Genomic DNA, 57,671 nt, shown 5'->3' on the forward strand with positions numbered 1-57,671 from the left:
CGGGTCACAAAAGAATAAAATCCTTGATTTTTCAGTGCAAAAGTTATGGCTTAATTTGCTTGTTGCGGAATCGCTGTCTGTGAATCGAATCAGTGGAATCATCTTCGAAAATATGCTAAAATACCTTAACACCTGATATATAATTGAATTTATGGAGGAAATATGGCATTAGAAGGACAGAAATTAGCGGAAGAGATAGCGGAGCTGGCGGCAGAGAAGAAGGCTTCGAATATTATGATTTTAGACCTTCGAAAACTGGATTATTGCGCGGACTTTTTTGTTATTGCGAGCGCGGATTCTTATGTTCAGGTGGGGGCGATAGCTGGTAATATTGAGGAAGATTTGAGAGCGCGAGGGGTATATCCTTACCATACCGAGTCTGATAGAAATAGCAACTGGATGCTGCTTGATTATTCGGATGTAGTTGTGCATATCTTTGAAGAGGGAACACGTAAGTTTTACTCACTGGAAAGGTTGTGGGGCGATGCGAAAGTTATAGAATTTGGAAAATCAGAAAAACCTGCAGAAGTTGTGAAAATGAAAGTTGTCAAAACAAAAAAGGCTGTGGCAAAGAAAGCAAAACCTGTGAAAGGGAAGAAAAAAAATGCTGGAGCAAGTAAAGCAAAACCTAAGGGAAGAGTTAAAAAAAGCTCTAAAAAATAGCGGAGTTAATGAATCTGATATTCCCGAAATAGGGTTTGAATCCCCGAAGCATATTAAATTTGGTGACCTTTCCACTAATGTTGCCCTTGGTATCTCTAAGAAACTAAAGAAGAACCCCCGAGAAACTGCGCAAGAATTACTCGGTAAATTGAATTTTGATAAATCTGTGATAAGCAAGGCTGAACTCGCAGGGCCGGGCTTTATTAATTTCTTCCTTTCCGATGCTTATTTGGGTGACCTCATTAAAAAAGCGGCAAAAGGTGAGAATTTTTACTCTTCCGATGCCGGAAAAAGTAAAAAAGTAAATCTTGAATTTGTTTCCGCGAACCCTGTCGGGCCTTTGAATGTCGTAAATGCCCGGGCGGCGGCAGTGGGGAATGTTATTGCCAATCTTTTAAATAACTCCGGCTTTAAAACCACTAAAGAGTTTTATGTTAATAATGTCGGGAATCAAACGAACACCTTTGGCAAATCTATCAGCCTGCGTTATCAGGAAGCTCTCGGGAAAAAGATAGAGTTTCCGGAGGATGGCTACGGCGGGGAATATGTTAAAGATGTTGCGAAAGCTATTATAGATAAAGAAGGCGATAAATACCTGGAAAAGTCAGAGGAAGAACGGATAGCCGTTTTTAAACCCATCGGATTATCGCTTATGATAGAATGGCAAAAGAAGAGTTTGAAAGATTACGGAGTGGAGTTTGATGTCTGGTTTTTTGAGAACGTGCTCCATGAAAAAAAAGAACTCGATAAAGCGTTCAATATACTTAAAGAAAAGGGCATGATAAAGGAAGAGGAAGGCGCAAAGTGGTTCACCTCTTCGACTGTTTTGGATAAAGAAGGGAAACCTCTGGATGACAAGGATAGAGTGCTTATTAAAAGTGACGGTGTGCCTACTTACCTGCTTCCTGATATCGCGTATCATTTTAGTAAGATAAGCAGGGGTTTTGAGTTTATAGTGGATATTCTGGGTCCGGATCATCACGGATATATTGGTAGGATCTCTGCCGCAGTAAAAGTAGGAGGGCTCCCTCTTGAAAATTTCAGAGTACTTATTGCCCAGCAGGTTAACCTGATTAAAGACGGAAAGCCGTTTAAGATGAGCAAGAGACAGGGTAATTTTATCTCTATGGATGAACTTGTAGAGGAAGTCGGGGCGGATGCGGCAAAATACTTTTTTCTCAGGCGAAGTTTGGATTCCCACCTGGATTTTGATATTGACCTTGCGAAGAAACAGACGGATGAGAATCCTGTGTTTTATGTCCAGTATGCACATGCCAGAATTTGTAATGTTATAGAATATGCAAAGACCTCCGGATTTCCTGAGCCGGATTTTGCTTCAGTCAATTATAATCTTTTGACCGCGCCGGAAGAGGCAGAGCTTCTCAGGAAGGTAGCTTCCTTCGGTGATACTTTGAATCATTCTGCTTTAAATTATGCGCCGCATCTGGTGCCAAAGTATCTGGAAGAGCTTGCGGGTTTGTATCATTCGTTTTACGCAAAATGCCGTGTGGTATCAGACGACAAAGAACTGACCACCGCGCGTCTTGTTCTGTGTTTTGGAGCAAGGAATATATTACGGCATGGTCTTGGTATTTTAGGAGTTAGCGCTCCTTCGCATATGTAACGAACACTGAAAGCATAAAGTTTAAACGAGTAATTACTAAGATTAAAGTACTAAGCACTAAAAAGGAAGATATTTAATATAGGTTCGATGATTTTGTTTAGAATTTATGACGTTATGCCAAAGAAAACCCCGAGCGTGAGCTCGTGGGATGAATTTGGCATGAATAATTTAAAATCTCCTATCGTCGAAACTCCGTGCGTAAGCTCGGAGAGGTTCATAATTTTGCTCTTACTTGGTTTTAAGTTTGTTTAGTGCTTGGAATTTTAGTCTTAGTGATTTAAGTTATGCTCATATATCTGTCCATCTACTGTGAAGTCTCTCTGTAAGCGGAGAATCTTTTTAAAAAGGAATAGGGATAATGGAAGTATTCATATATCTTTTGATAATATTTGCGATAATACTGGTGTTGCTGCGCCTTAAGGTAGACCTCGGGCTTACGCTGATTATTGCTTCTTTGGCGATTGGGACCTTCTTTTTTGTAAATCCCTATAAAATCGTTTTTGCGTTTGGAAATTCTATAATAGAAAAAGATAAAAGCGGTTCTTTTGTTACTCTTGAGCTTATTGCAATACTTTTCCTTATCAGTCTTCTTGAGATAGTTATGAGAAAAAGCGGAGCTTTTGACAGGCTTCTCGGGTCTATTGGTTTTCTGATTAAAGACAGGAGAAAGGTCACGGCGTTTTTCCCTGTATTTCTTGGAACACTTCCTTCAGCCGGGGGCGCCAGATTCTCGGCTCCTCTTACAGAGAAGGCAGCGGAAGGTCTTAAGCTATCTGCGGAGAAGAAAAGTTTTATTAATTACTGGTTCAGACATATTTGGGAGCCGGTTTTTCCTCTTTATCCCGGAGTAATATTTGCAGCAACACTCGCGCATGTTACTCTTGGAGATTTAAACAAATATCAGTCCGTATATTTTTTTGTTATGCTGCTGCTTGGCTGGTTGATTGCTTTTCATGGTGTTCCAAAACTTTTAAGATATGCTGATGCGGATAAAAACTCCGGTCAGCATATCTTGTCTCTTTCTGAAGGTATCTTTCCTGTAATATTTATTATTGCAGCCGTATTGTTTTTTCAACAGCCGCTCTTATTCTCTCTTTTTGTTGTGGTCGTTGCCCAGCTTTTTATTTATCAAATAAACGGAAAGAATCTTATGAAGTATCTTAAAGAAGCTTTTAGCATTAATATTGTTATGATGATTATCGGGGTAATGTTCTTTAAAAATATGCTCCAGGTTAGCGGAGCAATAGAAGGAATCGTAGAATTTTTTACAGTTGTAAAACTTCCTCTGACTATTTTACTTTTTGTGATGCCTTTTACCGTCGGTTTGCTGACCGGAGTAGTGCAAGCCTTTGTAGCTATTACCTTTCCTTTGCTTATTCCGCTTATAACCACCGGAGGAACCGTTTCTTTACCAATGCTGTCTTTTGCTTTTATGTCAGGGTATTTTGGGGTCTTGCTTTCCCCTGTCCATTTATGTTATCTTTTGACCTGCGAGTATTTTAAAACTGATATAAACCGTATCTACAAGTATATGCTGCCTGCAATACCCATAATGCTTGTAATAGGGCTGTTGATACTGAAAATGAAATGGTAAACAAAAGAAATTTACGATTGACAATTGACGATTTAAAGTAGGCAGTAAAAACTCTGCCAAATACAATAAGAACATACTAGTGAAAGACGTTACGGACCTTTATGGACATTATGGACTTTTAGACGTATTGTAGTCAAGTATCATTAGAAATTATTTTAGGAGGAATGAGAATGGAGAAGATCAAGGTTGGTGTCATCGGTTGTGGTAACATAAGTTCAATATACCTGAAGAACCTGCAACTCTTTAAATCTGTGGATCTTGTTGCGGTATCGGACATTGATTTGAAAAGAGCAGAGGCAAAAGCCGGGGAGTTTAATATTTCAAAATTTCTTTCCCCGGAAAAGCTATTAAAGGATAAAGACATACGAATAATTGTTAACCTTACAATTCCAAAAGCTCATAAGGATGTTGCAATGGCGGCAATTCGAGCAGGGAAGAGTGTTTACAATGAAAAACCTCTGGCAATTACCCGGGAAGACGGGCAAAAAATTATCTCTGCAGCTAAGAAGAAAGGTGTTTTGGTTGGCTGTGCTCCGGATACTTTTATGGGTGCAGGGATTCAGACGGTCAGAAAGATAATTGATTCAGGGGAAATAGGAAGACCCGTAGCAGCAACTGCATTTATGATGGGCTCCGGACCTGAAGGCTGGCATCCTAATCCCGAGTTTTTCTATCAAAAAGGCGGCGGCCCTCTCTTTGATATGGGTCCTTATTATATAACTGCACTTGTTAATTTAATCGGACCGGTTAAAAGGGTTACAAGTTCCGCACAAATATCCTTTAAAGAAAGAATAAAGGGATCCGAACCGAGAAAAGGCAAAAAAATAAAGGTGGAAGTCCCTACTCACGTATCGGGTGTTCTAGATTTTAAGTCAGGCGCTGTTGCAACAATAATTATGTCTTTTGATGTGAAAGCAGCGGGGTTACCCTGTATAGAAGTTTACTGTGAAAAAGGAACAATAGCTGTTCCGGATCCGAATACATTTAACGGACCTGTTAAGGTTAAAAGAAGTAACAAAAGCGGATGGGAAGATATTGCTCTTACTTACGGTTATTCCGATAATTCGCGGGGTCTGGGTGTCGCTGATATGGCATGTGCCTTAATTAGCGGGAGAAAGTACAGAGCGAGTGGAGAACTTGCCTTTCATGTTCTGGATGTTATGCAGTCTTTACATGAAGCCTCTGAAAAAGGAAAACATATTATGCTTGCGACGACCTGTACAAAACCGGAAGCGATGGTGAAAGGGCTTAAGGCTTTCGAGTTGGAAAGATAAAAAGAAATGACTAAGTACTGGTGACTATTGACTATTTAAGGAAGGCGGGAGAAGCTCCGCCGATATTTATATGAATATTGAAGTTTTGTTATTGTTTGCTTATTTGGAGAAAATTTGAATAATAAAACGAGGAAAGATGTGATTCTGTCAGCTTTTCTTTGTGTGGTTTTTGTCTTTGGTTGCAGTCGTTCTGATTTGACTCCTGAATAGAGGAATAAATATCCTCCATAAATAGTCAGTAGTCATTAGTACTTAGTCATTTGTTTTTTTTCTTGGAGGTGAAAGATGTCTAACTTAGCCGGTAAGCGTATTGTCATCCTTGTTGCCGAACAATTCCAGGATATGGAGGTAATGTATCCTTATTACCGGTTCAAAGAAGAAGGCGCGGAAATTATTGTCGCAGGAACGGGGTCGGCAGACATTTACAACGGTAAGTATGGGTATCCTATAAAGATTACAACTACTGCGGATAAAATTAAGGCTTCTGACGTTGATGCTGTTATAATCCCGGGGGGCTGGGCTCCGGATTTTCTTCGCAGATATGATTTTGTCAATAAGTTTGTCCGTGATGCTTTTGAAAAAGGAAAAATAATTGCAGCTATCTGTCATGGCGGGTCTGTACTCGTTTCAGCGCGGATTTTAGAGGGAAAAACTGCAACTGCTTTTAAAGCGATTAAAGACGATATGATTTACGCCGGCTGTAACTTTGTGGATAAAGAAGTTGTGGTAGACTGCAATCTTGTTACTTCTCGCACTCCGGATGACCTGCCTGCTTTCTGTAAAACAATAATAAAGGAGCTGACAAAATGAAGATACTTTATTCCTTAAATACTCCCTGTCTGGTTGTTGACTATCGCCTGCTCTTGAAAAATATTAAAACTATGGCTTCTTTTGTAAAAAAGAGCGGAGTAAATATACGGCCGCATTTTAAAACCCACAAGTGCGTGGAGATAGCAAAACTCCAGATTAAGTACGGAGCCATCGGAATAACTTGCGCTACTATTGATGAAGCAGAAGCGCTTGCTAAAGGCGGAATAAAAAGTATTCTTATTGCAAATCAACTTACGGATGAACATAAGATAAAGCGTTTGCTGAAACTTCAGAAAAATAATAATCAAGTAATAGTCGGTGTTGAAGACGAAACAAATCTTGCGCTATTGAATGATCTGGCGGGAAGACAAAAGAAGAAAATAAATGTTCTTATTGAAGTAGATACCGGTATGGGCCGGCTTGGAAGAGTGCCGGGAGCTGATACGCTTTGTTTTGCCGGTTTAGTCACGAAGATGAAAAATATCAATCTTCTTGGTCTTACTGGTTATGAAGGTCATGCAGTGTTTATCCGGAATAAGAAAGAGAGAAAGGAAAAAGCCCGAAAAGCTATGAAACTCTTGACAGAAAGTGCAAAGCTTCTCGTAAAGTACGGAGTACCTGTCGGGATAGTCAGCGCGGGAGGTACAGGTACTTACGATATAACGGGAAAAATCTCCGGAGTTACAGAACTGCAGGCAGGCTCTTATGTTTTCATGGATGAAAAATACAGATCTCTGATCAAAAGTTTTGAAGAATCTCTTTTTGTGCTGTCTTCAATTTGCGGGGTCAGATATGATGGCTCATATATTATTGATGCAGGCCGTAAATCCTTATCCTCTGAGTTCGGGGATCCTCAGGTTGGAAAAAAACCGATATTAAAAATGAGCGAGGAACACTCAAATGTTCAAGGCTCAAAAGTCTTTGCCGGACAAAGGGTATTGGTGACACCTACTCATTGCTGTACTACAGTGAATCTTCATGAAAAACTCAATGTAATAAATAAAAATGGCTCTGTCAAGGTCTGGAAAATTCATAGAGCTCGTTTGTAAGTAAATTCACTAAAAATAGCTACACAAAAACAACTTCTTTTGATATAATTCAATAACATTAATCTTTTACTGTCTATAGGAGGAAAAGCAACGGATGTTTATCTTTATTCGTCTTCTGGCGGCGCATTTGATTGCAGATTTTCTGCTCCAGACTGACAGGGTGTTTAAAATAAAGGTTAAATACAAATGGGGAGTGCTTTTGCACGGAGGCATCGTTGCTTTTACAACTGCTGTTTTTCTTCTTCCCTATCTTTCAAATACGATAATTATGTGTCTTTTCATTTTGGGTGCACTGGTTCATATCTTCCAGGATAAAGCAAAAATAACTTATAATTTGCAGATAGAAAAGAATAATCTCTGGACTTTCTTGCTCGATCAGTTTGGTCATATTTCGGTACTGGTAATTATCAGCTACGGTGCTTTAAATCTTGACCGTCCCGTTTATCCCGGACCTGCGTGGCTTGACATGATATACAAAAACGACCAGATAATGTATTTCGCTATCTGGTTTGTCTTGATTACCTATACTACTGCAATAATGCAGGAGTACATAAAAAAAATTATTACCGGCGATACGAAAGAAAAAATAATCTGGCCCACGCCCGGGCAGAAATATTTAGAGATTCTTGAGCGGGCGTTGATTTCTCTTTGTATATTTTTGGGAAGCTTTTGGTATGCCGGCGCAATCGCAGCTGCCATTGCGGGCTACTTGTTAGTCAGAGCAAAAAAATCACCTGTACTCAATTACCAAGTAGGTACAATTCTTGCAGTAATAATCGGTTTTCTGATGAAGCTTACCGTCTAAAAGAAAAATTTACAATTGACGATTTAAGGTGGGCAGAAAAAACACTCTGCCAAATATTATAATAATGCCTTAATGTAAACCGTTAATAATGTTCTATCTTGTAACCTTTTAACACTTCCTATATGTCTCCGCCGAATAAATTCTTAAAGGAGTTGCAATGAGTAAAGAAAGTATCTTGTTGATTAAAGAACTGACAGATGCACGCGGTATTTCCGGTTATGAAAAAGAAGTAAGTGTAATAATGGAAAGACACTTGGAATCCTTGACAAATATAACAAGGGATCGTCTTGGTTCTGTTATTTTTGAAAAGAAAAGCGGAGCCGGAAATAATACGCCAAAAATAATGATTCCCGGGCACATGGATGAGATTGGCTTTATGGTTAGATTTGTTACAGAAGAGGGATTTATAAAATTTATTCCGATTGGCGGCTGGTATGATCAGGTAATACTTTCACAGAGAGTCATAATAAGAACAAGTAAAGGGGACATTCTTGGAGTAGTCGGAAGCAAGCCTCCGCATATTATGACAAAAGAAGAACGTTCTAAAGTTCTTGAGAAAAAAGATATGTTTATTGATGTCGGTGCTTCTTCGAAAAAAGAGGCAGAGGAGGAGTTTGGAATAATGCCGGGGGATCCAATTATTCCGGACTGTCCATTTACTCCGATGAAGAATAAAAAATTATTCATGGCTAAAGCACTTGATAACAGGGTCGGCTGTGCTTTGGTTGTGGATATTATTAAAGCACTTGTAAAAGTTAAGCATCCAAATATAGTATACGGTGTCGGGACGGTACAGGAAGAGATTGGAAGTCGAGGTGCCAAAACCTCGGCTTTTTCAATAAATCCGGATGTGTGTCTGGTTGCCGAAATAGGAGTTGCAAACGATGTCCCGGGTACGGCGTCTGATCAAATCATAGGCAAGCTGGGAAAGGGACCGAGTATTTCTATTATTGACGGCGGAATGATTCCAAATATAAAACTCAGGGATTTGTCAGTTTCAATAGCCAAAAAAAATAAAATCCCGATGCAATTCACTACCTTAACCGGAGGGGGTACGGATGGCGGATCTGTGCATTTGAACGCGACAGGGGTTCCCAGTCTCTATATTGCGGTACCTATAAGATATATTCACACTCATGTCGGAATAATCAATATTGATGACTACGAAAATACTTTAAAACTTATGCTGGCTCTCATCAAGGTACTTGATACCAAAACGGTAAAAGGTTTGACGGCGTGACAATTACTTCCGTTGAGCTTCTAAAGAAATTATCTGAAGCCGATGGTCCTTCAGGTTATGAAAAAGAAGTAAAAGACCTTCTCTTTGAATACATGAAAAACAACGGGGAAGTTTCTAATGATAAACTCGGGAGTTTGATCTGTAAAAAAAAAGGAACTCAATCTAAACCAGCCGTAATGCTTACCGCACATATGGATGAAATTGGTTTTATGGTTAAGCATATTGCCGAAAACGGTTTTATTAATTTCTTGCCTCTGGGTGGATGGGCCGCTCAAGTTTTACCTGCGAAAAGAGTCAAGATAAAGACGGTCAAAGGGGATGTCATAGGAATTATCGGAAGCAAACCTCCTCATCTTATGACAGCGGAGGAAGAAAATAAACCATTAATGTTAGAAAGTCTTTTTATTGATATAGGCGCTTCGACAAAAGCAGAGGCTCTTGAATTTGGAGTAAAAATCGGAGATCCTGTGGTGCCGGTGACTGAGTTTTTTCAGATGCAAAATAAAAATATTCTTCTCGGAAAAGCGTTTGATGACCGTGTCGGCTGTGCGGTGATGGTAAAAGTTATGAATAATCTGAAAAATGAAAAGCATTATAACTGCGTCTATGGGGTTGCTGCTGTACAGGAGGAAGTGGGGCATAGAGGAGGCACGACCAGTACCTTTATGGTAGATCCCGATGTTGCTATTGTCCTTGAATGCCGCATTGCCAATGATTTTCCGGGCGTTGAAAAAAACGATCTATACAGCTCCCTGGGAAAAGGCGCTTTAATTACTTTTTATGATCCGGGAATGATCCCAAATTTAAAATTAAGGAACCTGGTGGTTGAAACGGCCAGGGAAGAAAAGATACCTTATCAGGCCTATACCGTAAATACCGGCAATACGGATGCTGCGGTAATTCATAAGAACAGAAGCGGTGTTCCAACAATCGTAATAGGAGTCCCAACAAGATACTTTCACAGCCACGCAGCAATAATCAATCTTGACGATTTTGAAGCAGCCGTAAAATTAGTAACAGCCGTCATTATAAAGATGGATGCTAAGACAGTGAACGGTTTTACGGAGTAAAAACGAAAGGTTGCACGTTCCACGTTTACACGTTACTCACGTTCTTTTTAAGGGTGTTATTATATATAAAAAAAGCGAAAACAACGGTTTTATTAGTGTTTTATTTAATAATAACACATTAATGTTGAACGTTAGTAACGTGAGCAACGTGTAACGTTCTAACAATTTTAAAGTGCTCTTTAATTGCAAGTTTGGATCTTTTATGTTAATATAGCTTTATGATAAAAGGATTTATGAAAAAAGCCTTAGTTTTATTGTTTTTAATGCCGATTTTCCTGTATTCTGCTCTAAATACAGGATCTTCCGCTGCTTCTTTCCTTAAAATTAATGTCGGTGCCAGGAGTTCTGCTATGGGCGGAGCTTTTACAGGTATTGCGGGAGACAATGAAGCAGTACTTCTTAATCCCGCCGGTCTGGCTCTAGTTAGCGTTCCAGAAATTTTAGGCGGGCACATAATTTGGTTCTCCGATATGTCTATTGAGCATGCTCAGTTTGCCCTTCCTCTCAATAAAACCGTTGTTCTCGGTCTTGGTTTTATATATATGAATAATGGTGTCTTTGATGCGTATACTTCCGGTGCGGTGGCCGCGGGTACTTTCACCGCTTATGATCTCTCTGCCGGAATATCGCTTGGAGTTAAAATTACAGATTTTATTTTTACCGGTATTTCAATTAAATATATAGCGGATAGTATAGAAACCGCTTCTTCATCAAGTTACGCTGCTGATGTTGGTTTTATTTTTCATGAACTGGTGCCCGGGATTTCTTTGGGTGTTTCGTTTTTAAATTTTGGAACTCCCGTGATGCTGGGTTCAATTGCAGAACGGCTGCCAAGGTGTGTCCGTGCGGGTTTTGCGTTTTCGCCTTCACCTGAAGCGGTGATTACTGTTGACGGGGTTTCTTACCCCTGGGAGGGAGATCTCAACATTGGGGTAGGTATGGAACTTTATATTCATGAAAAGATTGTATGTTTAAGAGCCGGTTACATTTATCCCCTTAATACAAAAGTAACTGATTATATTTCAGGTCTTAGCGCCGGTATCGGAGTTAATATTGCACCTCTGACTTTTAACTATGCGCTGGTCCCAAACAGTGAGATGGGGTATTTGCATCGTATTTCTGTAGCTTATGCTTTTGGTGCAAAAAAGAATGCGAAAGCCCCGGCAGAACAAAATAAACCGAAAATTTCTGTACCTGCTCCGGTTTTAGTGGTGGCGCCTCCTGCTTCTGTTCCAACTCTGCCCATTGAACCGCCTGCCCCTATTGTTCTTCCCTCTAGAACACAAAAATCCGGACAGAAGGTTGCTGTTCTTAGGCAGTTTACCTCTAAAACTATAAATGACTCACAGCGTCGTTCGATGTTTGAAATCATTAAAGCAGGGCTTCTTAATTCTAAAGCGATAAAGACTTTACTTGTAGATACTGCCGATTTACTTCCTGAAGAGCTTAATTCCATTGCTGTTATCACCGGGAGTATAGAAAAGAAAAATGATTTAATTTCAGTGAAAGCAGTACTTTATGAACCCTTGGGCAATAAAGAATTGACTGCTTTTACTTCAGAAGCCAAGTCACTTATAGATATTCATTTGAAAGCAAATGAGCTTGCCAAAAAGATAGAACAATATCTGGTTCAAATGGTAAACGAAAAACAAACTCCTGAAAAATGAAAAAATGCAAAGTAATATTTCAACCTGAAGGGAAAAAAGTTCAGACCGTATCCGGTGTTACAATAGCAGCGCTTGCGGCAGAATGCGGAGTTCGCCTTGAAGTTCCGTGTGGAGCCGTCGGAAAGTGCGGTAAATGCAGGGTGGAAGTGTCAAAGGGAGAGGGTGTTTCTGCTCCTGATGGCGAAGAAACTGCTTTACTTTCAAAGGAAGAATTAGAAAAAGGGATAAGACTTGCCTGCAGGACCAAAATAACAGGAAACACTGTTATTTCTATACCCCGTTCCAGCCGTCTTCAAACCCAGAAAATATTGGATGTTGGGATACAGACCGAAGTAAAATTAGTGCCTGCTGTAAAGAAAATATTTTACAAAGAATCTCCGGGGGAAAGCGATTTGCCGGTGAAATTTTCCGGAAATATTGGTGAACTTGCAAACAGTACTATGGTTTTTTCTACGGCGGATAGCGAACTCCTGACCATTGAACATGGGGACACCACTGCAATACTCTATGGAATGGCTTTTGATGTCGGAACAACTACGGTTGTCGGAACTCTGGTGGATTTAAAGACCGGAACGGTAAAAGCGACCGCGGCGGATATGAATCCTCAGGTGGTTTACGGGGATGATGTTATTTCCCGGCTTAATTTTTGTCTGGAAAATAAGAACGGACTTGCAGAGTTAAACAAAAAGGTTGTAGATGTTATTAATAAACTTATAAAAGAAGCCTGCAAAGAAGCTAAAACAACCCCGGATAATATTTATGACATAATTCTATGCGGCAACACGACGATGGAACACCTGCTTTTGAAAACCGATCCCAAACCTTTGGCTACGTATCCTTTTATTTCAACCCTCACGCAGAGTATGAACAAAAGAAAAGCCTCCGAAATAGGCGTAAATATCAATAAAAAATCCTATGTCAGGATTTTTCCCGTTATTGGCGGGTGGGTCGGGGGAGATACTCTTGGAGTTATCCTTGCAACCAATCTTTACAAGACAACGCATATGAAACTTGCAATAGATATAGGAACAAACGGGGAAGTGGTTCTCGGAAATAAAGACCGTCTTGTTGCGGCTTCCTGTGCCGCAGGGCCTGCATTTGAAGGAGCGCACATTCGTTCAGGCATGCGCGCCAGTAAAGGGGCCATTGAGAAGATAGATCTTTTAGACGGCAGGATTATTTGTCAAACTATAGGGGATGCGGCTCCTGTAGGATTTTGCGGGAGCGGACTTATTGATGCGATGGCACTTCTAGTGGAAAACGGGATAGTGGAAGATACCGGAAGGATAAAAGATAAAAGCGAACTGCCGGCAGAGCTTCCCGCAGAGATAAAAGAAAAGCTTGTAGAGCATGAAAATGGAAATGAATTTATGTTTACAGGTTCTATAAGCTTAAATCAAAAAGACGTGCGTGAAATCCAGCTGGCAAAAGGCGCAATGCTTGCCGGTATTAAGATATTAATGAATGAATTGGGGATCAAAGCGGACGACATTGTGGAAATTCTTCTTGCCGGAGCCTTTGGTAATTACATCCGAGCAGAAAAAGCCCTTGCCATTGGACTTATTCCTCAAGTAGCGCTTAAAAAAATAATTTTCTGCGGTAACGCCGCCGAGGAAGGCGCAAGAAAAGCACTACTTTCAATAGACCTGAGAAAAGATGTGGAAGAAATCGCAAAAGCAGTAAAATATGTAGACCTGTCGGCTAGTCCGTTGTTTCAGGACATATTTGCGGAGTCAATGATGTTCCATAGGAACATCTGATATCACATCCGCCAGTCAAATAAGGCGGATCTTTTGAAGAGATTTTAAGTGAGATGGCACAGATAGTAAAATAAGAATAAAAAATTTAAGTTTTAAAATGCATTTTAAAAATATTGGCGGAGCTTTTTCCGCCTTCATTAAATTGTCAGTCGTCATTTGTCAATAGTCAATGTATTAAAGGGGAGTTTTATGAAAAAGCTTATAATTACAGCTCTGATAGCGGCATTCGCCTTCGCCGGTTGTTCTACGCAAAAGGCCGAGACTAAACGTTACACACAGGAACGGGAAGAGGTGGTACGGAAGGCGACGCTTAACGACGGGGTGTCTTTGATAACAAAAGAGATTGGGAACGGTGTGACATCTTTTTCTGTCTGGTTTAAGACCGGCTCCAGGAATGAATCGGACGCGGACAGCGGTATTTCACATTTTATAGAGCATCTTATTTTCAAGGGGAGTAAGACAGGTAAAGTTAATGACCTCTCAAAGACTATAGAGGGTCTGGGCGGTCATCTTAATGGCGCAACTTCCCATGATTTTACTTACTATTACTTTACCATAGCCTCAAAGTTTGCAGATACTGCCATGGATGGGATGATGGATTGCCTTATTAATCCCGCTTTTGATGCCGGAGAGATTGGAAAAGAACGCAAGGTTGTTATCGAAGAGATTGTGAGGAAACAGGATAATCCTTACGGTTATTTATTCGAAAAAATATCGGAAGTTTCTTATGCTTCTCATCCTTATAGACGCCCGGTTATCGGTACTAAGGAAATAATTGCGAATGTCAGCCGGGATACGCTTGTAAAATATTACAGCGATCATTACACTCCGGAAAATATGGTGATAGTCGCAGTCGGGGATTTTGATACTAAAGAACTTACCGGAGAGATAATGAAATATTTTAGGGGCGGAGAAAAAAATACAAGCACGGCTCTCGGACATATCAAGGGTGATTTTAAAAACGGAAAAATAGAAGAAGAGTCGCATTTTAAGCAGACTTATCAGGCTTACTCCTGGCTTGCTCCGAATGTAGAAAGTCCGGATACTTACGCAATGGATGTTTTATCCATAGCTCTAGGGCAGGGAATGAGCAGCCGGCTTTATCGTCAGGTTAAAGAAAATAAACAGCTTTGCCACAGCATAAGCGCAAACTACTCCACAATGAAAGATGAAGGCCTTTTTATAGTTTTGGGTGAACTTGAATATGATAATAAGGGAAAATTTAGATCAGCAATTATGGAAGAGATAGAAAAAGTCAAGAAAGAGGGAATCCCCCAGGCTGAACTGGATAAAGTCATCACTGTCATTGAAAACGGCTATATTTTTGAACATGAAACAAACGAAGCCGTGGGCCATTCCCTGGGCTATTACGAAGTCATCTCGAGCTACAAGCAGGAACTGACCTATGTGGACAATATTAGAGCCGTAAAAACAGAAGACGTAAAGCGTGTAGCCGAAAAATATTTGGCAGGAGACCCTGCGGAAGCGGGGCTGAGGCAGAGTGAGAAAAGTGGAAAAAGTGAGTAAAGTTTTTCAAAAGTAGTATTTTACTCCTAGGGCGAAGACGGAGATGTTTATCTGATTTAAGGTTGTTGTTTGGGTGGGGGTTTCGGTTACAACATAAGAAAGATCTACGCCGCCTCCTATGGAAAAGCTTATGTTCTTAAAGGCGTCTACGGGGAACAGCTCTAAAAGCAACCAGAGTCCGGGGGAATAAGTGATTGTGAGATTAGGATTTTGTGTCGGATCCCGTCTGTAAAAAAACTCCGGAGTAAGCTCCAGCAAGGCATTATCCTGTCTTGTTATAACTATGGGTAATTTTATTTTTCCCGCATAACCCCTGAAAGAATAATCATGGATAGCCGTAGTGTCAAAATTCAAAGTAACTTCCGTTCCAATGGAGTCGCTAAACCAGTAAATAGCCCCCAGCCCTTTTCTTTCATAATCCTCATACCAGATAGAAACCCCCGCCTTCCCTGAAACGGAAACCTTCTCCGCCCCTAACACTGCAGTACAAAGAATAACTGAAACAAGCAATAGTTTTTTCATATTTTAATTATAACACAAAAAAAGAAGAAAGACATCCCTGATAACTCCTGTAAATACTGAGAATTTTATTACTCTTGCTTTAGCCCGTAGATGATGTTGATTCTATACAGATGCTTTTTTACCCTAAGAAAACCAGGAAATTTCTGTGAAAAAATGAAAAATTCTTCAAAAGACCTTCAGAAATCAATAAAATATTCAAAATTGGGGTATAAAAGGGTTGAAATAACCATGTATGGAGTTATATAATATGGTTAGTATTTATTTATGACTTACAGATTTAAATGAGGTGCAATATTAACCAAACACTTTGTGTTATTGGTGCTTTTTTGATTTTTTGTACTCCTCTTTTTGGGACACCGGAAAAAACGGTTCTTAAAAATGGGATTACTATTATTTTGAATAAAGATACTTCTGCGCCTATTATTGCAGTTACGCTCTTTGTGAAAAATGGGTCATCCTATGAAACTAAGGAAAACAATGGTGTGACTAATCTTGCTTTTGAGCTTTTAATGAAAGGTACAGTGACGAAGGATGCGGAGAAGTTTGCGGAAGAAGTGGAATCTCTCGGTGCTTCACTTGATTCATCTGCAAACGACGACTATTCCACTGTTTCTCTTGTTTCGGTTCAAAAGTATTTTCCTAAAGCGCTCGACCTTATGGCGGAAGCGGTTTTAACTCCGGTGTTTAATAAAGACGAATTTGAAAAAGTACGGAAGGAAACTCTGGCGGCTATTAAATCCCGCGAGGACCGCAATTTTGAGTTCACTTACCGTAACTTTAAAGAAGTATTCTATGAAGGACATTTCTACCGGCTGGATAAACTGGGGACAAAGGAATCACTTTCTAAGATCTCCCCGGAGGATGTGAGCAAAGCTTATTTGTCCGGCCTTTCGGCTTCCCGTATCGTTATCGCGGTATCAGGGGATTATTTTCCGGATATTATGGAAATGCTGGAAAAAAGATTTGGAAATATTAAAAGTAAAGATGAAGGTTCTTTGAAACAAGGAAGCACGGATTTTAAACTGGAAAAAAACGGAGAAACCAGGGTCGTAAGTGAAAAAGCGCAGTCCATGCTCCTCATAGGGTATCCTGCTCCTTCGATTGATAGTGCTGATTTTCCGGAGATCAAAGTTTTAAGTTCTGCAATAGGCGGCGGGATGAGTTCAAAGCTCTTTAATGACCTAAGAGAAAAACAGGGTCTGGCTTATGAGATAGGTTCTTTTTATCCGACAAAATTATACAGCAGTCATTTTGTTTTTTACGCGGGCACACGGAAGGAAAATATTGAAAAACTAAAAGCGGGGATATTTGAGCAGGTGGAGAAAATTAAAACAGGGGATGCTTTAAATGATGCTGATATCACCGCGGCGAAAAATTATATAGTGGGTAATTTTTACCTGGACAAACAAACAAATGCCAGAAAAGCCTGGTATCTTGGCTGGTACGAGATAATGGGAAAAGGTTTTGCGTATATTGACGGTTACGCCGAGGATATTTCAAAAGTAACGAAAGCCGATGTTAATAGGGCGGCCGGGAAATATTTTAATAACTATGTATTAGCCGTAATGGAAAGCAAATAAATGGGTGAGGATCAGAGATTAGAGTTAAGACAGGGCCAGCGGTTGATCCTTAGTCCGCTTTTACAGCAGTCGCTTAAGATACTGCAGCTTCCTGCTATAGAATTAAAAGAATATATAGATGAAGAACTGGAAAAAAATCCGGTTCTGGAAACTGCCGAAAGGGAGCCTGAGCTTCCGGCGGCGGAAAAAGATGACGGGTCTTTGGACATAGAAAAGCTTGCGGAACACTTTGCAAAAGAAGGTTCAGGGCCGGATACTTATGAAGAAAGAGAACGCGGCAAAAAACCTGATATTGATTATGAAAATTTGGCCCATACCAGGTATTCGCTTGAAGAGCATCTTTTGTTCCAGTTGCATATGTCGGATATTCCGGAAGATGAACTGAAAGTCGCTGAATATTTGATAGGAAATATCAATGAAGACGGGTATCTTCTTGTAAGCGTTGAAGAAGCTGCAGAAAAAGCCGGTGTTCCCGTAGAAACAGGGGTAAAAGCGCTGGCGGTGATTCAGGGTTTTGATCCGACGGGAGTAGGTGCAATAAACCTCAGAGAATGCCTTAAAATTCAGCTTAAAGCAAAGGGTCTGGAGGCGACACTTTCGTATAAGCTGGTGGAGTTATACTGGGAAGAGTTTGAAAAAGGACATCTTGAGGTTATAGCGGAAAAAGAGAAAATAGATATTAAGAATGTTTATAAAGCTATTGAGGTTATCTCAAAACTTGAACCAAAACCCGGGTTAGAGGTTAATGATTCTGAAGTGCGGTATATTGTGCCGGATATTCTGGTGGAAAAAGATGAGAACGGGAGTTTCAGAATCAGTTTAAATAACGAAGGCGTTCCATTTTTAAAGATAAGCAAATTTTACAGGGAGATGAGTCAAAAAGCAAATATTACTCTCGAAGAAAAGAAGTTTTTGAAAGACAAATTCAGCTCTGCAGTCTGGTTGATCAATGCGATAGGCCAGAGAAAAAAGACACTTTTAAAAGTTACAGCGGCGATAATTGAAGCGCAGAAGGATTTTCTGGAAAACGGAACTGACTATTTGAAACCGCTGGCTTTAAAAGAGATAAGCGAGAAAATAGGGATGCATCAATCTACGGTCTCAAGGGTCACGGCGGGAAAGTATGTGCAGACTCCGAAGGGTATTTTCCCCTTCAGGTTTTTCTTTAATGTAAAAATTGCAACAGGCGAAGGGGGGCCGTGTGTGGCTTCCAGAGCCGTAAAAGATGCTATAAAAAATATAATAGAGGAGGATAAAAACGGGAACATGAGCGACAGCAAGATCCAAATTGTATTGGGTGAGCTGGGTTTTAAAGTTTCCAGACGTACTGTAGCAAAATACCGGGAAGGAATGAAAATACTTCCGGCGATAAAAAGAAAAATTCTTGGTAAAATGAAAGGGGGAAGTCTTCAATGAAGATTGCCGATTTTTTGTCGAAAGATTGTATTAAGATAGGACTAACGTCCAAAAGTAAAAAGGATGTACTTGAGGAAATGGTGGACGTACTGGCTGCGGCAGGTAAGATAAAGGATAAAAAGAAAGTGCTGGAGGCTCTTATGGAAAGAGAAGAGCTTGGTTCTACCGGTATCGGACAGGGTGTAGCCATTCCGCACGGCAAGACCGATGAAGTGGGTGAGATTGTGGCAGCTTTTGGGCTTTCAAAAGACGGAGTAGGTTTTGATACTCTGGACGGAGATCCTGTGAATATATTTTTCCTCTTGCTAGCTCCTCATAATGCGAGTGGTATACATTTGAAATCTCTGGCAAAAATTTCAGGCTTACTAAAAGATAAATATTTCAGAAAGGCATTGTCAGGATGTCATAAAGCAGAAGATGTATTGGGAGTAATTTCCAGCGAAGAAAAGCTTAAGACTTGAAATATTAAAATGAGCATATCCGTTGGAGAACTGTTTAAAGACAGAAAGACTGACCTTGACCTGGAATTAGTTGCCGGAGAAGCCGGACTGGGAAAAGAATTGTGCGTGGCCGATGTTAACAGATGCGGGCTTGCGCTTACCGGGTATTTTGATTATTTTGCTTCGGAAAGAATACAGGTTATTGGTAATGCGGAGGTCGAGTATTTGAAAAAACTTGACCAGGAAATAAAAAAAGAAGTTCTGGAGAAAATCTTTTCTCACCGTATTCCCATGCTTGTTATCTGTCGGAGTCTTCCGGCTGCGAAGGAAATAATACGGGTTGCCAATCTTCATGAGGTGCCGGTATTTAAAACCCCGGTGTTTACTACCAAGTTTATAAGTGAAATAACTAATTATCTTGAAGAGAAGTTTGCTCCAAAAACCAGGATACACGGAGTGATGGTCGATGTTTATGGCGTAGGTGTCCTAATTACCGGAAAAAGCGGTGTGGGAAAGAGCGAATGCGCTCTTGATCTTGTCAAAAGAGGTCACCGGCTTGTTGCTGACGATTTAGTGGAAGTGATTAGAACTTCAGATAAAGGTCTTTTTGGCTTTCCCCAGAAACTTCTCAGGTTTTATCTGGAAGTAAGAGGTCTCGGAATAGTCAATATTAAAGAACTTTTTGGGGTGGGAGCTACAAGAGACAGAAAAAGAGTTGAGCTGGTCGTACAGATGGAAGAGTGGGACGAGAAAAAAAATTATGAACGGGTCGGACAGCAGGAACAGTATCATGATATTCTGGAAGTAAGGGTGCCAAAAATTACGATACCGGTAAAGCCGGGAAGAAATATTGCAATAATAGTCGAAGTAGCTGCGATGCAGGGTCGGCTTAAAAAAATGGGTTATTCCTCTGTTGATGAACTTGAAAAGAATGTTTTATCGGAAATGGAGAAAGGGAAGCATAAAAATTGAAAGAAAATGGAATTTCAAAATGGTACAATTCCAAAGCCGTGATAAGGATCTGGGTTTTTCTGATACTGGTCTCGGTAGTGGTATTTTTTGTAGGTTTTCAGGGTGTACTCGGAAGTGTAGTTCCTGAATGGGATTTTTTAAAGTTTATCTCAGCTAAAAAGACCTCGGCTTTTGTAAGGAATATGATATTTAGGTCGTCAAAATACGTAACTATTGATCTGATATTTATAGGTCTGGGAATCTGGGGTATGTATTTTGCGGTTAAAAGAGGGTTGTATTCAATTCTAACTGTACTTAAACCGTCTAACAAAAATGATTTTGTTGGGAGTGTTTATGAGCGGTTGAAATTAACCAGAGGTCCGAAAGTTACTGTAATAGGCGGGGCCAGCGGGATTATGCCTGTGCTCCATGGTCTCAAAAAGTATACAAACAATATACATGCCGTTATACTTCCGACGGAGAAAAACATAAGAAGTACCCTGGTTGCTCTTTCAGATACAAAAACATTAAATAAGCTTTTAAGTTACAGGTTTGAATCAGCAAAGCTTAAAGAGTTTAACTTTGGTGATCTTTTTGTAAAGGCAATGAAAGATGTTTCAGGGGATACTGTGAATGCTTTGAACGAATCGGCAAATGTTTTTTCGCTCTCAGGCCGGATATACCCGTTGACCAAGGATCCGGTTATTGTGGAATTCAAAGTAAAGGACGGAAAAAAAGTCACAGAGGAAGAATATTTAATAAAAAATAATTTAAAAGTAATATCGGTCAGGATCCAAACAGAAGATTACAGAGTGAATGAGCAGGCGCTTGAAATAATAAAAAGCTCGGATGCCGTAATAATTGGCCCCGGGAGTTTGTATGCCACTATTTTACCTTCTCTGCTTGTGAAAGGTGTTCCGGAAGCTCTTTTTGGCTCACGGGGCATTAAGATATTTGTGCTTAATTTAATGACACAAAAATATGAGGGCGGAAATCATACTGCAAGCGAACAAATTAAAACGATACTGGACTATGCAGGAGAACCGGTGATAGATGTTGCCGTAATCAATAAAAATGCTGTTCCTGAAGAAGCACTTTTGAAATACCGGCGTTTCCGGGCCGGCAGCATCCTTGTGGATGAGGCTAATTTGAAAGAATTTGGGATCGCAGTATCAAAAAGAAGTATGCTCAAAATTACAGAGGACGGACTTATCCGGCATGATTCACAGGCTCTTGGAAGGGCTCTTATTAAACTAATATCTATATGACAAATAAGGAAGGTTAAGTATGATAGGAATAGTAATTGTTTCGCATGGTAATCTTTGTGAATCACTGGTGTATACTTCTCAGATGATCCTTGGAAAACAGGATAAAATTATCCCGGTTCCGTTAACGCCTTCGGAGGGACTGGACGATTTAAAAGAAAAAATGCACAAAGCAGTCGAAGAATTAAATTCTCCCGAAGGAGTACTTATTCTTTCTGATATGTTCGGAGGAAGCGCCGCCAATGTAAGTGCTGCTTTTCTGAGTACTCATAAAGTTGGAGTTGTTACAGGTGTAAGCCTTCCCATGCTTTTAGAATCAATGCTTTCCCGTACTTCTTATACAGATGTAAAACAGCTCGCGAAGCACATTACAGAAAAAAGCAGAGGTTCAATAATAAATATGGGGGATATACACAAAACATGCCGGTAGTACTCTTTAGAATTGATGATAGATTAATCCATGGTCAGGTTGTAGTCGGATGGGTTAATGCTTTAAAAGCCGATTATATTATTGTAATAAATGATGCAGTAGCGAGAAATGAGCTGCAAAAGTGCCTTTTAAAGATGGCTGTTCCGCCGGAGATCAAGGTTGATATTTTTACCGTTGGTGAATTTAATCTTAAAAATGACAGTAAGGAACTTCTGGAAAAACGTGTTATTATTCTTACTTCAAACCCCGAGGACTGCTTACGGCTCTATGAAAAAGGTTTTAAAATGGAAGAGATTAATCTTGGAGGGATGAGACACTCTGAAAACAGAAAACAATTTACTAATTGCATATATCTGAACAATAATGATATTGCGGTATTTAAAAAACTGAGTGAAAAGGGAGTAAGAGTGGAAGTTAAAATGCTTCCTGTAGATAAAGGAACCGATCTTTATCAGTGTTTGTTGAAGGGGGGCTGTCACCTTGAAAAAGATTAATTTCATCTTTGGTGTCCACAATCATCAGCCTGTGGGTAACTTTGATTTTGTGTTTGAGATGGCGATGAAAAAGTCCTACTTGCCTTTTTTAGAGGTTTTTGAGAAATTTAAAAATTTAAAAGTAGCTATTCATAACAGCGGTTCACTTCTCGAATGGATAGAAAAGAATTCTCCGGAATATATGGATAGGGTGAAAAAACTGGTGACAGCCGGACGTGCTGAAATTATTTCCGGAGGGTTTTACGAGCCGATATTTCCCCTTATTCCGGATAAAGACAGACATGGACAGATAAAGATGATGAACGGGTATATAAATCGTAAATTTGGCTGCAATCCTGGGGGGGGCTGGCTTACGGAACGGGTCTGGGAACCGTATCTGGCAAAGACTTTTGCAGAAGCGGGGCTAAAATACACTATTGTTGACGATACTCACTTTAAAAGTTCCGGTTTGAAAGAAAAAGAAATGCTTGGCTATTTTGTTACAGAAGAAGAAGGATTTAGACTCAATGTCTTTCCTATAAACGCCAAGATGAGATATTTTGTTCCTTTTAGACAGCCTGAAGAGAGCATTGATTACCTTAGATCTCTGGCTACCGAAGAAGGCAATAATCTGGTCGTGTTGGCTGATGATGGCGAGAAGTTTGGAGTCTGGCCTGAAACCTATGAATGGGTTTATGGACAAAAGTGGCTGGAAAGATTCTTTACTGAACTTGAAAAAAATCATGAGTGGATAAATGTAACTACTTTCTCGGAATATATGACTGCGCATAAACCAATATCTCGAATGTACATACCCACTACCTCTTATGATGAGATGTTGGAGTGGTGCATGCCGGCAGATACAATAAGTGAATATGATGATTTTGTCGGTTACTTGAAGGACCATAATATGTACGAAAGCGCAAGCAGATTTGTGAAAGGAGGGTATTTTAAGAATTTTTTAAACAAATATCCGGAGAGTAACAGTATGCAGAAAAAAATGGCGTATGTTTCCTCAAAAGTCAATAAGATTTGCGGGGTTGATGCGTCAGAAAGAGAGCCTCTTCGTCTTCTTTATTCGGGTCAATGTAATTGCGCCTACTGGCACGGAGTCTTCGGAGGCTTGTATCTTAATCATCTGAGATTTGCTAATTATACAAATTTGAATAAAGCTGAAAGGTTGGCTGATGAAATAAAATATAAAGGCAACCCCTGGTTGGAACATGAAATTATCGATATAGATAAGGACGGTAATAATGAAATCCTGATAAATAGTAATTACTATAACGTTTATCTTTCGCCTTCAAAAGGCGGGCATATTTTCGAATTGGATTACAAGTCGAGGGATTTTAATCTGTTGGATACTCTCTCCAGAAGGAAGGAAGCGTATCATACCGATTTGTTTAAAGCAAGAGAAGAGGATAACGGAAAACACCGGTCAATTCATGAGATTGCAAGGCAGTTTGATGCCAATATTAAAAAAGATCTGATATATGATTCGTACAGGCGTCTTTCGCTTATTGATCACTTTCTTGGAAATGATACCTTTCTGGAAGAGTTTAGAAGAAATAAATATACAGAAGGCGGTGATTTTATAGAAAAGGAGTATGCCAGTTCGTTGGAAGTGACTGAAGACCGGATTGCGGTTAAGCTCGAAAGAACTGCGGAAGTATTTTTTGCAAAGTTTAATGTGGTGAAAACTGTTACGGTTAAAAAGAACAACCCTGTTATAGATATAGAATACAAAATAACCAATCTCTCGGGAAGTCAGCTGGACACCAGATTTGGTGTAGAATTTAATTTTGGAATGCTTGGGGGGGATTCTCCGGATAGATTCTATTATTCTCCGGGCAGGGATTTAAAAGACACACGGATGATCAGTGTGGGTGAAGAAAAAGGCGTGAAAATATTCGGGATTATCGATAAATGGCTGAAAGTGGATATCAATCTGGAATCGGAAGAGGAATTTGATTTTTGGCGTTTTCCGATAGAAACTGTTTCTCAGGCTATAGGCAGGCTTGAAAAGGTTTATCAAAGTTCAGCAACTCTTTTAAGCTGGAAACTTTCTTTCAAACCAAAAGAATCAAAAGTAATTAAAATAAAAAAGAAGGTGTTAGATGTTCGTTGATATATTATTAATAAGTATAATCGCAGGAATAATCGCCATAGACGTGAGGACGATAGGCGGAACCATGTTGTCTCGCCCCTTGGTTGTAGGACCTCTTGTCGGACTGATGCTTGGTGATGTTAGTATCGGCTTTTATGTGGCAATACTGGTAGAACTTTTGTGGATAGGGCTGCTTCCTATAGGCGCGTATCTTCCGGTGGAGACTTTGCCCATTACTACAGTTACAGTAAGTCTGACTATTCTGCTTAAAGAAGTCGTAGCAATCCCTGTCCCCGCTCTTTTGATATTTGCTTTGATGGCTTCAATACCATTGGGGTATATCGGTAGATGGGCGGAAGTGCATATCAGGAATCTTAATTCGGCGATGTCCGCTTCTCTTGTCAAGGAGGCGGAAAAAGGGGATTTCTCTCGCATCTCCCTGATTCAGGGCGTTAATATATTTATCACCTTTCTGAAAAATTTTATACTTTGCTTTGTCCCTGTTTTTTTTGGATTGGAATTGTTTCAAAATATAGTTAATTCCATGCCTTTGCAGTTTAAAGAAGGAGTACTTTATGCAAATTGGCTGATCCCGGCTCTTGGCTTTGCCGTAGTCATGGAGATATTCTTAGTTGCTAAGCATGTAAAAGGTTTCTTTTTGAGCTATTTTATTTCAATTGCACTTTTTTACGCAATGAAAGTTATTAAGTGACCGGAGGTTATGAAAAAATTGTATAAACTTGTAAAAAAAACAGATCTCTTGAAAGTTTATTTTCGCTCCTTTTTGATAGAAGCGTCGTGGAATTTTGAATCCATGCAGAATATCGGGTTTACTTATGGGATATTACCGGTAGGAAGGAGGCTTTGCAAAACAAAAGAAGAACGTGCTCTTTTCTCAAAGAGACATCTGAAATTTTTTAATACACATCCTTCGATGGCTCCTGCTATTATGGGGGTCGTTATAAATCTGGAAGAAAGACATAAGCTGGGTGAAGAGGGGGTGCTTGAACAAATAGAAGGTGTAAAATCCAGTATGATGGGTCCTCTTGCTGCCATCGGGGATAATGTGTTTTGGGAGTATCTCAGACCTTTTTCTGCGATTGTCGGAGTTTCTATTGTTTTGCTTTTTAAGGATTCAAGACATCCTGCTTTAGCTTTCCTTGGGCCGTTGATTGCAATACTTATTTATAATTTGGTGAATGCATACATCAGATACAAAGGCTTGATTCAAGGCTATGAACGGGGAATGGAGATTGTTTCTGTGATCCAAAGCTTCAATTTGACGGGGTTGATAGATAAACTAAAATTTTCAGCTGCGCTTATTCTGGGTATTACCGTTGCGCTGATTTTTCCGGCATTAAATATAAAGTATTTTGCTACGGCTTTTTTTAATAGCCTGCTGTTCCTTGGCGTTACATGGGCGTTTCTCGGAATGTTAAAAATTAAAATTTACCCGACAGTTATCTTTTATTCGATAATTGCCGCAGCTATATTGGTAAAATATATATTCTAGGCGGGGTGTGCTATGGCAGAGATAGAAGTAGAAATAAAAAATAGACTGGGTTTGCATTTGCGGGCAGCAGCAACACTGGTAAAGATAACAGCCTTGTTTAAGTCTGATATCTTTTTAAAGAAAGACGAAGACGAAGTAAACGGCAAAAGTATTATGGGTATTATGACTCTTGCTGCAGCCCAGGGTACAAAGATTATAATAAAGGCCGTTGGTGTTGATGAAAAAGAGGCGTTGGAAAAGATTAAGGAAATAGTTGATAATAAGTTTGGGGAAGGCCAATGAGAAAAGTTTACAAGGGTATAGCTGTCTCTTCAGGCGTGGTAATAGGAAGAGCCCTGGTATTGCCGGATCAGGAGATGCTTGTCATCAAAAAGGTTGTTTCTGAAGACAAAATAACCGAAGAGGTGATTCGCTTTAATGCTGCTCTGGAAAAGACCAGAGTTGAGATAAAAGCAATGCATTCCAAAGTTAAAAAAGAGATTGGCGGAAAACATTCTAATATTTTCGAGGCTCATCTCATGATATTAGGCGATCCGATGCTTACTACTGATGTAGAAAAACACATTAAGAGTGAGAAACTCAGTGCGGAATCGGTATTTTCAAGATCTGTAAATAATTTGGTGGAAAGTTTCGAAAAAATAGAAGATGAATATCTTAAGGAACGTGCTAATGATGTAAGAGATATAGGACGCAGAGTGTTTAAGAATCTTACCGGCAGTACCCGAGAGACTCTTGCCGATATTAAGGAAGAAGTTATTCTTTTCGCCAGGGACCTTTCGCCGTCTGATACAGTTACCATGAAGAGGGAGAAAGTAAAAGGATTTTGCACGGATTTGGGGGGCAAAACTTCGCATACTGCAATCATCGCGAGGGCGCTGGAGATACCTGCGGTGGTAGGTGTCCAAAATATTTCGCAAAATGTTTCTGACGGTGATTTGGTTGTTGTAGACGGTTCACTCGGTGTAATCATAGTTAATCCTAATGAAGAAGATCTTAAGCATTATAATAGAAAACGTGAAGATTTGATAAAGCAGAACGCAAAACTCTCCAAGCTGCGTGAGCTGCCGGCGGAAACACTGGATGGCTACAAGATAGAATTAAGCGCAAATATCGAAATTGAGGATGAAGCAAAGCTGGTGGTAAAACACGGGGCGATCGGGGTAGGTTTATTTAGAACTGAATTCTTGTTTTTAAACCGGCTGGATTTGCCGAATGAAGAAGAACAATTTGCCTCTTACTTCAGGGCTGCGGAGTTTCTTTATCCCAATTCGGTGATAATAAGAACTCTGGATCTTGGAGGGGATAAATTTTTGTCGCATCTCGGGCTTTCGAAAGAAGAAAATCCTTTTTTAGGTCTCAGAGCTATACGTCTTTGTCTTGCTCGTCCTGAATTGTTTAAGCCTCAACTTCGCGCAATACTTCGGGCTTCTGAGTTGAAAAATGTGAAGATAATGTTTCCTATGATTTCAGGTATAGAGGAGTTTTTAAAGGCAAAAGAAATGTTGGAACAGGCTAAGAATGATTTAAGAAAGGAAAAAAAATCATTTGATAATGAGATTGATCTTGGCGTAATGATTGAGATTCCTTCAGCTTCTTTAACTGCGGATATTCTTGCCAAAGAGGTTGACTTTTTTTCTATAGGAAGCAATGATCTTATTCAATATACGCTTGCTATAGACAGGGTTAACACTAATATGGCTCATATGTATAATCCCCTGCATCCTTCAATATTACGGCAGCTTAAAAGGATTGTAACTTCTGCTCATAAAGAGGGTAAATGGGTCGGTATGTGCGGGGAGATGGCAAGTGATACTGCTTTCTCTGCGCTCTTAATCGGGCTGGGTATTGATGAACTTTCAACGGCGCCGGTGGCTGTTCCTGAAGTTAAAAAAGTCCTTAGATCCATCACAATGTCCGAGGCAAAGAAAATTGCGGCAGAGGCTCTCTCTTTTAGAACTCTTGATGAAGTGAAATTATATATGAATACTGTAAATAAAGGTTCTTGCAAATATTGTAAGTAATGTCGAAAAGTCAAAAGAATCCCGAAAACTATGAAGATTAAAGAATTTCTCATGTTAAACATAATGCCGTTTGTTTTTACGGCCGCACTTCGCTTTATCGGTTTAACTCTCAGATTGTCCGAAACGGGCAATATTGCCCTAAGTCCAAAGCAAAAAAAGGCTCCTGCTTTATTCGCTTTCTGGCATAGTAGAATTCTCACTTCAGTGTATTACTATAGAAATAGAAATATTCATACTCTGGTAAGTCTGAACCGTGACGGCGAATTTATTGACCGAATTATGCGGAAATTTGGGTATAGAAATATCCGCGGCTCAACCTCGAAAGACGGTTTTCGCGCTTTGCTTGGGCTAAAGCAGGTGTTAAAGGATGGAAATTACGTGGCAATAACACCTGATGGTCCAAGAGGTCCAAAGCAAAAGGCGCAGCTTGGAGCGATAACTCTTTCAAAAATAAGCGGAGTGCCTATAACGGCTTTTGCTTTTGATGCAAAACATAAATGGATTTTAAAGAGTTGGGATAATTTCATAATACCAAAACCTTTTACTAAAGGTGTTTTTGTATTAGGTAAAGAGATATTTGTACCTGCCGGTGCTGATGAAATAGTTCTTGAAGAAAAAAGACAGGAACTCGAAGATGAGTTAAACCGCTTACAGGAAGAAGCCGGGAGATTATGCCAATCCAGATAATAATATACAATGTATTCTCAGCATTAATAGTTTTAATTATTTTCCCTTTTCTCTTGATTTCTGCGGTATTTTTTGAGAAATATAGGTCGGGTTTATTAAACCGGCTTGGACTAATTCCTTTTGCATTTAAAAGAAAGGTTGAGGGCTTTGAAAATATCTGGATACATGCGGCCTCAGCGGGGGAGATAAAATGTGTTCTATCTCTGGCAGAAGAACTTAAAAAGAAATACCCTTCTGCAAATATTGTTTTTACTACCACCGGCATCAACGGGCAGAGAATGCTTAAAAAAGTATTGAAAGATACCCCTGCTTGCTATCTTCCTCTGGATCTTTACTTTTTTATTAAACCGTTAGTTAATATTATTAAGCCCAAAATATTGATTATTGCTGAGACGGAATACTGGCCGAATTTATTTTATCTTGTTAAGAAAAAAGGAGCAAAAATAGTTGTTGTAAACGGAAGATTTTCTGCAAAAGCAGTCAGGCGTTATAGGTACGTTAATCCGATAATAAATAAAGTATTTGCTCTAACTGACGTATTTTCAATGAGAAGTCAGGAGGATTATGAAACGTTGTTAGCGCTTGGGGTTGACAGAAAGAAAATATATATTTCAGGAGATTTGAAATATGAAAAACCGCTAATTGATGAGGGGAAAAAAAAGACGCTGGAAACTGCTCTGAGACCTGTCTTAAGAGAAAAAGTAATGGTGTTTGGCAGTGTTCATTATAAAGAAGCAGGGGATATACTGGGAGCTTTCAAGCTGATTAAAACCGAAACACCCGATTTTACCCTGATTTTAGCTCCCAGATTTATGGAAGAAATACCTGCCTTTGTTGATTTCATTGAAGCGGAGGGTTTTTCTTGCATAAAGAGGAGCAGCCCCGGGAAAGAGAAGGTGGATATTATTATTCTGGATACCTTTGGAGAGCTTTCTTATGCCTATGGGCTTTGTTTGGCAGCTTTTGTAGGAGGGTCCCTGGCTGACAAAATAGGCGGACACAATCTGTTAGAGCCTGTATATCTGGGAAAACCCGTACTTTTTGGTCCTTATGCGTTTAACTTCAAAGAAATGGAAGAAGAAATAAAAATTAATCTGGTAGGTTTTTTAGTGAAAGATGCAGAGTCTTTAGCCGAAAGAATGAATGATCTGTTAAATAACCCGGGCATGCTTTTAAATATTGAGAAAGCGGCAGCTGTATTGCTGGAAAAACGCAAAGGCAGTTTACTTAAAACAGTGGAATTGATTTAAAAAGAGGCGCTAGGTTCTAGGTCCTAGGGGCTGGGTTATATTAGGGAGTCTATGCTGAGAAAAGTACTGCTCGTAATAATACTGATTTGTACCGTCTTTATGAAGGCGGACTTATATGAGAAAAATACTTCTTTTAAGAGTTCTGACGGGTTTTGCCAGTTTCGTACGGAATCTGCGGTAAGATTTCACTATGCAAAGCTTGTTTCAGAGGGAAAGAGAATCCCTGCTGTGGACGAAAAAGCTCAGTTTCCGGAAGGGCTTAAGGTTAAAGAGAGGATAAAACTTACCAATGAGTATTTTTCCGGAATCCTCTATAATTTTGTCTCTCATGAAACGCCTTTTCATGTTTATCTTGCGTATTTAATGTTTATTATCTCCGGTATTACTATATTTGCTGTTTATAGTGTATCAAATAAAATCTCCGGTCTAAAGTGGGCGGCTTTTATTCCTGTGCTATTTTTAGTTACCTCTTTTTCCTGGTATTCCAGGACGGTTGCCGGCGGATTTGTAGAAGAAGATTTTGCCCTTCCATTTATATTTTTAAGCTTTCTCTTTTACTTTTTAAAACATAAGGATCCGGCAAAAAAATATCTTTATCCATTGCTTTCAGGGCTCTTTCTTTTTGTTCCTTTGACTTCATGGCATATGACTCAATTCTTTTATACTGTTTTTCTTGCGTTTATTGCTTTTGAATATTTTCTAAGGTACGAAGAGAGGGATGATACTGTTTTTCCGCTTCTGTTTATCGCAGGTTTTAACTTGTTGGGAGGTGTCCTGATTCCGACACTTAGAGCTGAGGGGTTTCTCTTTTCTTACTCCATGCTTGCTACTTATGCTCTGATTGGCTCCTGGTTGCTGGACAAAAAGATTAAGCTTAGTCTGTTTTCTTCATTAGGAATATTTATTCTACTGTCAGGGGTGCTGATATCCGGTTTTTCTTTCCTGGCAGGAAGACATAGCGGTGAGTATAATCATGTCTATCAACTGTTATATTATAAAATAAGATATTTTGGTACCAAACCTGATGATCCGTCCGGAATGCCCTTTGATGCAAAGGTTTTCTGGCAGGCGGGATTTGTAAGCCCGGTTTTTTCGAATATACTTATTCACTTTGGCGGTCTGTTTGTGGGAGCGGCCTTTGGAATAGGACTTATTATCTCAAAGTTTATTAAACGACAAACCTCAAAGATGGAAGAAGGACTGTTATTTTTCCTTATGGCGTTTATTCCTCTATATTTGCTTTTTGAAAGATTATATGTGTTTCTGGTGTTTTTCATGGTGCCGTTTTCTGTGCTGCTTTTGACCGTAAAACCTTTTAAAAATAATAGGGTGAAAAAAATATCAATTGCTGTTATTATTATTTTTGCTCTCGGTTGTCAATCATACCTGGGTTTTACAAAGGATATAAAACAAAATGACGCAGGGGTGCATCGCGATATGGTCAGCTGGCTTAAAAATAATGCTAAAGAAGAAGGCGCCATACTTTCAAATTTTGGTATTGCGGGACAGATATTTGCCTATGCTGATAAGCCTGTGGTGCTGCATCCCATGTTTGAATCCGCAGATATAAGAGCAAAGACAAAAGAATGCTATGAAGCTGTTTATAAAAGCGAAGAAGAGTTCTATGCCTTATGCCGTAAATATAAAGTAAGGTACTTTGTTTATGAATGGCAGTTTATTTTTGATAAGACAAAAAACTCGGTGCGTTATCAGATAAACCAGAATGCGGTGAATAATAAATCAGCCGCCTATAATTTCCATTTTTACCCGGAAAAGCTTAGCAAGTTCTCGTTAATGTTTCAGAATACATATTATAGAATTTATAAAGTTAATGAACCGGGTGAAAAAGTAACAATCCCTGCGCGGCTGGAATACTATCCGTTCTTTAATCCTCTGATATTTGCCAAAAAAGATAACAGCGGCAATATTAACGACACATATATTCATGAATTGATGAATATTGTCTGGCAGTTCCCTCAGATGCAGGCAAAAGCTTTAGTGCTTAGAAAACAGGGTAAAAACGATCTGGCAGAGTCGGAGTATAAAAAAATAACAGGAGCTGATCCATATTTTCCTCAAGCAAGGGTTTCCCTTGCGGAATATTATATTTCAATAAATAAACCTCAGGAGGCTGCAAATCAAGCTGCCTCAGCTATTCAGCTTGATAAATACTATGTCGATGCATATTATTACCTGAGTCAGGCGTATTTTGTTGCCGGGCAGATTGACAATGCAATAGAAGTACTAAAAGAAACAGAAAAGTTCGCCCCCGAACATGAAGGCATAAAAAGAACGCTACAAATGTATCAGGATGCAAAAAAGAAAAAATAATTTGAATTAGTCATATAAAACAAGAACAAATATCATGGTTGCTGTTATTGTAAAAGAATTTCATAAATGCTACAATTAACATGAAAAAGTAAAGATCTTTAAACAACTTTTAAGTATATTAAAAGACACTGGATCCCGTATTCCTCCACAAAGCGTTGGCGGACAGGCTGAGTACGGGATGACAACTATGTTGTCACTTTTATGGACATTGACAAACGGAGGATTATTTATGGATGGAAATATACCGGCAATAAGAGTGGAAGGCGAGACGCTCCCTGAAGCCTGGGAAAAGGCTGTTATTGCTACATGGGAACAAGGTGTGCCGATAAAAACCGAGTATGACAAGCCGGGAGATCCGGCCAGCAGGGATTGTACTATGATGATGGTTGTTAATGACCCATTTAAAGAGCCGCGTATTCACAGGGCTTTTCCCGGAGGGTTAGAGGATCTTGAAGTCTACAGGCAGGAAGTGGTTGACGGTATTCATGATCATTGGATAAAACCTGAAGAGGGCAAGTGGACCTATACTTATCATGAGAGGCTTTTTGATTACAAAATGGAAGGTAAGTCTATTAACCAGATAAATTATATTATTGATAAACTGTCGGAAAGCTTTTACTCCAGAAGGGCTCAGGCTATTACCTGGAATCCTTTAAAAGACCCGCCTTCTTATGACCCTCCTTGCCTTCAGATGTTTTGGGCAAGAGTGCAGGAGACTGCGGATGGTAAAAATTACCTTAACGTAAACACAATCTGGCGTAGTAATGATGCATACAAGGCTGCTTTTATGAACATTTTTGCGCTTACCGAGCTTCAAAGAATGATAGCCGAGAAAATAAGCGAAAAGAGCGGGAAAAAAGTAATCCCGGGACGATATGTGCATTATGCGAACAGCTTCCATATATATGGTTCTTACTTTAAAGATTTTAAAAATTTCTTAGAGACCGTTAAAAACAGGAAATGGGAAGACCGTGTCTGGAATACAGAATTTGCCGAACCTTTTTTTGAAATAGGAAAAGAAAAAATTAGAGTTGAGCAAAGTCAAAATATATGACCATAACTCTTTGCGAAATCCGCCTAGGCGGAAGGAAAAAAAGAAAGGTATTTGAAAAACAGGTGCGAAGTATTTTAGATAGCAATTACTAAGGTTAAAGCACTAAGCACTAAACAATAACTAAATAAGATAAAATAACTAATAACTAAACAAAAATAATATATATAACAATGATTTTGTTTGTAATTTAAGTATTAAGATATTAAAATTTGTTTAGTGCTTAGAATTTAATTCTTAGTTATTTGAGGTATGTTCGTAAAAGGAACCACCTGCGTTAATATCTTACTAAAAGCGTAGAATCTTTTTTTAAAGGAGTAATATATGTTTGACAAAATGAAACAGATGTATGATTTACAAAAGAAAGCGAGAGAGATAAAGAAAGAATTAGAGGCGACAATAGTTAATGTGGAAGAAGCGGGCGGAAAGATAAAAATAGCGATGAACGGTGAGTTTAAACTTGTAAGTATCTCTATTGATCCGTATTTTCTGGCTCCTGAAAGAAAGATAGATCTTGAAAATGCCATAAAGAGGGTAATTTCCAACGGAGTTGGACAGTCCCAGGCCGCAAGTGCGGGGAAGATGAAAGAGTTGACGAAAGGTATGGGGTTACCGAACTTCTAAATAACAAGTATATAGTACAAGGGACGAAGTACAAAGTTTACATAATTGAGTTTTTATGGCGAGTATGCCGCAGAAAGTCACGGAGGTAACTCCGTGGATGAATGCGGCATGAATAATAAATTGAATTCCATTCGCCGAAACTTCGGACGTAAGTCCGCAGAGGTTCATTAAATAAAAAGCCACATTAATCTAAGACGTTATGGACATTTACGGACTTTATAGACTTTTATAGACACTCTTCAGTCAGTATTAGCTTGCAAATTAGAGGTTCTAAGTGAAAAGTAAGAAGTAGTAAAAGGAGAACTGGTATGAACGGTAGAGAAAGATTTAATGCGGTAACACACTTTAAATCATTTGACAGGGTGTTTAATAGGGAGTTTGGCTGGTGGGATGAAGTTTTTCCCGAGTGGCACGAAAATGGCCTTCCTAAAGAAGTTAATAATGATTACAAAGGAGATCTGTTTTTTAAGTTTGATAAGTATGAAGAATCCGGTATAAGCCGCGGTTTAGTACCTTCTTTTGAGTGGAAAGTAATAGAAGAAGACAAAGATTATAAAATAATTATTGACGGGGAAGGTGTAACTAAGAAAATGTTCCAAAGCGGGGCCTCAAGTATTCCTCATTTTCTGGATTATTCCCTAAAAGATCGGGAATCATGGAAGGAATTCAAAAGAAGGCTGGCACCGGGAATGCACAGGTATCCGAAAGATTGGAAAGAACGTGTAAAGAAGTGGAATGATCCCAAAAGAGATTATCCTGTAGGTATAAATGGGGGTTCCATAATCGGAGATCCCAGGGACTGGATAGGTTTTGAAAATACCGCATTAATGTTTTATGATGATCCGGTTCTTATGGAAGAGATTATTACAACCATGGCAGATTTGATAGTGGGTACTATTGAACCGGCGCTCAAAGAAGTAAAATTTGATTACGCTTACATGTGGGAGGATATTGCTTTCAAGAACGGACCTATGATATCTCCGGAAATGTTCAAAAAATTCTGTGTTCCCCAGTATAAAAGAATTACCTCTCTACTTCGTAAGTATGGCGTGGATGTTATATGGCTGGATTGTGACGGAGATATTAATTCTATCGTGCATTTGTTTTTGGAAGGAGGAGTTAACGGGATGTTTCCTCTTGAAGTTGCCTGCAAAACAGACCCGGTTGAATTAAGAAAGAAATTTGGAAAAGAGGTCCTTCTCTTTGGCGGTGTTAATAAAAGAGAACTGGCTAAGGACAAAAAAGCAATTGACGCAGAAATTGAAAAGCTCCGGCCCATTGTGGAAGGAGGAGGGTATATTCCTCATGTGGATCACAGATGTCCTCCGGATGTCTCCTATGAAAATTATCTGTATTATTTGAAAAGAAAAAAAGAAGTTTTTAATATAAAAGACTGGGATCTGGAGCCGGTAATAAAGACCTTTCAAAATAGAGTTTAGACGGAGTATTAAATGAAAAGACAATATACGGATAAACATGCGATTGCCGGTATTAATACAGTAATGCCGGAACTTGAGACTTTTCCGAATCAATATAAGAATTATATTATTACAATAGATATTCCGGAGTATTCTTCCATTTGTCCTAAATCGGGACTTCCGGATTGCGGCAAACTGGTTATCAGGTATATTCCTGATAAAAAATGCATGGAACTTAAATCTCTTAAGTATTATATTCTTGCTTTCAGAAATCTTGGAATATTTTATGAGAATGCGACAAATAAGATATTTTCTGATTTTATTAAAGCCGTAAAACCAAAAGGTGCATATATAAAAGGCGATTTTACTCCGCGCGGCGGGATTTCCACGAGCGTCGAGGTATTTTATGGAAAGCCGGTTAAATAAGCCTAAAGTAATATTTGTCAATTCAAAGCCTGCTATTTTTCTGTTTTAAGGAGAGTTGCATGAAGCCCGGAAGAATGAGTTTTAATGAAAATCCTTATGATATCCCTTTAGTAGTTAAAAACAAGATTATTGGTGAGTTCAAAAAGATACCATTCAACAGGTATCCGTCCCAGGATGTAAAAAATAGATTAATTGAAGTAATAGCTGGAAACAATAAAGTAAAACCCGAAAATATAGTTTTGGGGAATGGTTCGGATGATTTAATATTAAATATAACGTTAATGTTCGTGAAAAACAAGCGGCCTGTAATGTGGTTCCCGCCTTCTTTCTATATTTATCCGAGTTTGGCGGATGCAGCAGGCGTTAAATCAATAGATGTACCTTTAAATCCTGATGATTTTGAGATTGATCTGGAGAAAACCCTGGTATTGATCAAGAAAAGAAGACCGTCTGTCATTTACATCAGTAACCCCAATAATCCTACTGCAAATTGTTTTAAAAAAAGCACAATACTTTCTATTTTAAAGAACAGTAAAAATTCTATTGTTGTAATAGACGAAGCTTACTATGAATTTAGTAAAGTCACCTTCCTGCCTTATATTAAGAAGTACAAGAACCTGGTGATCATAAGGACTTTTTCCAAGGGAATGTCAATGGCTGGATTAAGACTGGGATATATATTGGGGGATAAGGCATTAATAGAATATATTGCAAATAGAAAACTCCCGTTCAATGTTGATTCTTTGACTTTAACTGCAGGTTTGATTGTTGCTAAAAATATAAATATCTTTAATAAAATCCGGAAACAAATAGTTGCGGAAAGAAATAAATTAATTAAAGAACTAAAGAAGATTAAAGGCGTTAAAGTATTCAGATCAGATGCTAATTTTATCCTGTTTAAGACATCTTTAGAAGGTAAAGAAGTATATGATTATTTATATCAAAAAGGAATTAATGCAAGAAGGTTTAACGGAGATATAGGGTTGGAAAATGCTATTCGACTTACGGTCGGCAAACCGTTTGAAAATGTATTATTTCTAAAGGTTTTGAAAGAAAAATTCCCGGATAGGGAATAAAAAGGAGGAAACGGAAATGAGAAAACTGGTAATAGTATTTTGTTTTATTTTTGCAGCAAGTTTGCATGCAAAAGTAATGCTGCACAGTACATTTGACAGTGCTGCTGCAATAAATAAACCCGCAGCAGCTTCCTGCAAGAATGCTTTGTCTGTGTGGACGGCGGGTGAAGGTAAGATCGCTTTTGAGGACGGAATGTTCGGAAAAGCAGCAAGATTACACGGTAAGGATAAAAATATTGAAATCCTTAAAATTAATTCTATGGCCGTTGATTTTACCAACAGCGGTAGAATAGATTTTTGGTTAAAATTCAATGAGGATCCGCATAAAATAAAAGATGGCAGTTACTTTTATATTCTTTGTGATATCTCAGAATCCCGGAATTTTAAGATGGGAGTTTCCGGGTTGGGGGATGATCAAGCTCAATTAACTTTATGGCTCGGGGCAAGCGAAAGAGGTTCTGATAAACAGCTGTATAATATAGCATCAGATGTTAAGGAGCCGCGTGTATTTTTAAAGATAAAACCCGGAGAATGGCACAGGTATACAATAATATGGATAAAAAATGCGGAGAAAGATGATGAATTAAAAACTTACATTGACGGAGAAACAGTTGAGGGCAGCTCAAGAGGCGCGAGGTTAACGGATGTTACGGGAAAATTGCCAAGCGGGATTGCGGAAGAAAAATGGTCGGATATTCATATAGGCGGCAATAAAGAAGGCAGCGATACGGGTGATTTTTCAATTGATGAGTTATGGATATTTAACGATCCGAATGATTCCCCGGAAAAAAACGGATTAGCCGTACCGGAAAACATGAAAATTAAATAGAATGTAACATAACAAAAACCGGCAGAAAAACCTAAAGAAGCCCCATGTCGCCAAAATGGCAGCATGGGGCTTTATTGTGCAGGCGGTTTTGAAAACCACTGGCAGCCTGTCCGCCAATTGTTTAGGAGGATAAGCCCGTGGATGAAAAAACCGCGTATAATAAATAGGCTCCGCTCACAAGAGGATTCCAAAGGAGGATACTCCTTTTCTAAACAAAACACAAATTGAAAGATTATATTTCTGACGGGGAGAGCGTTATATTCAGGTTTTGTTTTCCTTCCACTTTTGACAGCTCATCTTTAAGTTTGCTTATGGGTAAACTCGCAGGTACTGTCATTTTGATATACATATGAAATACAGGGGTGCCGGAGACAGGAGCATTTCCCACACCGGTTTCCATACTTTCTACGTTAATCCTGTTTTTGTGCAAGACTCCTGTGATTTCATTTACAATTCCGGGATGATCCATCCCGAAGGCTTCAAGTTTATACGGGATTGAGGCTTCTTTACGGTGTACCGTTGGAGCTTTGGTGTCTTTTAAAAGTGTAGTAAGACCGACTGAACTTTCCAGACTCTTAATATCGGCTTTTACTTTTTCTATGGAGTTGAGTGCTCCGGAAAAAAGCATGACGAGCGCGAAATCCTCGCCCAAAACGGACATTTTGCTGTCTTCTAAATTACAGCCCCGCTCGGTAAGAAAAGCCGAGACCGTATTTACAATGCCCGGCTTATCCGGACCTATCGCGAGAAGCACCTTGTAAAATATCATTAAATAGATTATATTATATATGTTAATCCGTGTCAAACTAAAATATGGAGGAAGCATGAATATAAAAAGCTTAAGAACAAGTATGATAGTTGCCTTATTCTTGGTATCGCTCGGGGGATTTTTGCTCCATCTCAGGATACATCATTTGGATAATCCGGCGAATTTTATTCCGTTTTTATGCGGACTTATCAGCATGACAGTGGTTATTGTAATGTTTATGTATAAAAAAACCGCAGCTTATGCTTATTTGATAAACGGGATTATTGTAGTTCTTGGCACAATTACAATGGCTCATTTCTCCTATGTTCATTTTACAGCCCCATTTTTTATCGGAAAAATATTTCTCAACACCTTGTTTGCCGATATTGCCATTCTAATCGGAAAATTCTTCCTTTCAAAAGCTATTTACGAAAGCTACTTCATTAAAGAGCCGGAGGTAATATGAAGATACCTGCAAATTTTAAATATCTAACTCTGGGCTGGTGGCTGGTTCACCTTCTCGGCATGTCCGCTGCATATGTGCTAGGCGCAATACTGTGGAAAAAATAAAAACAGGTTCTAGGCGCTGGGTTTGCATTTGGAGCTATTGAATTAAATAATACCACATTAATGCAAAACGTTAGTAACGTGATAACGTGTAACGTTTTAACGGTATATAATAAGGAGAGTTTATGTTTAGATTTTTCTTTCCAAAGACAGGCTGGTGGATACTTCACGTAATAGCAATAGTTTTCATGTTCTGGCTCGGACATGCGGTTAAATTCTAAAAGACATTTACGATTTAATGTGGGCGGATGAAGGACTCCGCCGGTAATTGTTAAGTGAGGAAAAATAATATGTTAAAGAATATTCTACTTGCAACAGTTTGTGTTTTTATATTTTCCGGGTGCTATTATACTATTGAACCGATATATACGGCGAAAGACATAATCAGTGATGATGCTATACTGGGTAAATGGGGTGATCCAAAAACTAAGGTAAGATGGACATTCACTAAGGACGAAAAAAACAAATATAATGCTCAATATCTTGGTAATGATGGAATTGAAAGTGCTTTTGAAATCACACTTGTTAAGTTAGGAAAATTTAAATACTTGGATATGTTTGTGGATAATAAAAAACCAGAGAATAAAAATGGGGAATATAAGGCGTTACTTCTTGGATGTCATTTTTATATTAGATACACCGTGGACAATGACCGGTTTACGTTTGTTAATTATGCTCTTGGTTGGATTGAAAAGAAATTAAAGGATAAGGAATTAGACCTTCATTATTTTAAAAGAGACGCAGGGTATTATTTTTCAGATTCAACCGAAAGCCTTCAAAAAGTGATTATTTCTCTGGAAGACACCAAAGAAGCGTTTGCGAAAGATCCTCAAGTTCTGGAAAAAATAAAGTAGATTGTGAAACTATAGTAAAGGGAAAGACAATGAAAAAGCTGATTAAAATATCAAAGACTGCGAGTATATTGATTCGTGTTGTCTATTGTTTTGTAGTTGTCGGTTTAATTATTATTTTTATTTGGTCTGATACCAATTCGGTGACTATAAAAATAAGAAGCAACATCAATAGTACTTTAAATAACATGTTGTATTCTTTATTTAATAATCCGTATGTCAAAGTGTATTATGGTAAAGGGACAGAGAAAAAAATAAATATAATTAAAACGACTTGGAATATTGATAAAAAGATAAGACTATGTAAAGAGGTATATGAGAATAAAGAAAAAGAAAATTGGTGTGAAGGTATGGCTCCGGTAAAGGGATCGGAAATAATAGATATGTTGATTAAGCTAAATATTGAAAAAAATATAAATATTTCTTTGGACAAATTGATTAAAAAAATAAGTTTTAATGATGTAGTAGATAAAAGTATAAATAATGCTGAGATAAAAAAAGAAGTAGATTTGGATGGCGATGGAAAAAATGAAATATTTTATATGCTCGGAAATGAAAATAATATTGTTTTAACAGAGCAGAAAGGGAAAGTATATTATCTTAATTTTGGTACTTTCATTTGTACCAAATTTATAGACGTTCTTAAAATTAAAGATACAAAAAGGAGCGTTGCGTTAATACTTTCTACAGGGACAAATGGTTTGAACAGTGAGTTAATGTATTTGATTGGGCTGAAAAATGGAAAACCCGAAATAACTTTTTGTACTGCTGAAAGTTATAAATGCGAATTAATAGATCTTGATAAAGATGGCGTTAATGAAATATTATGCAGCAGTAAACAGATAATATATGGTTCTTCATGGCCTATAATATATAAATGGAATGGAGAAACATTTATCGATTCTTCACTTAATTTTCCGGAAATACTTAAAGATTCCTATAGCGGTTGGCTTGGTAACAAAGCAATCAATAACTTAAACAAGTATTTAGTTTTGCAATCTAAAGAATATAGACTGTTCTGGGAGCAAAATCTATTACCCTTATATAAGAAATATAACAAATCAGAAAGTAAAAACATTAAATAGTTGATATTTAACTAAAATGCTCTAATCTGTGTCATCTTACTTTCAATCCGTGTCATCAGGCTTAAAATCTTAATACATCATATTCTATCTGACTTATTAGGATTTAAGCCAGATATTCATATTGTTTTTTCAGTCAAAGTAATATATAATATTAACATGAAATGTCCTTTTTGTAATTTTAGAAATGATAAAGTTCTTGATTCGCGTGAGAGTAAGGACGGCAAGTCGGTTAGACGGCGCCGTGAGTGCCTTAAATGCTCAAAGCGTTTCACCACTTATGAACAAGTAGAACAAATAATGCCTGTGGTTGTCAAAAAAGACGGCAGGCGTGAGACTTTTGACAGGTTCAAAATATTAAATGGTATAAAAAAGGCTTGTGAAAAACGGCCTGTTTCTATGGCTGCAATGGAAAATGTTGTTCAGGAAATAGAAAAAGAAGTGCATAATCGCATGGACAAAGAGATTAACGGTAAAGATTTGGGTGATCTGGTTATGGTTCAGCTAAAAAAACTCGATCATGTCGCTTATGTCCGTTTTGCTTCGGTCTATCGGCAGTTTAAAGATATTGGCGAGTTTGTTGACGAAATAAAGAAATTACTGGGGTAAAGGGGGTTGACTTATGACGGTTTCAATGAAAAAGAAACTGGCTCAGATGCTTGTTGATGAGGAAATCATAACGGATGCCCAGCTTCAAGAGTCTCTTAAAGAGTCCAAAGCTCAGAATATTCGATTAGAACAGGCAATAGTAAAACTGGGATACATTACCGATGACGTTATTATGGCGTTCATGGGTACGCAGATGGGAATACCTACCGTAAACTTGAGTGATCAGGGTGATATTGACCCCAATATTGTTAAGCTCATTCCTGAAAATGTTTGTCAGAGGCAAATCCTCGTAGCGATTGCTAAAAAAGGCAATAATCTTACGGTTGCCATGTCCGATCCTTTAAATGTTTCCGCAATTGATGATATTCGCTTAATGACCGGTTTTGAAGTGACTCCGGTGCTCGCCAGTGAAAATGAAATTAAGGCGATGATTCAGAAGATGTTCAGTAATACCTCTGCGGAAATGGAAGAAGCGATGAAGGACCTTGAGAATGTGGAAGATGTAGAGGTTGTCGCAGCTGAAGATGAAATAGATGCCGCCAAGCTGGCAGCGGCTTCCGAAGATGCGCCTATTGTAAAACTTGTTAATGCGATGTTAAGCCGGGCTATTGAAGAAAAGGCGTCTGATATTCACCTTGAAATTTACGAAAAAATCACCAGAATGCGGTACCGAATTGACGGAGTGCTTCATGAAAGACCTGCGCCGCCCCGGAAAATATATGCAGCTTTGGTTTCCCGTATAAAAATTATTTCTGAACTTGATATTGCGGAAAGAAGAAAACCGCAAGACGGTCGTTGTAAAATAAAGGTCTCCGGTAAAGAAGTGGATATGCGTGTTTCCGTTCTCCCAACCGGCTTTGGGGAGAAGGTGGTTATCCGTGTTCTTGATACGACCAACTTGCAGCTGGATCTTGCGCAGCTTGGTTTTGAACCGGATATTTTGCAGCTTTATAAAAAGAATGTTGATGCCCCTTATGGCATGATACTGGTAACGGGACCTACCGGTTCAGGTAAATCCGTAACACTTTTCTCTACGCTGGCGCTACTCAACTATCCAGATGTAAATATAGTGACTATAGAAGATCCTATAGAGTTTGTTACGCAGGGCGTTAATCAGGTCATGGTAAATAATAAAGCCGGTCTTAATTTTGCAAGCGGTCTGAAATCTTTCCTCCGTCAGGATCCGGATATTATTCTGGTCGGTGAAATCAGAGACTCTGAAACTGCTCTTATCGCTATTAATGCAGCGCTTACCGGTCACCTGGTTCTCTCAACTTTACATACCAATGATGCGCCTCAAGCCACTACCCGGCTAAACAATATGGGTGTTGAGCCGTTCCTTATTACTTCTTCGCTTATAATGGTTATTGCCCAGCGTCTTGTCAGAAAAATATGTCCAAAGTGTAAAGAAGCCTATGAGGTTTCCCCTGAGGTTCTGGAGGATTTAAATATCAGACCTGCGGATGGTGAGAAGGTTGTCTTTTACCGGGGTTTAGGTTGTCCCAATTGCGCAAATACAGGATACAAAGGCAGGGCGGCTATTTATGAAGTTATGGTAATGAATGATGAGATAAGAAAACTTATTCTAAAACGTGCTTCAGGTACGGATATTAAAAAAATTGCTATTGAAACAGGTATGATTACTCTTAGAGAAGCGGGAATCAGAAAAGTAAGAGCCGGAGGTACCAGCATTGAAGAGTTACTCCGGACGACTTCAGCAGATTAAGGGGGCATAATGGCATCAGCAACGATTAATGACTTACTGAGATTGTTATTCGAAAAAAATGCATCGGATTTGCACCTTACTTCAGGTTCTCCACCGGTACTCAGGATTGACGGTGATATTATACCTACCGAATTAGATAAACTTACTCCGGAGAGCTGTCAGGAATTGATATATGGCGTGCTTACGGACGATCAAAAGGAAAAATTTGAGAAGGAAAACGAACTTGATCTGGCCTTTGGTGTAAAAGGACTGGGTCGGGTCAGAATGAATGTTTTCAGACAAAGAGGTGCGGTTGCGACTGTGCTTCGTAACATTCCTTCCAGGATACCGACTTTTGAGGAGCTGGGTTTGCCGGAAGTCGTTACTAATACTGTGGTAAAACTTCCCAAAGGTCTGGTTTTAGTCACCGGTCCTACCGGTTCCGGAAAATCCACTACTATTGCTTCTATTATTGATTTTATTAACGGGGATAGAAAAGGGCATATCATTACTATTGAAGATCCTATAGAATATGTTTATCATCACAAAAATTGTATCGTTAATCAGAGAGAGATTGGGGTTGATACTCCGAATTTTACGTCAGCGCTAAGACATATATTAAGGCAGGATCCTGACGTTATAGTAATAGGAGAAATGAGAGATTTGGAAACTATTCAAGCGGCTCTGACTATAGGGGAAACCGGTCACCTGGTTTTTGGTACGCTTCATACTACGGATGCTGTTCAGTCTATAAACCGTATCATAGATGTATTTCCGCCGCATCAACAGCAGCAAATAAGGACCCAGATTTCTTTTGTGCTCCAGGCGGTGCTTTCCCAGTCCCTGCTTCCAAAAGCGTATTCCGGCGGACGTGTGGCAGCCATAGAAGTTATGATGCCCAACTCAGCAATTCGTAACTTAATTCGCGAGGATAAAGTACACCAGGTCTATTCTACCATGCAGACTTCCGGTGAATCCGGTATGCAGACTTTAAATCAGGCGTTATTTAATCTTTATCAAAAGCAAATGGTAACGTATAATGAAATAATGCTTGCTTCTACGGATATAAAAGATCTGCAGAGAATGGTCAAAGGTGTATAGGAGAAACGATGGCGGTATTTAACTATAGGGCAAAAAGTGCAACCGGCGCGCAGGTTACCGGTGTAATGGACGCCGATAACGAAAAGGTACTTGCGGCCAAATTAAAAGCTCAAAAGCTTACTTTACTTTCAGCTACTCCGGAAAAGAAAAAAAAGCTTGCAGGAAGAGGCGGTAAGGTAACGGTAAAAGACTTGAGTGTTTTTGCCAGACAATTTGCCACTATGATTTCTGCCGGTGTTCCGGTGTTGCAGTCTTTGAACATTATATATGATCAGGTTGAGAGCCGGAAATTAAAAGAGTGCATAGGTAAAATAAGGGATGATATCGGACAGGGGCAGACTCTTTCAGATTCTCTCGGAAAACATCCTGATATCTTTTCCAGTCTTTTTGTAAATATGGTAAAAGCAGGTGAAACCGGAGGTATTCTGGACGGAATACTTCAGAGGCTTTCTACTTACCTTGAAAAAGCAGATAACTTGAAGAGAAAAGTAAAATCAGCCATGACGTATCCTGTAATGGTGCTTGCTGTGGCTATTGGTGTTACCGTCTTTCTTATGGTTGCGGTTATTCCGAGCTTTAAGTCTACCTTTGACAGCTTTGGTAAGCAATTACCGGCCCCGACTCTGGCGGTTATCGCAATCTCTGATTTTTTACAGGCTTTTTTTAAACCTCCGCAGGTATTTATTGAAGCTGTGATCATCGGCGTGGGTGTCTATTTTCTAAGAAGGTATTTAAAGACAAGAGCCGGTATGTTAATGTGGCACGGCATACAATTAAAGGCTCCCATGTTTGGTATCCTCGTGAAGAAAGTCGCAGTTGCAAAATTCGCGCGGACTCTCGGTACGCTTATTAAATCCGGTGTTGCTATCCTTGAAGCTCTGGAAATAACAGCCAAGACCTCCGGCAATCTTGTAGTGGAAGAGGCCATCTTCAAGGCCAGGGCGGCTATACGGGAAGGTGAAAACATAACAGGACCTTTAAAGGACGCGGGGATCTTTCCTCCTATGATTATACAGATGGTTTCCGTCGGTGAAGAGACAGGTACTATTGATGACATGCTGATAAGATGTGCTGATTTCTATGATGACGAAGTTGATACTGCTGTAGGTGGTTTAACTTCTATGCTGGAACCTCTGATCATGGCGTTTCTAGGAATTGTAATCGGAGGTATTGTTGTTGCCATGTTTATGCCCATGTTCTCCATGAGTGACGCTGTAGGTTGAAAAAAAAGAAAGGTATTATATGAATTCGAGTTCGAAAATTATTAAACAAGACCTTGATTTGATAAATGAGAAACTGCTTTCTATTGCTCTTAGTGTGGAAAAGTTTGTCCCTGGAATAAAACGGCAACTATTCAGCGGAGGGAAAAAACTTCGTCCTTCTCTGCTTATGATGGCCTATAGAGTTGTTAATTCCAAAGATAAAATGAAATATTTAAAACAAGCTCTTGATTTTGCCGCAGTCATAGAAATGCTGCATAATGCTTCCCTTTTACATGACGATGTGATAGAAAGTGCCCCCTTGCGAAGAGGAAAAGAGACTCTTAACTCCCTTTATGGCAATAAAAAAGCTGTGCTTGCGGGAGATCTTCTGACTGCGTTTTCAGTTTCCCTGCTCTATGGTTTGGAAAATTCAAAAATTGTGGAAAAGTCCCTGAAAATTTACGGTGATGCCGCAAAAAAACTGGTTGAAGGCGAAATCGAAGAGGTTACCGGACTTTTTAAAACTTCTATTACTGAGAAAGAATACTTTAGGGTCATAACAGGAAAGACGGCGGTACTTTTTATGGCAGCGTGTGAAACGGGAGCCGTCCTGGCCGGAGCAAACAAAGAACAGGCTAAAGCCATGAGAACATATGGAAGTAACCTGGGGATTGCATTTCAGATAATGGATGATATTTTAGATTATACAGCAAAGGAAGAGGTGCTTGGAAAACCGGTGGCCTCGGATTTACTGGAAGGTAAACTTACTTTGCCTGTAATATACGTCTTAAAAAGCGCGAATAAAATCGAACGGCTGAAAATAATAAGTATAATTGCAAAAATCAGAAAAGGCAAGAAAGAAAAAGCAGATATTACTTATGTTTCAGGGCTGCTAAAAAAATACTCTTCTCTTGAAAAATCCTACTTGAAAGCTAAAATATTTGTAAAAAAAGCAACGTTTTCTTTGGAGAAACTGCCGCAAAATGAATTCAAAGAAGCCCTTATTAAAATGGCGGAGTTCTCAATAGAGCGGAATTATTAGAGAAGAATAAATTACCCCCAACCGGTACCTTCCCCCTATGAAAATCAGGGGGAAGAGAGTTAATGTAAGGAGAAAGAAGATGGATATTAAAGCAAAGCTTAACCTGAATGTGATAAATGCGCCTATGTCCGGAATTAGAAAAATATCGGATATGGTAATGCAGATGAAAGATGTAGTAAGGATGGATCTTGGAGAACCGGATTTTGATGTTCCTGAGCATATTAAAGAAGCAGCGATCAAGGCTATAAAGGATGGTTTTTCACATTATACGCCCGGTCCGGGAATTATGGAACTTAGAAAAGCGGCGGCGGTCAAATTTAAATCTGAAAATGGACTGGATTATGATCCTGAAACCGAGATTACCGTAACACAGGGTGGTATCGGAGCGATATTTTCCGCGCTGCAGACAATGGTTAATCCGGGCGATGAAGTAATTGTTTCTGATCCTGTGTGGCCTGTGTATCTGGGGGTCCTTGGTATTTTGGAGGCCAAACCGGTTTTTGTTACCATTAAAGAAAAAAACGGTTTTAATATGATGCCGGATGAAGTAAAAGCGAAGATAACCTCTAAGACCAAAGTGATAGTGATAAACAGCCCGAATAATCCGACCGGCGGAGTGATGACGGAATCCAATCTGAAAGCCATCGCCAAGCTTGCGGCGGAAAGAGGCATATTTGTTTTGTCCGATGAGTCCTATGAAAAACTTATCTTGGGAAAAACGAAGCATCTTTCTATCGGTTCTCTCCCGGGGATGCGTGACCTGACCGTTACGCAGTTCACCCTATCCAAGACGTATGCTATGACCGGTTGGAGGATAGGTTTTGCCGTAGCCCCCAAGGAAATTTCCGCAGGCCTTCGCAAGGTATCGCTCTACACTATTACGCATGCCAACTCCGTAGCGCAGAAAGCCGCGGTCGCCGCGCTTACCGGCCCGCAGGATTGCGTTGCGAAGATGGTGGAAGCGTTCAGGGGCAGAGCAAAAATAATATCGGAAGGTCTTAATGCCACCGATAAGATCTCCTGCATACAGCCGGAAGGTGCTTTTTACGCATTTGCTAACATCTCAAAATTAAATATGAAATCCGAGGACTTTGTTTTAAAGATGATAAAAGAAGCCCGTGTTTCTGCCGTTAACGGTTCATCCTTCGGCGAGAGTGGCGAGGGTTTCGTCCGTTTCTGCTTTGCCAATTCAGATGAAAATATTAAAGAAGCCGTTAAGAGAATCAGTGCTTTTGTGAAAACATTGTAAACTAAGTACAAATGACTAATGACTAGTGACTATATAAGGAAGCGGAAAAATGCGCCGCGAGATTATTAAAAAAGAAATAAATTATGAGGCGGGAGATGTTTTCCGCCAACGATAAATAGTCCTTAGTCACTAGTACTTAGTCATTTTCTTAAGGAGGAATTTTATGAATATAGGTTTACCGGAGTTAATACTAATACTTGTTATTGCTCTTTTGATCTTTGGCGCGGGAAAACTTCCGGAGGTTGGAAGGTCTCTCGGCAAGTCAATAAAAGAGTTTAAGAGCGGAATGAAAGATGAAGATACCGGTTCTAAAGAAAAAAAAGGCAAAAAATAGACTCGATCTCCGTTTTTGACGGGAATATATTGGGCTTTAAGTTGATGGTGAATTCTGGTACAATGGATATCTGTAAAATATTGAGCGGAGGACGAGTATGCAAATATACCTTGACACAGCAAATGTTAGCGAAATAAAGGAATATGTCGAACTCGGGCTTTGCGACGGGGTTACGACCAACCCTTCCATATTAGCAAAAGAAGGTAAAGATATAGTAACGGCGATCAGTGCAATCGCGAAGGTTGTTTCAGGACCTATTAATGTTGAACCAATAGCGACTGATTTTGACGGTATAATAAAAGAGGCTGAAGAATACTCGAAGATAGGAAATAACATCGTTATAAAACTACCGATGATAAAAGAAGGTTTAAAAGCTGCAGGTGTTCTAAAAAAGAAGAAGATCATGACAAGCATTACTCTTGTTTTTTCTCCTTCACAGGCTTTGATTGCAGCGAAGGCAGGCGCAGACTTTGTAATACCCTTTGTGGGACGGGTTGATGACGGAGGGGCTTGCGGCACTGATATGGTGGCTCAAATCGCCCGGATATATTCCAACTATGATATTAAGACAAAGATTCTTGCGGCAAGTATTAGAGTGCCAATGCATGTTATTGATCTGGCACTTGCCGGAGTTGATATTGTAAGTGTTCCGAAGTCAGTGCTTGAAGTTATGATAAAACATCCTTATACTGATGCCGGAATAAAAAAGTTCCTTGAAGATTGGAATAAAAAGAAGACCTGATTGAACGGGGGTTTAATGCTTAAAAATGATCTGGAAATATTACTTAGGGTTCAAGATTTAGATACAAAGATAGATGATATAGAGGCAAGCAAAGCTGATATACCAAAGCAGCTTGGGGGGCAACAGGCTGCCCTAGCTGCGGCGCAATCGGCGCTTGCGGCGGTGAAGAGAAGCAGTGATGATCTTTTAAAGGGAAGGAAACTACAAGAACTTGAACTTGCGGCTAAAAATGCAGAGATTAAAAAGCTTCAGGAACAGCAGTATGCAGTGAAAGATAATAATTCTTATGCTGCGATCAAGCATGAGATCCAGACCAGAACGGAAGAAGCCGGAAAATTAGAAGAAAATATTATCACGGCAATGGTTGCTGATGATGACTACAAGAAAAAGGTGCTTGAAAGTGCTGATGCTGTAAAAGATGAAGAAACGAAATTAAAACAACTTGAAGCAAAATGTGTGGAAGACGGAATAAAACTGGACGCAGATATCGAAATTGTGAAAAAGCAGAGAAATGAAGAAGCTGCTAAAGTGGAAAATTCCGGATTACTCAAAAAATATGAAGAAGTAAGAGCTAATGTCGGAGGAAAAGGCATTGCGAAGGTAGAAGGCAGCAGTTGTCAAGGTTGTTATATGAACCTCCGACCCCAGGAAGCAATAGAAGTAAAGAAATTTGAAAAAGTAATACTCTGCGAAACTTGCGGAAGAATTTTACACGGTTAAAAAATTAGATTGGTACCGGCGCGAATAGCCGCTTTTGCTTTTGCAGAAGAGGAAAGTCCGAACTCCAGAAGGCCAAGATGCCGCGTAACTCGCGGGACCTGTGCCGTAACGGGACAGGGACGGAAAGTGCCACAGAAAACAGACTTCCTGAATCATGGGTTAGGGTGTGGTCTTGCCCTGTACCCGAATCCGCTTTGGCGGATGAGTGGTTCAGGGGATGGTGAAAAGGCGGGGTAAGAGCCCACCGGCCGCCGGGTAACCGGCGAGTGCATGGCAAACCCCATCCGGAGCAAGGCCAAATAGGGGGAAGTCAATAAAGTGGTGCCGCTTGTTTCCCCGGGTAGGCCGCAAGAGGTATTGGGTAACCAATATCCTTAGAGAAATGGCTATAAGAACAGAATTCGGCTTATGGCCCGGTTCCAAATATGACCCCGCTTGGGTAAACCCAATGCGGGGTCTTTTTTTTGTTCTACTTCTCTTTTCTTTGTATTCTTTTTCTTTCCGTAGAAGAGAGGATTTGCTTTCTGATGCGGATGTTTTTTGGAGTCACATCTACAAGTTCATCCGGGCCTACGTATTCTACTGCGAAATCGAGTGTCACATCGACCGGAGGGGGAAGTACCACCGGGTCGCTGCTGCCTACCGCTCTTTGATTGCTTTTATGTTTGATTTTACAGGCGTTTACTTCAAGATCAGTTTCCAGACTGTGTTTACCGACAACCATTCCTTCATAAACTTCCACTCCGGGATTGATAAATAAAACTCCCCTTTCCTGGGCATTGTCCAGTCCGTATGGATTGGATATTCCTGATTCAAAGGCAATTAAAGAGCCGTGTTCGTTATCACGAAGGTCAATATCGTGCACAGGCTTATAGGAATCAAAAAGATTGTTTATTACAACTGTTCCTCTGGTTCTGGTCATAAGAAGGTTCTTTAGCCCGAGAAGCCCCCGGGTGGGAATCAAATATTCGGCATGGACGTCAGTGCTTAAAGTTGAATCCATATGCTGCATCTCGCCGCCGCGTTTTCCAAGTTCCTGAATTACAATACCCTGGTGTTCGTGCGGTACATCTATATATACAGTTTCATAAGGCTCAAGTGTTACGCCGTTTTCTTCAATGTAAATGACCTGGGGTTGTCCGACTTGAAGACAAAAACCTTCTCTTCTCATGGTTTCGATAAGGACACAAAGATGAAGTTCGCCCCTTCCTGAAACCAGAAAAGTATCAGTACCCTGGTCTAACCCTTCGACTTTTAACGCTACATTAGTTTCAAGTTCTTTTTCCAGACGGTCTCTTATATTTCTTGACGTACAAAATTTGCCTTCTTTTCCTGAACCCGGAGCAGAATTGACGCCAAAGGTCATCTTGATGGTCGGCGGTTCTATCATTACCGGGGGCATAGTCTTTGGATTTACAGGATCAGTTACAATGTCGCCTATGTGAATTTCTTCGAAACCGCCGATTGCTACAATATCACCGGCTTCGGCTTCATCTACATCCACCTGTTTGAGCCCGTCATACATTTGCAGGCTCGTAACCTGCGCGGTTGTTTTCGAGCCGTCAGCCTTAACAAGCAGCATCTGCTGGCCATTCTTAACTTTGCCAAATTTTACTTTACCAATTCCGATTCTGCCTTTGTAATTATTATAAGCCAGAGCCAAAACCTGCATCGTAAAGGAATCTTCCAGATCAACTTCCGGCGCGGGTATATTGTTAACAATGCTTTCAAATAAGGGCGCAATGTCCGGAGATGTGTTCACATCGGCAAGTTTGACTGCCAATTCTTCCGGTGTAGCGGTAGCTAATCCGCGCAAACCGGAGGCATAAATTATGGGAAAGTCCAGCTGTTCATGTGTTGCGTTTAGTTTTACAAAAAGGTCAAAAGTTTTATTTACCGCTTCGTCAACATTTGCGTAAGGTTTGTCAATTTTATTAATCACAACGATGGCGCGCAGACCCAGTTCCATCGCTTTTTTGAGGACGAACTTCGTTTGAGGCATAGGGCCTTCTTTCGCATCCACCAGCAGCAAGACTCCGTCAGCCATTCTTAGAGTTCGTTCCACTTCACCGCCAAAATCGGCATGGCCAGGAGTATCAACGATATTTATTTTTATGCCTTTATAGACAAGGGAAGCATTTTTAGCTTTGATGGTGATGCCTCTCTCCCGCTCGAGATCCATGCTGTCCATGATGAGATCGGTTGTCTCTACATTGATTTTAACAGCATGGGTCTGTTTCAGCATAGCGTCAACAAGCGTAGTTTTCCCATGGTCAACATGCGCAATTATTGCAATATTTCTTATACTTTCTCTCTTTGTCATCACTGCTTTTTCTTCCTTTCATTCTTAATAGAATGTCTAATTTGAATATCCTGCCCAACCGGAGAAAACTGCTGATAAAGCATGCATTATAGATGCCTTGTAAAGCTAACGTACCTTCCGGTACAGCTGCTTTCTCTACTAGGGTTTACTTCCTCTTAGGAAGGTTAATAAAATCAGTTAAAGGTAAAACAATACTAAAAAAGTATTATAGCATTTTTTAAGCAGTTCGTGTTAATATTTTACTGTAAACGGCAGAAATTATTAAACAGCAAGTAAACAGCGAATTTCATGTGAGAACGTTGACAATGAGGGAAGAGTATTATATAATTCAGAAGGTTCTTGAAAATTCACAGATATCGTAAATAATATTCAACTGCGGCTTACAGGTCTTAAAAGAAAGTGTTAAAATATTTGAAATTCAGGATAAAATTATGAGGCGGCCCTACATAGAAGAAAATAAACTAAAGCGTATTAAATCAGGGATCTCCGGTCTTGACGATATGTTTAATGGCGGAATAATAAAAGGAAGCCGTACTTTATTTTCCGGCCAATCGGGAACCGGAAAAACCATACTTTCATTACAGTTTATAAAAGAAGGACTAAAGCTAAATGAAAAGTGTGTTTATATCTCCTTGCTGGAAGATCCCAAAAGCTCACTCCAGTATTACAATATTGTAAATGTTGATTGGAATTATCATCTAAAAAATAAAGATCTTTTTTTGGTGTATATAAATCCTTCGGGAATAAAAAAACTGGAAGAACGGCTCCTGACTATTATGAATACCTCTGAGATTCAAAGGATCGTGATCGACGGATTTTCAGGAATGGTAAAAGAAAGAGCCTATGAAGATATATACAAAGTTCTGATGTTTATACAAAAAAAGGGGATATCTTGCATAGTAACCACTTCGGATTTTGAAAGAAGAAATACCGGGGGGAATACCTCGCCTTTGCCGGAGCTTGTTGATAATGTAGTTATATTAAAACAATTGGAGAGCGAAGGAGATACAGCAAGGACGATTAATATTCTAAAAGCCAAAGGAACTTTTTATGATACAAAAACGAGACAAGTCATAATAGGGAAAAACGGTATTGCAATAAATAAGATACCTTTAGTTGATAATAGCTCGGGCAAAAAAGTTATAAGTGATACGGAAATAAAATACCATCTATGGAGCTGGTTCCTGAAAGACGAAATGTTAAAAGATTTTAAAAATGCTAATCCCAATATTGTAATCAATAAAATGGAGGAAATCGGGTCAAGACATGAAATACAAAATTCCCTTGCGGTTCAAAATACTCCGCTTGGAGTTATAGGTTTATCATTTCAAGAACTCTGCAAGCCTGCCTTAGATAATCAATTGATGAGTTTGGATGACAGTATTACTAAAGATATGTATTTTAAAGGTGCTTTGGAAGCTTGCACTATTAACGGGCAAGTCTACGGAATTCCCGATGATGTGGATTCAAGACATTTATTTTACAGAAAAGACTTGCTGAATAAATATGGAATAACTCCTCCTGAAACCTGGCAGGAATTGATCGATGCAGCAAAGTATATTGTTAAAGGGGAAAAAGATCCAAAGTTAAACGGTTTGTTGGCTTATTGGAGTCATGAAGCGATCTTGACTGGAATGTTATTTGAAACAATATGGGGTAATAACGGGGATATCTATGATAGCGAGGGCATTTCTATTGTAAATAGTAAGAGAGCAGAAGAGGCCCTGCAGTTAATGAAGGACTTAATTTATATTCATAAAATAATGCCAAAAGAGATAATACATTCTTTTTCAACTCCTACAGTCGCGGATATGTTCAGGAATTGCGAAAGTGTTTTTAATATTACGAAGTGTGAATTTATGTTCTCGCAATACAAGAAGGATGATTTTTATAAAGAAAAAGTTGGAATTGCTCCTTTGCCGAAAATGCAAAAGGACGCGGCGCATTATAATATTATCCGGGGCAACGCGCTTTGCGTTCCAAAAAATACAAGATATCCGAAATCTGCAAATGCATTTTTAAAGTATATAACCAGTATGAAAGTCAGCCGGCAGTTTGAAATTGACGGAGGATGGCCTTTTCCCGCAAAAACAGCTTTTTGGGAAGATAAAGAAATATTGAAAGCAAAACCTTTTTACGCCGGCGCAAAATTTCTCTTAAAAAACTATAAAAACCCGTATGCGGATATAAATAACTTCGATATAATATTTAATCTGGCAAAAAATAATATAACCAAAGTAATGAGAGAAGAAAAGGAACCGGCAGAGATGCTTGAACATCTGTCAAAAGAAATATCTTTGTTATCAAAACACCATAAGACTTATAGTAAGGTTGTTGAAAATATTATGAGTTGTATAAAGGAAAATTACGATAAAGTAATGTCCCTTGAAAATATAGCTAAAGAAGTGCGTCTAAGCCCTTCACATGTCGGGAAGGTGTTTAAAATGGAAACAGGCAGTACTATATTTGATTATGTGGTAAAAGTAAAGATGGATAAAGCCAAAGAATTTTTATCGGATATAAGATATAACATTGGAGAAGTAGCTGCGAAAACCGGATATACGGATACAAAGTATTTTGCAAAGTTGTTTAAAAAACAAACAGGACACACCCCTTCCGAGTACAGGCTTATGTAAGTATTGTTTTTTGAAAAGCGCTGTATCTATAGATGCTTTTGCAGGCATGGTCAGCAGTTAAGGATGTGAAATTTTATGACGGTCTGCCAAAGAAAACCCCGAGCTGCCTGTCCGTCAGAGTTTCTGCCGAGATCTCGCTCTTAGCGGATCCGCCAATCTTTTAGGCGGATAAACTCGGAGAGGTTCATAATTTTTTGCCTACCACGTAAAGTTCTGACCTTCCCCAGTAAGGACCAATGAGGGCATTTCTAAAAGCATCCCTGATTTTCCAGAGCAGCTTTGGATAGTCATATTATTTTTCAGCCAGTTTTTCCACCTTGAAACCGGCGGCAGTAAAGAATTTATTTAGTACATTGAGGGGGTACATTCTTACATGCGTGGGGTCTTCCCAAAAATCTCCGAAAACATCCTTGATGTTCTTGGGATCAGGAACCGCTACAAGTATTATTCCTCCTGACTTGAGAGAATTGAAACTTTTTTCTAAAAGTTCCATAAACTGATTTGGCTGAAGATGCTCGACGAGATTACTGATAATGATCCCGTCATATATTGTGGTTTTATCTTTAAAAAATAAAAAAATATCCTAGCAAATAACCTGTAAACCTTTTTTTGCGCATCTTTCAGCTACGCCCTTATCAATATCCACTCCAAGGGAAGTAATTCCTTTTCTTTTCTTAATCTCCAGGAATACTCCTTCCCCGCATCCGATATCCAAAACATTTTTACAATTTGCAAAATACAGCGAAAAATACTCAAGTCGTTCCATTTTCAGCTCCCGAGATCTATTATTGGTTTTAACTTCAGCTCATTTATACCTGTTTTGAGCGGGCTTTTCAAGAAGTTGTTACTGTGTGAAAAAGCGGTTAGCGAATTGCACAGGATTGACAGTATGAATAATTTATGTTATACTGTTTCTATAAGTAATCATATATGATTATTAATGGAAATGGAGATAAATTGTGACTTATATGGAATTGAGAGACAAAGTGTCAGGAATGCCTCTTTTTAGCTGGCAGGTCCTAAAGATGTTTGGCGGAGGCAGTCAGGAATTAAAGAATCAGCTTTCCCGCTGGAAACAGAGCGGGAAACTCCTTGCATTAAGAAGAGGCCTTTATATTTTAAATGAGAAAGACAGAAAACTCTCGCCTTCGAGGTTATTTATCGCTTCAGAAATGTATAAGCCGTCTTATGTCAGTCTGGAATATGCGCTTTCGTTTTACGGGATTATTCCGGAGAGGGCGGCATCACTGACTTGTATTACCACCAAGAAAACTGAAGTGTTTGAGAATTCATTCGGAACTTTTTCGTACAGGCATCTCAAACCGGAATGTTTTACCGGGTTTACAGCAAAGAAGGATGAGGGCGGACTTACATATCTTTTTGCCGAACCGGAGAAGGCGGTGGTGGATTTTATTTATTTAAATCTTAGTAAGTTGAAAGGGGACGGTGTCGAAGTACTGAGGGAGTCGTACCGTTTTAACCTTTCCGTGCGGCTTAGCCGTGCAAAGCTTCTGATGCTCGCGAAGCTGTTTAATAATGAAAGGTTGCTGGAAATTGTAAAAGGGGTGAAATAAAATGATCGAAGTCATCAAGCAAAGCATCAAAGAAAGTAAAAGCGGTGAAGAGAGGGTAAACAGGACCCGTGAGTTTCTACAGATCCTCATGCTAAAGATCCTTTTTGATCGCGGGTATTTTGAAAACATCGCTTTTGTAGGCGGAACGGCGCTTCGTATTCTGTATAACCTGCGAAGATACAGCGAGGACTTGGATTTTTCACTGGTAAAAAAAGAAAAATATGATTTTAACAAGATTGCGGACTCTCTGCTCTTTGAGCTGGGTAAGAACGGTTTTAAAGTTGAGGAAAAAAGAAGAACAGTTCAGACAGTAAACAGTGTTCTTCTCAGGTTCAGCGGCTTGTACGATAAGATTGATCTTCCGGGTCAGTCTACTGAGAAGTTCCTGGTAAAACTTGAAATTGATTCCAATCCCCCTAAAGGCGGTAAAAGCGTTATCGTCCCCGTGACCGACAGGTTCGTTTTTGCCGTAAACACTTTTGACCTGCCCTCGCTTTTTGCCGGAAAACTTCACGCCTGTTTTTTTAGAAAATACACCAAAGGCAGGGACTTTTATGATCTTGTCTGGTATTTAGGAAAAAGGATCATTCCCAATCTGAAACTTCTTAATAATGCCGTTATCCAAACAGAAAAAAAAGACCTGAAGCTCACAGAATTGACTTATAAAGAATTTCTTGCCGAAAAACTCAAAAAGGTGGATTTCGCCGCCGTAAGAAAAGACGTAGAAGTCTTCCTTGAAGACAAAAACGAGTTAAAACTACTGGATAGAGAGCTGATTTTGAAGATGCTCTAAAAGAAAGTCTATAACGTCTGAAAAGTCCATAAGGTCTATAAGGTAAAATCTTGAAAGTCCAAAAGCGTTCTGTCGCTTGTCACCACTTTGTCCAAGTATAGGAAAGTATAGAAATAAAGATGGAGGGATTTTCAGATTCTAGTTCATTGACACCATATCTTGTATCAGTGGAATCCGATAGTCTTGTAATCAGTGAAATCGCTTTTCCCGCTTGACAAAAGCATAATAGCATTATATAATTATATCATATCAAGGAGGCGTTATGAAAACTGTACAAGCTATAACGGTTACCATCCCAAATGAACTTGCTGCGGAATTAAACCGGATGCAGAAAACGGAGATGAAAAATTGCAGCAGTATAGTGGCGGACGCGCTGAAAGAATATATAGAATGGCGGCAGTTCAAAGGCCTTCAGAAAGAAGCAGCTGCTGTGGCAAGAGCGATTGGTGTTTACGATGAATCTGATGTTGAAAGACTCGTGCATGAGTACAGGGCGGGAAAGTGAAAAAGCCCAGGGTTGTTTTTGATACGAATGTTTATATTTCTGCTACTGTCTTTCCCGGTGGAGTACCTGAAGAGCTGTTAAAACTTGCCTTTACCGGCGATATTCTGCTTGGTGTTTCAAAAGAGATATTGGAAGAGCTTTCAAAAGTTTATCTCAGAAAGTTCCATTTAAACAACTTAGCCGTTAACGAACAAATCAAAAGAATACTGAACAACGCCGAATTGGTCGAACCCGTCGAAAAACTGACTGTAATAAAATCCGATAAGAGCGACAATAAGGTCCTGGAATGTGCCGTTGCCTATAAAGCAGAGATAATAGTTTCCGGAGATTCTCATCTTCTGGAAGTAAAAAAATATAAGGGAATTTCAATCCTTAAACCCGCCGATTTCTTACGA

Annotated in this window: 55 protein-coding genes and 1 other RNA gene (1 of these 56 running past the window's edge); 51 read left to right on the forward strand and 5 right to left on the reverse strand. The window is 39.3% G+C overall.

The genetic code is table 11. From position 1 onward, the window contains the following. Nucleotides 1–162 precede the first annotated feature (162 nt). The 12 genes from A2536_11960 to A2536_12015 all read left to right on the forward strand — a co-directional run bounded on the left by A2536_11960 (nucleotide 163) and on the right by A2536_12015 (nucleotide 15,083). Nucleotides 163–663 carry a ribosome silencing factor gene (locus tag A2536_11960; GenBank protein ID OGF44535.1) on the forward strand — a complete coding sequence of 167 codons (501 nt, stop codon included), beginning with the start codon at nucleotides 163–165 and terminating at the stop codon, nucleotides 661–663. Further along, nucleotides 605–2,287: an arginine--tRNA ligase gene (locus A2536_11965; GenBank protein ID OGF44477.1), complete on the forward strand. Its 1,683-nt coding sequence runs from the start codon at nucleotides 605–607 to the stop codon at nucleotides 2,285–2,287. Before A2536_11960 ends, A2536_11965 begins: the two co-directional genes overlap by 59 nt. 358 nt (nucleotides 2,288–2,645) lie before the next feature. Next, nucleotides 2,646–3,881 carry a hypothetical protein gene (locus A2536_11970; GenBank protein ID OGF44478.1) on the forward strand — a complete coding sequence of 412 codons (1,236 nt, stop codon included), beginning with the start codon at nucleotides 2,646–2,648 and terminating at the stop codon, nucleotides 3,879–3,881. A 170-nt stretch (nucleotides 3,882–4,051) separates the two neighbouring features. Beyond that, entirely contained in the window at nucleotides 4,052–5,155 is a 1,104-nt protein-coding gene (locus A2536_11975; GenBank protein OGF44479.1) for an oxidoreductase, read from the forward strand. Nucleotides 5,156–5,440: 285 nt separating this feature from the next. Beyond that, the gene (locus A2536_11980) at nucleotides 5,441–5,965 is read left to right on the forward strand and encodes a protease (GenBank protein ID OGF44480.1); all 525 of its coding nucleotides are present in this window, start codon (nucleotides 5,441–5,443) and stop codon (nucleotides 5,963–5,965) included. Then, a complete protein-coding gene (locus A2536_11985) occupies nucleotides 5,962–7,014 on the forward strand; it encodes a hypothetical protein (protein OGF44481.1) in 1,053 nt (350 codons plus the stop codon). The genes A2536_11980 and A2536_11985 overlap by 4 nt, the downstream gene beginning before the upstream one ends. 94 nt (nucleotides 7,015–7,108) lie before the next feature. Beyond that, complete coding sequence (locus A2536_11990) at nucleotides 7,109–7,819, forward strand: hypothetical protein (GenBank protein ID OGF44482.1); 711 nt, start codon at nucleotides 7,109–7,111, stop codon at nucleotides 7,817–7,819. Nucleotides 7,820–7,976: 157 nt separating this feature from the next. After that, a complete protein-coding gene (locus A2536_11995; protein ID OGF44483.1) occupies nucleotides 7,977–9,059 on the forward strand; it encodes a peptidase M28 in 1,083 nt (360 codons plus the stop codon). A 2-nt stretch (nucleotides 9,060–9,061) separates the two neighbouring features. Further along, a complete protein-coding gene (locus A2536_12000; protein ID OGF44536.1) occupies nucleotides 9,062–10,129 on the forward strand; it encodes a peptidase M28 in 1,068 nt (355 codons plus the stop codon). Between the two features lie 218 nt (nucleotides 10,130–10,347). Beyond that, nucleotides 10,348–11,796, forward strand: a complete 1,449-nt coding sequence (locus A2536_12005) for a hypothetical protein (GenBank protein ID OGF44484.1) — start codon at nucleotides 10,348–10,350, stop codon at nucleotides 11,794–11,796. Beyond that, nucleotides 11,793–13,556: a hypothetical protein gene (locus A2536_12010; GenBank protein ID OGF44485.1), complete on the forward strand. Its 1,764-nt coding sequence runs from the start codon at nucleotides 11,793–11,795 to the stop codon at nucleotides 13,554–13,556. Before A2536_12005 ends, A2536_12010 begins: the two co-directional genes overlap by 4 nt. 189 nt (nucleotides 13,557–13,745) lie before the next feature. Further along, entirely contained in the window at nucleotides 13,746–15,083 is a 1,338-nt protein-coding gene (locus tag A2536_12015; protein ID OGF44486.1) for a hypothetical protein, read from the forward strand. A 6-nt stretch (nucleotides 15,084–15,089) separates the two neighbouring features. Here the strand turns inward: A2536_12015 and A2536_12020 are convergent, their stop codons facing one another. Beyond that, complete coding sequence (locus A2536_12020; GenBank protein OGF44487.1) at nucleotides 15,090–15,605, reverse strand: hypothetical protein; 516 nt, start codon at nucleotides 15,603–15,605, stop codon at nucleotides 15,090–15,092. Between the two features lie 326 nt (nucleotides 15,606–15,931). On the opposite strand from A2536_12020, the gene A2536_12025 reads away from it, so the two are divergent. The 21 genes from A2536_12025 to A2536_12125 all read left to right on the forward strand — a co-directional run bounded on the left by A2536_12025 (nucleotide 15,932) and on the right by A2536_12125 (nucleotide 37,493). Next, nucleotides 15,932–17,185: a hypothetical protein gene (locus A2536_12025; GenBank protein OGF44488.1), complete on the forward strand. Its 1,254-nt coding sequence runs from the start codon at nucleotides 15,932–15,934 to the stop codon at nucleotides 17,183–17,185. Then, the gene (locus A2536_12030; protein OGF44489.1) at nucleotides 17,186–18,601 is read left to right on the forward strand and encodes an RNA polymerase sigma-54 factor; all 1,416 of its coding nucleotides are present in this window, start codon (nucleotides 17,186–17,188) and stop codon (nucleotides 18,599–18,601) included. Then, nucleotides 18,598–19,062 carry a hypothetical protein gene (locus A2536_12035; protein OGF44490.1) on the forward strand — a complete coding sequence of 155 codons (465 nt, stop codon included), beginning with the start codon at nucleotides 18,598–18,600 and terminating at the stop codon, nucleotides 19,060–19,062. The genes A2536_12030 and A2536_12035 overlap by 4 nt, the downstream gene beginning before the upstream one ends. A gap of 9 nt (nucleotides 19,063–19,071) precedes the next feature. After that, nucleotides 19,072–20,013 (forward strand): hypothetical protein, encoded by a 942-nt coding sequence (locus A2536_12040; protein ID OGF44491.1) that lies wholly within the window; start codon nucleotides 19,072–19,074, stop codon nucleotides 20,011–20,013. Beyond that, on the forward strand, nucleotides 20,010–21,260 hold the full coding sequence (locus A2536_12045) for a hypothetical protein (GenBank protein ID OGF44492.1): 1,251 nt from the start codon (nucleotides 20,010–20,012) through the stop codon (nucleotides 21,258–21,260). Before A2536_12040 ends, A2536_12045 begins: the two co-directional genes overlap by 4 nt. Before the next feature lie 19 nt (nucleotides 21,261–21,279). Further along, on the forward strand, nucleotides 21,280–21,687 hold the full coding sequence (locus A2536_12050) for a hypothetical protein (protein OGF44493.1): 408 nt from the start codon (nucleotides 21,280–21,282) through the stop codon (nucleotides 21,685–21,687). After that, entirely contained in the window at nucleotides 21,678–22,181 is a 504-nt protein-coding gene (locus A2536_12055) for a hypothetical protein (protein OGF44494.1), read from the forward strand. Before A2536_12050 ends, A2536_12055 begins: the two co-directional genes overlap by 10 nt. Beyond that, nucleotides 22,168–24,288: a hypothetical protein gene (locus A2536_12060; protein OGF44495.1), complete on the forward strand. Its 2,121-nt coding sequence runs from the start codon at nucleotides 22,168–22,170 to the stop codon at nucleotides 24,286–24,288. The genes A2536_12055 and A2536_12060 overlap by 14 nt, the downstream gene beginning before the upstream one ends. After that, nucleotides 24,278–24,979 (forward strand): hypothetical protein, encoded by a 702-nt coding sequence (locus A2536_12065; GenBank protein OGF44496.1) that lies wholly within the window; start codon nucleotides 24,278–24,280, stop codon nucleotides 24,977–24,979. Before A2536_12060 ends, A2536_12065 begins: the two co-directional genes overlap by 11 nt. A gap of 9 nt (nucleotides 24,980–24,988) precedes the next feature. Beyond that, nucleotides 24,989–25,780, forward strand: a complete 792-nt coding sequence (locus tag A2536_12070; protein OGF44497.1) for a hypothetical protein — start codon at nucleotides 24,989–24,991, stop codon at nucleotides 25,778–25,780. Between the two features lie 12 nt (nucleotides 25,781–25,792). After that, on the forward strand, nucleotides 25,793–26,062 hold the full coding sequence (locus tag A2536_12075) for a phosphocarrier protein HPr (protein ID OGF44498.1): 270 nt from the start codon (nucleotides 25,793–25,795) through the stop codon (nucleotides 26,060–26,062). Then, nucleotides 26,059–27,801, forward strand: coding sequence for a phosphoenolpyruvate--protein phosphotransferase (locus A2536_12080; GenBank protein OGF44499.1), 1,743 nt, complete (start codon nucleotides 26,059–26,061; stop codon nucleotides 27,799–27,801). The genes A2536_12075 and A2536_12080 overlap by 4 nt, the downstream gene beginning before the upstream one ends. Nucleotides 27,802–27,852: 51 nt before the next feature. Then, nucleotides 27,853–28,488 (forward strand): hypothetical protein, encoded by a 636-nt coding sequence (locus A2536_12085; GenBank protein OGF44537.1) that lies wholly within the window; start codon nucleotides 27,853–27,855, stop codon nucleotides 28,486–28,488. Continuing rightward, nucleotides 28,473–29,738, forward strand: a complete 1,266-nt coding sequence (locus tag A2536_12090; GenBank protein ID OGF44500.1) for a hypothetical protein — start codon at nucleotides 28,473–28,475, stop codon at nucleotides 29,736–29,738. Before A2536_12085 ends, A2536_12090 begins: the two co-directional genes overlap by 16 nt. Nucleotides 29,739–29,789: 51 nt before the next feature. Continuing rightward, the gene (locus A2536_12095; protein ID OGF44501.1) at nucleotides 29,790–32,069 is read left to right on the forward strand and encodes a hypothetical protein; all 2,280 of its coding nucleotides are present in this window, start codon (nucleotides 29,790–29,792) and stop codon (nucleotides 32,067–32,069) included. Between the two features lie 229 nt (nucleotides 32,070–32,298). Then, nucleotides 32,299–33,123, forward strand: coding sequence for a hypothetical protein (locus A2536_12100; GenBank protein OGF44502.1), 825 nt, complete (start codon nucleotides 32,299–32,301; stop codon nucleotides 33,121–33,123). Nucleotides 33,124–33,444: 321 nt separating this feature from the next. Continuing rightward, nucleotides 33,445–33,744 (forward strand): nucleoid-associated protein, YbaB/EbfC family, encoded by a 300-nt coding sequence (locus A2536_12105; protein ID OGF44503.1) that lies wholly within the window; start codon nucleotides 33,445–33,447, stop codon nucleotides 33,742–33,744. 308 nt (nucleotides 33,745–34,052) lie between these two features. Beyond that, nucleotides 34,053–35,183 carry a hypothetical protein gene (locus tag A2536_12110; GenBank protein OGF44504.1) on the forward strand — a complete coding sequence of 377 codons (1,131 nt, stop codon included), beginning with the start codon at nucleotides 34,053–34,055 and terminating at the stop codon, nucleotides 35,181–35,183. A gap of 12 nt (nucleotides 35,184–35,195) precedes the next feature. After that, entirely contained in the window at nucleotides 35,196–35,588 is a 393-nt protein-coding gene (locus tag A2536_12115; protein OGF44505.1) for an NADPH-dependent 7-cyano-7-deazaguanine reductase QueF, read from the forward strand. A 59-nt stretch (nucleotides 35,589–35,647) separates the two neighbouring features. Next, a complete protein-coding gene (locus tag A2536_12120; GenBank protein OGF44506.1) occupies nucleotides 35,648–36,664 on the forward strand; it encodes a histidinol-phosphate transaminase in 1,017 nt (338 codons plus the stop codon). A 16-nt stretch (nucleotides 36,665–36,680) separates the two neighbouring features. After that, nucleotides 36,681–37,493 (forward strand): hypothetical protein, encoded by an 813-nt coding sequence (locus A2536_12125; GenBank protein ID OGF44507.1) that lies wholly within the window; start codon nucleotides 36,681–36,683, stop codon nucleotides 37,491–37,493. 232 nt (nucleotides 37,494–37,725) lie between these two features. On the opposite strand, the gene A2536_12130 is transcribed toward A2536_12125, so the two are convergent. After that, nucleotides 37,726–38,319, reverse strand: coding sequence for a hypothetical protein (locus A2536_12130; GenBank protein OGF44508.1), 594 nt, complete (start codon nucleotides 38,317–38,319; stop codon nucleotides 37,726–37,728). Between A2536_12130 and A2536_12135 the strand changes: the two genes are divergently transcribed. The 13 genes from A2536_12135 (at nucleotide 38,318) to rnpB (ending at nucleotide 49,870) form a co-directional block, all read left to right on the forward strand. Next, nucleotides 38,318–38,707 carry a hypothetical protein gene (locus tag A2536_12135; protein OGF44509.1) on the forward strand — a complete coding sequence of 130 codons (390 nt, stop codon included), beginning with the start codon at nucleotides 38,318–38,320 and terminating at the stop codon, nucleotides 38,705–38,707. The genes A2536_12130 and A2536_12135 overlap by 2 nt on opposite strands. 391 nt (nucleotides 38,708–39,098) lie before the next feature. Then, complete coding sequence (locus A2536_12140) at nucleotides 39,099–39,662, forward strand: hypothetical protein (protein OGF44510.1); 564 nt, start codon at nucleotides 39,099–39,101, stop codon at nucleotides 39,660–39,662. A gap of 29 nt (nucleotides 39,663–39,691) precedes the next feature. Further along, a complete protein-coding gene (locus A2536_12145; GenBank protein OGF44511.1) occupies nucleotides 39,692–40,744 on the forward strand; it encodes a hypothetical protein in 1,053 nt (350 codons plus the stop codon). 156 nt (nucleotides 40,745–40,900) lie between these two features. Beyond that, nucleotides 40,901–41,350: a transcriptional regulator NrdR gene (locus tag A2536_12150; GenBank protein ID OGF44512.1), complete on the forward strand. Its 450-nt coding sequence runs from the start codon at nucleotides 40,901–40,903 to the stop codon at nucleotides 41,348–41,350. 13 nt (nucleotides 41,351–41,363) lie between these two features. After that, the gene (locus A2536_12155; protein OGF44513.1) at nucleotides 41,364–43,076 is read left to right on the forward strand and encodes a type IV-A pilus assembly ATPase PilB; all 1,713 of its coding nucleotides are present in this window, start codon (nucleotides 41,364–41,366) and stop codon (nucleotides 43,074–43,076) included. Between the two features lie 9 nt (nucleotides 43,077–43,085). After that, complete coding sequence (locus A2536_12160) at nucleotides 43,086–44,156, forward strand: type IV pili twitching motility protein PilT (GenBank protein OGF44514.1); 1,071 nt, start codon at nucleotides 43,086–43,088, stop codon at nucleotides 44,154–44,156. Nucleotides 44,157–44,164: 8 nt separating this feature from the next. Next, on the forward strand, nucleotides 44,165–45,379 hold the full coding sequence (locus A2536_12165; GenBank protein ID OGF44515.1) for a hypothetical protein: 1,215 nt from the start codon (nucleotides 44,165–44,167) through the stop codon (nucleotides 45,377–45,379). Nucleotides 45,380–45,398: 19 nt separating this feature from the next. Further along, nucleotides 45,399–46,400 (forward strand): hypothetical protein, encoded by a 1,002-nt coding sequence (locus tag A2536_12170; protein OGF44516.1) that lies wholly within the window; start codon nucleotides 45,399–45,401, stop codon nucleotides 46,398–46,400. Nucleotides 46,401–46,479: 79 nt separating this feature from the next. Beyond that, the gene (locus A2536_12175; protein ID OGF44517.1) at nucleotides 46,480–47,649 is read left to right on the forward strand and encodes a hypothetical protein; all 1,170 of its coding nucleotides are present in this window, start codon (nucleotides 46,480–46,482) and stop codon (nucleotides 47,647–47,649) included. Between the two features lie 163 nt (nucleotides 47,650–47,812). Then, a complete protein-coding gene (locus A2536_12180; protein ID OGF44518.1) occupies nucleotides 47,813–47,983 on the forward strand; it encodes a preprotein translocase in 171 nt (56 codons plus the stop codon). A 97-nt stretch (nucleotides 47,984–48,080) separates the two neighbouring features. Next, nucleotides 48,081–48,725: a fructose-6-phosphate aldolase gene (locus tag A2536_12185; protein OGF44519.1), complete on the forward strand. Its 645-nt coding sequence runs from the start codon at nucleotides 48,081–48,083 to the stop codon at nucleotides 48,723–48,725. 15 nt (nucleotides 48,726–48,740) lie between these two features. Next, entirely contained in the window at nucleotides 48,741–49,445 is a 705-nt protein-coding gene (locus A2536_12190) for a hypothetical protein (GenBank protein ID OGF44520.1), read from the forward strand. 11 nt (nucleotides 49,446–49,456) lie between these two features. Further along, nucleotides 49,457–49,870: RNase P RNA component class A (gene rnpB, locus A2536_12195), an RNA gene on the forward strand. Between the two features lie 44 nt (nucleotides 49,871–49,914). Here rnpB and A2536_12200 read toward each other — a convergent pair. Continuing rightward, nucleotides 49,915–51,768 (reverse strand): GTP-binding protein TypA, encoded by a 1,854-nt coding sequence (locus A2536_12200; GenBank protein ID OGF44521.1) that lies wholly within the window; start codon nucleotides 51,766–51,768, stop codon nucleotides 49,915–49,917. Between the two features lie 431 nt (nucleotides 51,769–52,199). Here A2536_12200 and A2536_12205 point away from each other — a divergent pair, with 431 nt between their 5' ends. After that, nucleotides 52,200–54,404, forward strand: coding sequence for a hypothetical protein (locus A2536_12205; protein ID OGF44522.1), 2,205 nt, complete (start codon nucleotides 52,200–52,202; stop codon nucleotides 54,402–54,404). A gap of 292 nt (nucleotides 54,405–54,696) precedes the next feature. On the opposite strand, the gene A2536_12210 is transcribed toward A2536_12205, so the two are convergent. Continuing rightward, nucleotides 54,697–54,897 carry a hypothetical protein gene (locus A2536_12210; GenBank protein ID OGF44523.1) on the reverse strand — a complete coding sequence of 67 codons (201 nt, stop codon included), beginning with the start codon at nucleotides 54,895–54,897 and terminating at the stop codon, nucleotides 54,697–54,699. A 90-nt stretch (nucleotides 54,898–54,987) separates the two neighbouring features. Continuing rightward, on the reverse strand, nucleotides 54,988–55,170 hold the full coding sequence (locus A2536_12215) for a hypothetical protein (protein ID OGF44524.1): 183 nt from the start codon (nucleotides 55,168–55,170) through the stop codon (nucleotides 54,988–54,990). A 193-nt stretch (nucleotides 55,171–55,363) separates the two neighbouring features. Here A2536_12215 and A2536_12220 point away from each other — a divergent pair, with 193 nt between their 5' ends. From A2536_12220 to A2536_12235, 4 genes are all read left to right on the forward strand, one after another. Beyond that, a complete protein-coding gene (locus A2536_12220) occupies nucleotides 55,364–55,978 on the forward strand; it encodes a hypothetical protein (GenBank protein OGF44525.1) in 615 nt (204 codons plus the stop codon). Between the two features lies 1 nt (nucleotide 55,979). Further along, the gene (locus A2536_12225; GenBank protein ID OGF44526.1) at nucleotides 55,980–56,771 is read left to right on the forward strand and encodes a hypothetical protein; all 792 of its coding nucleotides are present in this window, start codon (nucleotides 55,980–55,982) and stop codon (nucleotides 56,769–56,771) included. Nucleotides 56,772–57,033: 262 nt separating this feature from the next. Beyond that, on the forward strand, nucleotides 57,034–57,276 hold the full coding sequence (locus A2536_12230) for a hypothetical protein (GenBank protein ID OGF44527.1): 243 nt from the start codon (nucleotides 57,034–57,036) through the stop codon (nucleotides 57,274–57,276). Continuing rightward, a protein-coding gene (locus A2536_12235) for a putative toxin-antitoxin system toxin component, PIN family (GenBank protein OGF44528.1) crosses the window boundary here: on the forward strand, nucleotides 57,273–57,671 show its 5' portion. Its footprint extends 102 nt past the window's final position; the window shows 399 of its 501 coding nt (coding positions 1–399); it begins with the start codon at nucleotides 57,273–57,275; its stop codon lies beyond the right edge, outside the window. Before A2536_12230 ends, A2536_12235 begins: the two co-directional genes overlap by 4 nt.

Source organism: Candidatus Firestonebacteria bacterium RIFOXYD2_FULL_39_29 (genome assembly GCA_001778375.1).
Taxonomy (GTDB): domain Bacteria; phylum Oederibacteriota; class D2-FULL-39-29; order D2-FULL-39-29; family D2-FULL-39-29; genus D2-FULL-39-29.

Excerpts from the sequence above, each read along its gene's own strand:
- A2536_12070 (OGF44497.1), top strand. The coding sequence starts at position 24,989 with ATGAAAAAATTGTATAAACTTGTAAAAAAAACAGATCTCTTGAAAGTT.
- A2536_12055 (OGF44494.1), top strand. The coding sequence starts at position 21,678 with ATGCCGGTAGTACTCTTTAGAATTGATGATAGATTAATCCATGGTCAG.
- A2536_11960 (OGF44535.1), top strand. The coding sequence starts at position 163 with ATGGCATTAGAAGGACAGAAATTAGCGGAAGAGATAGCGGAGCTGGCG.
- A2536_11990 (OGF44482.1), top strand. The coding sequence starts at position 7,109 with ATGTTTATCTTTATTCGTCTTCTGGCGGCGCATTTGATTGCAGATTTT.
- A2536_12095 (OGF44501.1), top strand. The coding sequence starts at position 29,790 with ATGCTGAGAAAAGTACTGCTCGTAATAATACTGATTTGTACCGTCTTT.
- A2536_12160 (OGF44514.1), top strand. The coding sequence starts at position 43,086 with ATGGCATCAGCAACGATTAATGACTTACTGAGATTGTTATTCGAAAAA.
- A2536_12190 (OGF44520.1), top strand. The coding sequence starts at position 48,741 with ATGCTTAAAAATGATCTGGAAATATTACTTAGGGTTCAAGATTTAGAT.
- A2536_11975 (OGF44479.1), top strand. The coding sequence starts at position 4,052 with ATGGAGAAGATCAAGGTTGGTGTCATCGGTTGTGGTAACATAAGTTCA.
- A2536_12010 (OGF44485.1), top strand. The coding sequence starts at position 11,793 with ATGAAAAAATGCAAAGTAATATTTCAACCTGAAGGGAAAAAAGTTCAG.
- A2536_12150 (OGF44512.1), top strand. The coding sequence starts at position 40,901 with ATGAAATGTCCTTTTTGTAATTTTAGAAATGATAAAGTTCTTGATTCG.
- A2536_12210 (OGF44523.1), bottom strand. The coding sequence starts at position 54,897 with ATGGAACTTTTAGAAAAAAGTTTCAATTCTCTCAAGTCAGGAGGAATA.
- A2536_12075 (OGF44498.1), top strand. The coding sequence starts at position 25,793 with ATGGCAGAGATAGAAGTAGAAATAAAAAATAGACTGGGTTTGCATTTG.
- A2536_12135 (OGF44509.1), top strand. The coding sequence starts at position 38,318 with ATGAATATAAAAAGCTTAAGAACAAGTATGATAGTTGCCTTATTCTTG.
- A2536_12175 (OGF44517.1), top strand. The coding sequence starts at position 46,480 with ATGGATATTAAAGCAAAGCTTAACCTGAATGTGATAAATGCGCCTATG.
- A2536_11985 (OGF44481.1), top strand. The coding sequence starts at position 5,962 with ATGAAGATACTTTATTCCTTAAATACTCCCTGTCTGGTTGTTGACTAT.
- A2536_12080 (OGF44499.1), top strand. The coding sequence starts at position 26,059 with ATGAGAAAAGTTTACAAGGGTATAGCTGTCTCTTCAGGCGTGGTAATA.
- A2536_12180 (OGF44518.1), top strand. The coding sequence starts at position 47,813 with ATGAATATAGGTTTACCGGAGTTAATACTAATACTTGTTATTGCTCTT.
- A2536_12105 (OGF44503.1), top strand. The coding sequence starts at position 33,445 with ATGTTTGACAAAATGAAACAGATGTATGATTTACAAAAGAAAGCGAGA.
- A2536_12230 (OGF44527.1), top strand. The coding sequence starts at position 57,034 with ATGAAAACTGTACAAGCTATAACGGTTACCATCCCAAATGAACTTGCT.
- A2536_12125 (OGF44507.1), top strand. The coding sequence starts at position 36,681 with ATGAGAAAACTGGTAATAGTATTTTGTTTTATTTTTGCAGCAAGTTTG.
- A2536_12065 (OGF44496.1), top strand. The coding sequence starts at position 24,278 with ATGTTCGTTGATATATTATTAATAAGTATAATCGCAGGAATAATCGCC.
- A2536_12030 (OGF44489.1), top strand. The coding sequence starts at position 17,186 with ATGGGTGAGGATCAGAGATTAGAGTTAAGACAGGGCCAGCGGTTGATC.
- A2536_12035 (OGF44490.1), top strand. The coding sequence starts at position 18,598 with ATGAAGATTGCCGATTTTTTGTCGAAAGATTGTATTAAGATAGGACTA.
- A2536_12205 (OGF44522.1), top strand. The coding sequence starts at position 52,200 with ATGAGGCGGCCCTACATAGAAGAAAATAAACTAAAGCGTATTAAATCA.
- A2536_12140 (OGF44510.1), top strand. The coding sequence starts at position 39,099 with ATGTTAAAGAATATTCTACTTGCAACAGTTTGTGTTTTTATATTTTCC.
- A2536_12100 (OGF44502.1), top strand. The coding sequence starts at position 32,299 with ATGGATGGAAATATACCGGCAATAAGAGTGGAAGGCGAGACGCTCCCT.
- A2536_12170 (OGF44516.1), top strand. The coding sequence starts at position 45,399 with ATGAATTCGAGTTCGAAAATTATTAAACAAGACCTTGATTTGATAAAT.
- A2536_12090 (OGF44500.1), top strand. The coding sequence starts at position 28,473 with ATGCCAATCCAGATAATAATATACAATGTATTCTCAGCATTAATAGTT.
- A2536_11980 (OGF44480.1), top strand. The coding sequence starts at position 5,441 with ATGTCTAACTTAGCCGGTAAGCGTATTGTCATCCTTGTTGCCGAACAA.
- A2536_12165 (OGF44515.1), top strand. The coding sequence starts at position 44,165 with ATGGCGGTATTTAACTATAGGGCAAAAAGTGCAACCGGCGCGCAGGTT.
- A2536_12005 (OGF44484.1), top strand. The coding sequence starts at position 10,348 with ATGATAAAAGGATTTATGAAAAAAGCCTTAGTTTTATTGTTTTTAATG.
- A2536_12015 (OGF44486.1), top strand. The coding sequence starts at position 13,746 with ATGAAAAAGCTTATAATTACAGCTCTGATAGCGGCATTCGCCTTCGCC.
- A2536_12040 (OGF44491.1), top strand. The coding sequence starts at position 19,072 with ATGAGCATATCCGTTGGAGAACTGTTTAAAGACAGAAAGACTGACCTT.
- A2536_12200 (OGF44521.1), bottom strand. The coding sequence starts at position 51,768 with ATGACAAAGAGAGAAAGTATAAGAAATATTGCAATAATTGCGCATGTT.
- A2536_12130 (OGF44508.1), bottom strand. The coding sequence starts at position 38,319 with ATGCTTCCTCCATATTTTAGTTTGACACGGATTAACATATATAATATA.
- A2536_12215 (OGF44524.1), bottom strand. The coding sequence starts at position 55,170 with ATGGAACGACTTGAGTATTTTTCGCTGTATTTTGCAAATTGTAAAAAT.
- A2536_12115 (OGF44505.1), top strand. The coding sequence starts at position 35,196 with ATGAAAAGACAATATACGGATAAACATGCGATTGCCGGTATTAATACA.
- A2536_12155 (OGF44513.1), top strand. The coding sequence starts at position 41,364 with ATGACGGTTTCAATGAAAAAGAAACTGGCTCAGATGCTTGTTGATGAG.
- A2536_12185 (OGF44519.1), top strand. The coding sequence starts at position 48,081 with ATGCAAATATACCTTGACACAGCAAATGTTAGCGAAATAAAGGAATAT.
- A2536_12145 (OGF44511.1), top strand. The coding sequence starts at position 39,692 with ATGAAAAAGCTGATTAAAATATCAAAGACTGCGAGTATATTGATTCGT.
- A2536_11965 (OGF44477.1), top strand. The coding sequence starts at position 605 with ATGCTGGAGCAAGTAAAGCAAAACCTAAGGGAAGAGTTAAAAAAAGCT.
- A2536_12225 (OGF44526.1), top strand. The coding sequence starts at position 55,980 with ATGATCGAAGTCATCAAGCAAAGCATCAAAGAAAGTAAAAGCGGTGAA.
- A2536_12050 (OGF44493.1), top strand. The coding sequence starts at position 21,280 with ATGATAGGAATAGTAATTGTTTCGCATGGTAATCTTTGTGAATCACTG.
- A2536_11995 (OGF44483.1), top strand. The coding sequence starts at position 7,977 with ATGAGTAAAGAAAGTATCTTGTTGATTAAAGAACTGACAGATGCACGC.
- A2536_12120 (OGF44506.1), top strand. The coding sequence starts at position 35,648 with ATGAAGCCCGGAAGAATGAGTTTTAATGAAAATCCTTATGATATCCCT.
- A2536_12020 (OGF44487.1), bottom strand. The coding sequence starts at position 15,605 with ATGAAAAAACTATTGCTTGTTTCAGTTATTCTTTGTACTGCAGTGTTA.
- A2536_11970 (OGF44478.1), top strand. The coding sequence starts at position 2,646 with ATGGAAGTATTCATATATCTTTTGATAATATTTGCGATAATACTGGTG.
- A2536_12110 (OGF44504.1), top strand. The coding sequence starts at position 34,053 with ATGAACGGTAGAGAAAGATTTAATGCGGTAACACACTTTAAATCATTT.
- A2536_12085 (OGF44537.1), top strand. The coding sequence starts at position 27,853 with ATGTTAAACATAATGCCGTTTGTTTTTACGGCCGCACTTCGCTTTATC.